General features: G+C 65.0%; 54 protein-coding genes (2 of these 54 running past the window's edge). 22 read left to right on the top strand and 32 right to left on the bottom strand.

Features of this window, described 5'->3' with window-relative positions:
- The 6 genes from Q0D31_RS11700 to Q0D31_RS11675 form a co-directional block, all read left to right on the top strand.
- Positions 1-390 carry the 3' portion of a tRNA (cytidine(34)-2'-O)-methyltransferase gene (locus Q0D31_RS11700; RefSeq protein ID WP_291850266.1) on the top strand. Its footprint begins 96 nt before the window's first position, so 390 of the gene's 486 nt are visible here — the last part of the coding sequence; its start codon lies beyond the left edge, outside the window; its stop codon occupies positions 388-390.
- Entirely contained in the window at positions 387-1019 is a 633-nt protein-coding gene (queE, locus tag Q0D31_RS11695; RefSeq protein ID WP_291850263.1) for a 7-carboxy-7-deazaguanine synthase, read from the top strand. Before Q0D31_RS11700 ends, queE begins: the two co-directional genes overlap by 4 nt.
- A gap of 17 nt (positions 1020-1036) precedes the next feature.
- A complete protein-coding gene (locus tag Q0D31_RS11690) occupies positions 1037-1402 on the top strand; it encodes a 6-carboxytetrahydropterin synthase (RefSeq protein WP_291850260.1) in 366 nt (121 codons plus the stop codon).
- A 111-nt stretch (positions 1403-1513) separates the two neighbouring features.
- Positions 1514-2401 carry an oxygen-dependent coproporphyrinogen oxidase gene (hemF, locus tag Q0D31_RS11685; protein WP_291850256.1) on the top strand — a complete coding sequence of 296 codons (888 nt, stop codon included), beginning with the start codon at positions 1514-1516 and terminating at the stop codon, positions 2399-2401.
- Between the two features lie 60 nt (positions 2402-2461).
- Complete coding sequence (locus Q0D31_RS11680; RefSeq protein ID WP_291850661.1) at positions 2462-2707, top strand: DUF2158 domain-containing protein; 246 nt, start codon at positions 2462-2464, stop codon at positions 2705-2707.
- A 154-nt stretch (positions 2708-2861) separates the two neighbouring features.
- Positions 2862-3593: an HAD family hydrolase gene (locus Q0D31_RS11675; RefSeq protein ID WP_291850253.1), complete on the top strand. Its 732-nt coding sequence runs from the start codon at positions 2862-2864 to the stop codon at positions 3591-3593.
- Positions 3594-3620: 27 nt separating this feature from the next.
- On the opposite strand, the gene Q0D31_RS11670 is transcribed toward Q0D31_RS11675, so the two are convergent.
- From Q0D31_RS11670 to Q0D31_RS11655, 4 genes are read right to left on the bottom strand one after another with little or no spacing between them, the layout of a single operon-like run.
- Entirely contained in the window at positions 3621-4877 is a 1257-nt protein-coding gene (locus tag Q0D31_RS11670; RefSeq protein WP_291850251.1) for a CCA tRNA nucleotidyltransferase, read from the bottom strand.
- Positions 4874-5152 (bottom strand): DUF6111 family protein, encoded by a 279-nt coding sequence (locus Q0D31_RS11665; RefSeq protein WP_291850248.1) that lies wholly within the window; start codon positions 5150-5152, stop codon positions 4874-4876. The genes Q0D31_RS11670 and Q0D31_RS11665 overlap by 4 nt, the downstream gene beginning before the upstream one ends.
- Complete coding sequence (locus Q0D31_RS11660) at positions 5149-5823, bottom strand: CoA pyrophosphatase (protein WP_291850245.1); 675 nt, start codon at positions 5821-5823, stop codon at positions 5149-5151. Before Q0D31_RS11660 ends, Q0D31_RS11665 begins: the two co-directional genes overlap by 4 nt.
- Entirely contained in the window at positions 5820-6431 is a 612-nt protein-coding gene (locus Q0D31_RS11655; protein ID WP_291850243.1) for a DUF1285 domain-containing protein, read from the bottom strand. Before Q0D31_RS11655 ends, Q0D31_RS11660 begins: the two co-directional genes overlap by 4 nt.
- 274 nt (positions 6432-6705) lie before the next feature.
- Here Q0D31_RS11655 and Q0D31_RS11650 point away from each other — a divergent pair, with 274 nt between their 5' ends.
- From Q0D31_RS11650 to Q0D31_RS11620, 7 genes are all read left to right on the top strand, one after another.
- Complete coding sequence (locus Q0D31_RS11650; protein WP_291850241.1) at positions 6706-7704, top strand: MoxR family ATPase; 999 nt, start codon at positions 6706-6708, stop codon at positions 7702-7704.
- Entirely contained in the window at positions 7704-8648 is a 945-nt protein-coding gene (locus Q0D31_RS11645) for a DUF58 domain-containing protein (protein ID WP_291850237.1), read from the top strand. Before Q0D31_RS11650 ends, Q0D31_RS11645 begins: the two co-directional genes overlap by 1 nt.
- On the top strand, positions 8648-11458 hold the full coding sequence (locus Q0D31_RS11640; protein ID WP_291850660.1) for a DUF4159 domain-containing protein: 2811 nt from the start codon (positions 8648-8650) through the stop codon (positions 11456-11458). Before Q0D31_RS11645 ends, Q0D31_RS11640 begins: the two co-directional genes overlap by 1 nt.
- Positions 11459-11461: 3 nt before the next feature.
- A complete protein-coding gene (locus Q0D31_RS11635) occupies positions 11462-13525 on the top strand; it encodes a hypothetical protein (RefSeq protein WP_291850233.1) in 2064 nt (687 codons plus the stop codon).
- 153 nt (positions 13526-13678) lie between these two features.
- Positions 13679-14047 carry a DUF2946 family protein gene (locus Q0D31_RS11630; RefSeq protein WP_291850230.1) on the top strand — a complete coding sequence of 123 codons (369 nt, stop codon included), beginning with the start codon at positions 13679-13681 and terminating at the stop codon, positions 14045-14047.
- A 103-nt stretch (positions 14048-14150) separates the two neighbouring features.
- A complete protein-coding gene (locus tag Q0D31_RS11625; protein WP_291850226.1) occupies positions 14151-16538 on the top strand; it encodes a TonB-dependent receptor in 2388 nt (795 codons plus the stop codon).
- A gap of 164 nt (positions 16539-16702) precedes the next feature.
- Positions 16703-18490: a cation:proton antiporter gene (locus Q0D31_RS11620; protein ID WP_291850224.1), complete on the top strand. Its 1788-nt coding sequence runs from the start codon at positions 16703-16705 to the stop codon at positions 18488-18490.
- Between the two features lie 9 nt (positions 18491-18499).
- Here Q0D31_RS11620 and Q0D31_RS11615 read toward each other — a convergent pair whose 3' ends face one another.
- Positions 18500-19012 carry an N-acetyltransferase gene (locus Q0D31_RS11615; RefSeq protein ID WP_291850221.1) on the bottom strand — a complete coding sequence of 171 codons (513 nt, stop codon included), beginning with the start codon at positions 19010-19012 and terminating at the stop codon, positions 18500-18502.
- Between the two features lie 118 nt (positions 19013-19130).
- Positions 19131-19619, bottom strand: a complete 489-nt coding sequence (locus Q0D31_RS11610) for an NUDIX domain-containing protein (protein WP_291850218.1) — start codon at positions 19617-19619, stop codon at positions 19131-19133.
- 94 nt (positions 19620-19713) lie between these two features.
- Between Q0D31_RS11610 and Q0D31_RS11605 the strand changes: the two genes are divergently transcribed.
- Positions 19714-20604 carry a metallophosphoesterase gene (locus Q0D31_RS11605; protein ID WP_291850215.1) on the top strand — a complete coding sequence of 297 codons (891 nt, stop codon included), beginning with the start codon at positions 19714-19716 and terminating at the stop codon, positions 20602-20604.
- Between the two features lie 30 nt (positions 20605-20634).
- Here the strand turns inward: Q0D31_RS11605 and Q0D31_RS11600 are convergent, their stop codons facing one another.
- From Q0D31_RS11600 to Q0D31_RS11590, 3 genes are all read right to left on the bottom strand, one after another.
- Entirely contained in the window at positions 20635-21192 is a 558-nt protein-coding gene (locus tag Q0D31_RS11600) for a hypothetical protein (RefSeq protein WP_291850212.1), read from the bottom strand.
- A gap of 251 nt (positions 21193-21443) precedes the next feature.
- Entirely contained in the window at positions 21444-21650 is a 207-nt protein-coding gene (locus tag Q0D31_RS11595) for a hypothetical protein (protein ID WP_138834393.1), read from the bottom strand.
- Positions 21651-21672: 22 nt separating this feature from the next.
- A complete protein-coding gene (locus Q0D31_RS11590) occupies positions 21673-23310 on the bottom strand; it encodes an isocitrate lyase (protein ID WP_291850199.1) in 1638 nt (545 codons plus the stop codon).
- A gap of 377 nt (positions 23311-23687) precedes the next feature.
- Here Q0D31_RS11590 and Q0D31_RS11585 point away from each other — a divergent pair, with 377 nt between their 5' ends.
- On the top strand, positions 23688-25133 hold the full coding sequence (locus tag Q0D31_RS11585; RefSeq protein ID WP_291850196.1) for an XRE family transcriptional regulator: 1446 nt from the start codon (positions 23688-23690) through the stop codon (positions 25131-25133).
- 240 nt (positions 25134-25373) lie between these two features.
- On the opposite strand, the gene Q0D31_RS11580 is transcribed toward Q0D31_RS11585, so the two are convergent.
- The gene (locus tag Q0D31_RS11580; RefSeq protein WP_291850192.1) at positions 25374-25724 is read right to left on the bottom strand and encodes a cytochrome c; all 351 of its coding nucleotides are present in this window, start codon (positions 25722-25724) and stop codon (positions 25374-25376) included.
- A 335-nt stretch (positions 25725-26059) separates the two neighbouring features.
- Here Q0D31_RS11580 and Q0D31_RS11575 point away from each other — a divergent pair, with 335 nt between their 5' ends.
- On the top strand, positions 26060-26854 hold the full coding sequence (locus tag Q0D31_RS11575; RefSeq protein ID WP_291850188.1) for a class I SAM-dependent methyltransferase: 795 nt from the start codon (positions 26060-26062) through the stop codon (positions 26852-26854).
- Positions 26855-27504: 650 nt separating this feature from the next.
- Here the strand turns inward: Q0D31_RS11575 and Q0D31_RS11570 are convergent.
- From Q0D31_RS11570 to Q0D31_RS11555, 4 genes are all read right to left on the bottom strand, one after another.
- Positions 27505-29775, bottom strand: a complete 2271-nt coding sequence (locus tag Q0D31_RS11570) for a xanthine dehydrogenase family protein molybdopterin-binding subunit (RefSeq protein WP_291850185.1) — start codon at positions 29773-29775, stop codon at positions 27505-27507.
- A gap of 17 nt (positions 29776-29792) precedes the next feature.
- Positions 29793-30269 carry a (2Fe-2S)-binding protein gene (locus Q0D31_RS11565; protein ID WP_291850181.1) on the bottom strand — a complete coding sequence of 159 codons (477 nt, stop codon included), beginning with the start codon at positions 30267-30269 and terminating at the stop codon, positions 29793-29795.
- An 18-nt stretch (positions 30270-30287) separates the two neighbouring features.
- Positions 30288-31160 (bottom strand): xanthine dehydrogenase family protein subunit M, encoded by an 873-nt coding sequence (locus Q0D31_RS11560; protein ID WP_291850178.1) that lies wholly within the window; start codon positions 31158-31160, stop codon positions 30288-30290.
- Positions 31161-31343: 183 nt separating this feature from the next.
- On the bottom strand, positions 31344-32021 hold the full coding sequence (locus Q0D31_RS11555) for a heme-binding protein (RefSeq protein ID WP_366518513.1): 678 nt from the start codon (positions 32019-32021) through the stop codon (positions 31344-31346).
- A gap of 157 nt (positions 32022-32178) precedes the next feature.
- On the opposite strand from Q0D31_RS11555, the gene Q0D31_RS11550 reads away from it, so the two are divergent.
- From Q0D31_RS11550 to Q0D31_RS11540, 3 genes are all read left to right on the top strand, one after another.
- A complete protein-coding gene (locus Q0D31_RS11550) occupies positions 32179-33447 on the top strand; it encodes a lytic murein transglycosylase (protein ID WP_291850658.1) in 1269 nt (422 codons plus the stop codon).
- 102 nt (positions 33448-33549) lie between these two features.
- Positions 33550-34053: a DUF1993 family protein gene (locus Q0D31_RS11545; RefSeq protein ID WP_291850173.1), complete on the top strand. Its 504-nt coding sequence runs from the start codon at positions 33550-33552 to the stop codon at positions 34051-34053.
- A gap of 108 nt (positions 34054-34161) precedes the next feature.
- Complete coding sequence (locus Q0D31_RS11540; protein WP_291850171.1) at positions 34162-35262, top strand: alkene reductase; 1101 nt, start codon at positions 34162-34164, stop codon at positions 35260-35262.
- Positions 35263-35542: 280 nt separating this feature from the next.
- Here Q0D31_RS11540 and Q0D31_RS11535 read toward each other — a convergent pair whose 3' ends face one another.
- The 8 genes from Q0D31_RS11535 to Q0D31_RS11500 form a co-directional block, all read right to left on the bottom strand.
- Positions 35543-37339, bottom strand: coding sequence for an ABC transporter substrate-binding protein (locus Q0D31_RS11535; RefSeq protein ID WP_291850168.1), 1797 nt, complete (start codon positions 37337-37339; stop codon positions 35543-35545).
- A 75-nt stretch (positions 37340-37414) separates the two neighbouring features.
- Positions 37415-37741: a DUF2160 domain-containing protein gene (locus Q0D31_RS11530; protein ID WP_291850165.1), complete on the bottom strand. Its 327-nt coding sequence runs from the start codon at positions 37739-37741 to the stop codon at positions 37415-37417.
- A 101-nt stretch (positions 37742-37842) separates the two neighbouring features.
- On the bottom strand, positions 37843-38649 hold the full coding sequence (locus Q0D31_RS11525) for a carbohydrate ABC transporter permease (protein WP_291850162.1): 807 nt from the start codon (positions 38647-38649) through the stop codon (positions 37843-37845).
- Entirely contained in the window at positions 38649-39551 is a 903-nt protein-coding gene (locus Q0D31_RS11520) for a sugar ABC transporter permease (protein ID WP_291850159.1), read from the bottom strand. The genes Q0D31_RS11525 and Q0D31_RS11520 overlap by 1 nt, the downstream gene beginning before the upstream one ends.
- On the bottom strand, positions 39551-40636 hold the full coding sequence (locus Q0D31_RS11515; RefSeq protein ID WP_291850156.1) for an ABC transporter ATP-binding protein: 1086 nt from the start codon (positions 40634-40636) through the stop codon (positions 39551-39553). Before Q0D31_RS11515 ends, Q0D31_RS11520 begins: the two co-directional genes overlap by 1 nt.
- Before the next feature lie 12 nt (positions 40637-40648).
- Positions 40649-41791: an ABC transporter ATP-binding protein gene (locus tag Q0D31_RS11510; protein WP_291850151.1), complete on the bottom strand. Its 1143-nt coding sequence runs from the start codon at positions 41789-41791 to the stop codon at positions 40649-40651.
- A complete protein-coding gene (gene glpD / locus Q0D31_RS11505; RefSeq protein WP_291850148.1) occupies positions 41788-43350 on the bottom strand; it encodes a glycerol-3-phosphate dehydrogenase in 1563 nt (520 codons plus the stop codon). The genes Q0D31_RS11510 and glpD overlap by 4 nt, the downstream gene beginning before the upstream one ends.
- A gap of 208 nt (positions 43351-43558) precedes the next feature.
- Complete coding sequence (locus tag Q0D31_RS11500; protein ID WP_291850145.1) at positions 43559-44386, bottom strand: DeoR/GlpR family DNA-binding transcription regulator; 828 nt, start codon at positions 44384-44386, stop codon at positions 43559-43561.
- Positions 44387-44696: 310 nt separating this feature from the next.
- Between Q0D31_RS11500 and Q0D31_RS11495 the strand changes: the two genes are divergently transcribed.
- Both Q0D31_RS11495 and Q0D31_RS11490 read left to right on the top strand, forming a co-directional pair.
- Positions 44697-45149 carry a nuclear transport factor 2 family protein gene (locus Q0D31_RS11495; RefSeq protein WP_291850142.1) on the top strand — a complete coding sequence of 151 codons (453 nt, stop codon included), beginning with the start codon at positions 44697-44699 and terminating at the stop codon, positions 45147-45149.
- Between the two features lie 197 nt (positions 45150-45346).
- Entirely contained in the window at positions 45347-45799 is a 453-nt protein-coding gene (locus tag Q0D31_RS11490; protein WP_291850139.1) for a glycine zipper domain-containing protein, read from the top strand.
- Positions 45800-45834: 35 nt separating this feature from the next.
- On the opposite strand, the gene Q0D31_RS11485 is transcribed toward Q0D31_RS11490, so the two are convergent.
- The 10 genes from Q0D31_RS11485 to Q0D31_RS11440 form a co-directional block, all read right to left on the bottom strand.
- The gene (locus Q0D31_RS11485) at positions 45835-46101 is read right to left on the bottom strand and encodes a hypothetical protein (RefSeq protein WP_291850135.1); all 267 of its coding nucleotides are present in this window, start codon (positions 46099-46101) and stop codon (positions 45835-45837) included.
- 269 nt (positions 46102-46370) lie between these two features.
- Complete coding sequence (locus Q0D31_RS11480) at positions 46371-47606, bottom strand: SMP-30/gluconolactonase/LRE family protein (RefSeq protein ID WP_291850132.1); 1236 nt, start codon at positions 47604-47606, stop codon at positions 46371-46373.
- A gap of 181 nt (positions 47607-47787) precedes the next feature.
- Positions 47788-48564 (bottom strand): potassium channel family protein, encoded by a 777-nt coding sequence (locus tag Q0D31_RS11475; protein WP_291850657.1) that lies wholly within the window; start codon positions 48562-48564, stop codon positions 47788-47790.
- Between the two features lie 96 nt (positions 48565-48660).
- Complete coding sequence (locus tag Q0D31_RS11470) at positions 48661-49635, bottom strand: L,D-transpeptidase family protein (RefSeq protein ID WP_291850129.1); 975 nt, start codon at positions 49633-49635, stop codon at positions 48661-48663.
- Between the two features lie 134 nt (positions 49636-49769).
- Positions 49770-50387, bottom strand: a complete 618-nt coding sequence (locus Q0D31_RS11465) for a flavin reductase family protein (protein WP_291850125.1) — start codon at positions 50385-50387, stop codon at positions 49770-49772.
- A 162-nt stretch (positions 50388-50549) separates the two neighbouring features.
- Positions 50550-51158 (bottom strand): TetR/AcrR family transcriptional regulator, encoded by a 609-nt coding sequence (locus Q0D31_RS11460; RefSeq protein WP_291850122.1) that lies wholly within the window; start codon positions 51156-51158, stop codon positions 50550-50552.
- Positions 51159-51176: 18 nt separating this feature from the next.
- Positions 51177-54329, bottom strand: a complete 3153-nt coding sequence (locus Q0D31_RS11455; protein ID WP_291850119.1) for an efflux RND transporter permease subunit — start codon at positions 54327-54329, stop codon at positions 51177-51179.
- A gap of 164 nt (positions 54330-54493) precedes the next feature.
- Positions 54494-55600: an efflux RND transporter periplasmic adaptor subunit gene (locus tag Q0D31_RS11450; protein WP_291850116.1), complete on the bottom strand. Its 1107-nt coding sequence runs from the start codon at positions 55598-55600 to the stop codon at positions 54494-54496.
- Between the two features lie 64 nt (positions 55601-55664).
- On the bottom strand, positions 55665-56918 hold the full coding sequence (locus Q0D31_RS11445; protein WP_291850112.1) for a crosslink repair DNA glycosylase YcaQ family protein: 1254 nt from the start codon (positions 56916-56918) through the stop codon (positions 55665-55667).
- Positions 56919-56969: 51 nt separating this feature from the next.
- A complete protein-coding gene (locus tag Q0D31_RS11440; RefSeq protein ID WP_291850109.1) occupies positions 56970-57200 on the bottom strand; it encodes a hypothetical protein in 231 nt (76 codons plus the stop codon).
- 450 nt (positions 57201-57650) lie between these two features.
- Between Q0D31_RS11440 and Q0D31_RS11435 the strand changes: the two genes are divergently transcribed.
- Positions 57651-57671: the start of an OmpA family protein gene (locus tag Q0D31_RS11435; RefSeq protein WP_291850105.1), read on the top strand. 609 nt of this gene lie beyond the right edge of the window; 21 of the gene's 630 nt are visible here — the first part of the coding sequence; it begins with the start codon at positions 57651-57653; its stop codon lies off the right edge, out of view.

Below are 57671 nucleotides of genomic sequence, written 5' to 3'. Positions count from 1 at the left end.
CCGGCCGGGTTTCCGACTTCCGATCGGCATTTCCGCCGGGCGGGAATGGACTATCTCGACCACGTCGCCATTACCCGCCATGACTCATGGTCAAAATTCGAGCAATGGCGTAACGAGGCGGGTTTCCGGCTGGTGCTGTTTACGACCAGGGGCGCCGACTCCTATCTGGATTTCCGCTACGGAAGGGACGATGTCCTGCTGTTCGGGCGGGAGTCAGCGGGGGTTACCGACGAGGTCGCTTGCAGCGCCGATGCGCGGCTGGCGATCCCGATCAGGCCGGGCTTGCGCTCGCTCAATGTGGCCATAGCGGCCGCCATGGCATTGGGCGAGGCGCTGCGGCAGACCGGCTCCACGGTTGAGGGCGAGATACGGTCCGAGGAGAGATTGTGAGTTACGCGGTCAAGGAGATATTTCTGACCTTGCAGGGTGAAGGCGCGCATGCCGGCCGCGCGGCGGTTTTCTGCCGTTTTTCCGGCTGCAATCTCTGGAGCGGCCGCGAACAGGACCGCGGCACCGCCACCTGTCGGTTTTGCGACACCGATTTTGTCGGCACCGACGGTACATTCGGCGGCCGCTATGCCGGTCCGGACGAACTCGCCGAAATCATCGCCGGGCAATGGACCGGCGACGCCGCCAACCGCTATGTCGTGCTGACCGGCGGCGAGCCGTTGCTGCAGGTGGATACCCCCTTCATCGATGCGCTGCACGCGCGCGGCTTCCTGATCGGCATCGAGACCAACGGCACGATCGTTCCTCCTGATGGCATGGACTGGGTCTGTGTCAGCCCCAAAGCCGGCGCCGGCCTCGTGGTGCGCCGCGGCCACGAGTTGAAGCTGGTCTATCCGCAGCCGGGCGCGGCGCCGGAGGATTTCGCAGGCCTCGATTTCGAGCGTTTCTCGCTGCAACCGCTGGACGGCCCTGACCTGATCGAGAACACGGCGCGCGCGGTCGACTATTGCCTGCGCCATCCGCAGTGGCGGCTCAGCCTGCAGACGCACAAGACGCTCGGCATCAGATAGGATCCAGGATTTTCAAGATGTGGGAACTGACCAAATCGTTTCGCTTTGAAGCTGCGCACGCCCTCAAGGGTACCACCTTCGGCGCGGCCAGCGAGGAAATTCACGGCCACTCGTTCCGCGCCGAGGTGAGCGTGCGTGGCGTGCCCGATCCCTCAACCGGCATGGTGCTCGACCTCGGCGTGCTGGAGCTCGGCATGGAAGAAGTCCGCCGGACCCTCGACCACAAGCTCCTGAACAAGGTCGAGGCGCTGGGGGCGCCGACGCTGGAAAACCTTTCGCGCTACATCTTCGAACGGCTGCAGCACTCCTGCGCGATCAGCCGCGTCAGCGTTCACCGCGACAGCTGCAACGAGAGCTGCTCTTATTTCGGGCCACAGGGCTAGGACCAGTATTTCCGTCATTGCGAGGGGCGAAGCGACGGAGCAATCCATTCTTTTCGCGGCACGATGGATTGCTTCGCTGCGCTCGCAATGACGAAAGGAGACGGATTGACCATGGACCTATCGCAGATCGAGGATCGCAAGACGCGGGCGCGGAGCTGGTTCGAGGCGCTGCGTGACGACATCTGCGCGGCGTTCGAGCGGCTGGAAGACGATGCACCGGCCTCGCTCTATCCGGGCGAGGCCGGACGCTTTGCGCGCACGCCCTGGACCCGCACCGACCACACCGGCAAGCCGGGCGGCGGCGGCGTGATGTCGATGATGCGCGGCAGGCTGTTCGAGAAGGTCGGCGTGCACTGCTCCACCGTGCATGGCGAATTCGCGCCGGAATTTCGCGCCCAGATTCCGGGCGCCGCGGACGACCCGCGATTCTGGGCGTCGGGGATTTCGCTGATCGCCCACATGCACAATCCGCACGTGCCTGCCGTTCACATGAACACCCGCTTCGTGGTCACCACCAAGGCCTGGTTCGGCGGCGGCGCCGACCTGACGCCGGTGCTCGACCGGCGCCGCGCCCAGGACGACCCCGACACGCTCGCCTTCCATCGGGCGATGAAGGAGGCCTGCGACGGATCGAACGGCGTGGCCGACTACGACAAGTACAGGAAGTGGTGTGACGAGTATTTCTACCTGCCGCACCGCAAGGAGGCGCGCGGCATCGGCGGGATCTTCTACGACTGGCACGACTCCGGTGACTGGGACGCCGATCTCGCCTTCACCCGGGATGTCGGCCGCGCCTTCCTGAAAATCTATCCTGAACTGGTCAGGCGCAATTTCGGCCTCGCCTGGGATGCGGCGGATCGCGAGGAACAGTTGATCCGGCGCGGGCGCTATGTGGAGTTCAACCTGCTCTATGACCGCGGCACCATCTTCGGACTGAAAACCGGCGGCAACGTCGATTCGATCCTGTCGTCGATGCCGCCGGAGGTAAAGTGGCCATGATCTCCTGTCATGACTGATCGCTATGATGCTGGTCGTGTCATGTTATCCAAGGAGCAGATCATGGATTTGAAGCCCGGCGATGTCGTAATTCTGAAGTCCGGCGGCCATCCGCTTAGCGTGGTGGAGGTCAACGGCGGTAATGCTGCGTGCGTATGGATGGGCAACGAAGGCGATCTCTTTCGCGAAACGCTGCCGCTTGCCGTGCTTGAGCTTGCCGAAACCGATACGTCCGATGACGACGAAGAAGACGACGAAGAGGAAGCCGATGACGACGAAGAAGAGGCCGAGAACAGCAAGGTTGCTTGAGGGAAACTAGTGGGAACCCTGACGTCGCCCGGCTTCCCTGGCCTGGCGGCGTCGTTTCCCCGAATTGGACGCCGTGCGAGGTATCTGGTATTCGCGGCAAACCGGCCGCAGCTTGCCGTGGTCGATACCGCTGGAAGCGAAATGGCCGTCACGCATGACTGAGCTGCCCCGCGCCATGCTGATCGACATGGACGACACGATCCTGTCGGCCTATGGCCGCCCCGAGATCGCCTGGCACCATGTCGCGAGCGAATTTTCCGGCGAGTTTGGGCCCTTGACGTCCAAACAGGTCGCCACCGCGGTGCTGGATTCCGCGCGGCAGTTCTGGGCGGTCGCGGAGGCCGAATGGCGGCTCAAGCTGAACGAGGCGCGACGCGTGGTGGTCAGGGACGGATTTGCCGCGCTCGCAGCCGACGGCCATGTCCTGGCGGTGGATCTGGCGGACAGGCTCGCCGACCGCTTCACCGCCTACCGCGAGGAAGAGATGTTCGTTTTCCCCGGCGCGCATGACGCCATCGACGAATTGAAGGCGCGCGGGGTGAAACTGGCGTTGGTGACCAACGGCGCCGGCGCCGCCCAGCGCGCCAAGGTCGAGCGCTTTGCGCTGTCGCATCGGTTCGACCACATCCAGATCGAGGGCGAGCATGGTTTTGGCAAGCCGGAAGAGCGCGCCTATCTGCACGCCATGCAGGCGCTCGGCGTTACCGCTCCCGAGACCTGGATGGTCGGTGACAATCTGGAATGGGAGGTCGAGGCGCCGCAGCGGCTTGGCATCTACGCGATCTGGATCGACGTGCATGGCGAGGGCCTGCCGGCGGGCTCCCCCGTGAAGCCGGATCGCATCATCCGATCGCTGATGGAACTGCTGCCGCCCGCGAACGGATGAAATGGCCTGTCCAGCCAGCGGGGATACTCACAGCCGGTGGTCGCGGGCGAGCCGGGCGGCAGCCCGATCGGCGATGGCGTCGAGCGTGGATTGATCCAGTGGAAAATCCGCCGCGAGCCAGGCGTCTTCCGCAAGCGTGAGCACATGGCCGAGCGCGGGGCCTTCGGCAATGCCGCGCGCGATGAAATCCGCCGCCTTGAGCGGAAATTTCGGGGTGCTCCAGCGCTGTGGCAAGATCGCAAGCTCGCGCCAGTGCCCCGGGTCGCTGCCTGCGCCGGCACGCGCCCACGCCAGCATCAGCCGGTCGCGATAGGGGTCCTCGCCGATCCGGTAGAGCAGCCGCCGCGCCCGCGCCTCGTCCTTGCCGACGAAGCGCCACCAGCGATGACCCATGGAGTCGAGCGCCCTGGCTTCCGCGTTGGAGAGACGAAGCCGCGACGCAACGCGCTTGGCGTCTTCCGTGACGGCAACCGCCAGCGCGGCCAGCCGCCGCACCGGGTTCGGCGCAAGTCCCAGCACGCGCTCCGCCGCGATCATCGAGGCGAACGCGCCGGTGTAGGTGACGCCGCCGAAGATCGCCAGCAGCAGGCCGGCATCCGCCATCGCCTGCGCCGCGCCCCCTGCCCCCTCCGCGACCAGCAGCTTCAACATCTCCATCCGCACCCGTTCGGCGGAAAGCCCGGCCAAACCTGCGCGGCCGGCGATGCAGGCGAGGTATCCGGTGCGATCGGGTTCGCCCGTCCCATAGGCGGCATGCATGCGGAAAAAGCGCAGGATACGCAGATAATCCTCGGCGATGCGCTGGCCGGCGTCGCCGATGAACCGCACCCGCTTGGCGGCGACATCGGCAAGCCCGCCGACGTGGTCATGCACGACGCCTGCGGCATCGACGGAAAGCCCGTTGATGGTGAAGTCGCGCCGTTCCGCGTCGCGAACCCAGTCCCGGCCGAACACAACCTTGGCCTTGCGGCCATAGGTCTCGGTATCCTCGCGCAGGGTCGTGACCTCGAACGGCTGGGCGTCGATCACCAGGGTCACGGTGCCGTGGTCGATGCCGGTCGGCACGCATTTGATGCCCGCCGCCCTGGCGCGGCGGACGACCTCGTCGGGCAGCGCGGTGGTCGCGATGTCGATATCGGCGACCGGAATTTCCAGAAGCGCATTGCGCACCGCGCCGCCGATCACGCGGGCTTCCTCGCCTTCGCCATTGAGCAGGGCAAGGACGCGCGCGGCCGGGCCTGACCGGAGCCAGGGCGCGTCCGACAGCACCCGGGTCCCGGTCATTTTCCTGCTCCGGGGATTTCGGTTCCGGGAACCAGCCTGCCGTTCTCGAGACGGGCGGGAACATAGGTCGAATTCGGCGGCGCGCCGGAGAAATGAGCGAGGATGACGAAGCTGACCACGACCAGCAGCAGCGACCCCAGCGTCAGTTTGGCGACCAGATGCCAGGGCCAGGACGAGGACGCGAGCAATCCGGCGCGGGTTACAATTAAAAACAGCGCATAGGCTGCGAACGGGATCAGGAAAATTGCGATCTCGGTCAGGACCGGACGTATCATGCGAGATAGATCCGCTCATACAATACGCGCAGGATGCCTGCGGTCGCGCCCCAGATGTAGCGCTCGGCGAACGGCATCGCATAATAGGAACGCTCGATGCCGCGAAACTCCCTGGAGTGGATCTGGTGATTTTCAGGATTCATCAGAAACGCCAGCGGCACCTCGAAGGCGTCATCCACCTCGCCCTCGTTGATGGCCAGCTTGAAGCCGGGCTTGACCCGCGCGACCGTCGGCAGGATGCGAAAGCCGAGCGCAGTTCCATAGAGATCGAGATAGCCGATCGGCTCGATGAAGTCGCGCGTCAGGCCGACCTCCTCCTCCGCCTCGCGCAAGGCGGCGTCGAGCGGCGAGGCGTCGGTCGCGTCGATCTTGCCGCCTGGAAACGAGATCTGGCCGGCGTGGCTCGCCAGATGCGGCGCGCGCTGTGTCAGCAGGACGGTCGGCTCGCGATGGTCGACCACCGCAATCAAAACCGCCGCCGGTCGCACCGGCTGCTCGCGCGCGATGATCTCCAGCATCCGGTCATTACCCTCGTCGCCGGTCCTGGGAACGATATTGGGATCGATCAGGCCGGGCGGCACCTCGAAACTCAGCCGCGCCTGGCTCCGCGCGAAGAATTCCGCCGAGTCGATCGGAGCCGCTTCCATCTTCCTCAGCATCGGCTCGTTCAAACCGCGTCCCTCACCTGCCTGGCATCCGCCATGGCGAAGAATTCGCCGCCGGACTCGATCCCGAACATGGTCTGTCCATCGACCACCCGCTCCTCCCCCATGTCAACCAGATCGTAATAGAGCGCGCGGGTCACCTTGGCCCACAGATCGGCGCGAACATGCAGATAAGGGGTCAACCCGCCGTCGGCCGCCATCTCGAACCGCAGGCGATGTGAGGAATCGCATGGCACCCAGTCGTCGACATTGGTGCGAAAGCGCAGCAACCGGCCTCCCTCGCCGGCCTCGGTCAGCATCTCCACCGCCAGGAACGGCGCATCGTCGACGCGAATGCCGACTTTCTCGACCGGGGTCACGAGAAAGTGCTTGCCGCCCTCGCGCTTCAGAATGGTCGAGAACAGGCGCACCAGCGCCGGCCGCCCGATCGGGGTGCCCAGATAGAACCAGGTACCATCACTGGCGATTCGCATGTCGAGATCGCCGCAGAATGGCGGGTTCCACAGGTGCACCGGTGGCAGCCCTTTGCCGGCCGGGGCGGCGTTGGCGGCCTCGCGTGCCGCGACCGTTAGTCCTTCGAGGCCCTGAGCGCCGGATTGCCCTTGCTTCGCCATTGTTTGCCCGGAGTCTGACTGTTGATCTGGCACGATTGGTGCACGTGTTCAGGTTCAAATGTTCGGTTCAAGTGTTCTGATCGATATCTAACGCCTGGCGTCCGTACTAATCTTGATCAAGGTCGCTACAACGTGATGCCTTTGATACCCCGAAATGCCGATAATGTGGGGATAGTTTAATTCAACAAATACATGGCCTTTGTGCAAGTTTAGCATGAGGTTGGTGGCATGACGACGCAATCGGCGCGGTCATGGAGCGGTCAAGGAGACGGACATGGCTAACGCTGACGGTGTCGAGAAACTCGAGGACGCGATCGTCCGTTCGGCCGAACAGGTCGCCGATCAGATTCGCACCGCTAAAGAGGCGATTTCGACCGTCATCTTTGGCCAGGACCGGGTGATCGAGAACACCTTGGTAACGATCCTGTCCGGCGGCCACGCGCTGCTGATCGGGGTGCCCGGTCTCGCCAAGACCAAGCTGGTGGAAACGCTCGGCATCACGCTCGGGCTTGATGCCAAGCGCATCCAGTTCACACCCGACCTGATGCCGTCCGATATTCTGGGCGCCGAAGTGCTCGACGAGAGCAATTCCGGCAAGCGATCGTTCCGCTTCATCGCCGGGCCGGTGTTCGCCCAGCTGCTGATGGCCGACGAAATCAACCGCGCCAGCCCGCGCACCCAGTCGGCGCTGTTGCAGGCCATGCAGGAACAGCACATCACCGTCGCCGGCGCCCGCCATGACCTGCCCAAACCGTTCCACGTGCTCGCCACCCAGAACCCGCTGGAGCAGGAAGGCACCTATCCGCTCCCGGAAGCCCAGCTTGACCGCTTCCTGATGGAGATCGACGTCGATTACCCCGACCGCGACGCCGAGCGGCGCATCCTGTTCGAAACCACCGGCGCGGAGCAGACGCTCGCCAAGGCTTCGATGAACGCGGAGATCCTGATCACGGCGCAGCGACTGGTGCGGCGCCTTCCGGTCGGCGACAGCGTGGTTGAGGCGATCCTGTCACTGGTACGCGCAGCCCGTCCCAATGCCGAAGGCGGCGACAAGCTGATCGCGTGGGGACCGGGCCCGCGCGCCAGCCAGTCGCTGATGCTGGCGGTCCGCGCCCGCGCGCTGCTCGACGGCCGCCTCGCGCCCTCGATCGACGACGTGCTCGATCTGGCCGAACCGGTGCTGAAGCACCGCATGGCGCTGACATTCTCAGCGCGCGCGGAAGGCCGCACCATTCCCGACGTGATCCGGCAATTGAAGACGCGGATCGGTTGATGGCCGCAGAGACTGGACACGAAGCCCGGGAGATCGTTGCAATCCGACGCGCCGATGGCGAGAGCCGAACGCTCGCCGCATCGCTCCCCCGTCTCGTGCTTGAAGCCCGCCGCATCGCCGCCAATGTCATCCACGGCCTGCATGGCCGGCGCCGCGCCGGCGCCGGCGAAAGCTTCTGGCAGTACCGCCGCTTCGTTTCCGGCGAGCCGGCGCAGAACGTCGACTGGCGCCGGTCGGCGCGCGACGATCATCTCTATGTCCGCGAGCAGGAATGGGAGGCCGCGCATACGGTGTGGCTTTGGCCGGACCGCTCGCCGTCGATGGCGTTCGCCTCGAAAGCCGCGCGCGACAGCAAGCTGGAGCGCGGTCTGATCGTTGCCTTCGCGCTGGCCGAATTGCTGGTCGCCGGCGGCGAGCGCGTCGGCATTCCCGGCCTGCTTAACCCGACCGCGAGCCGCACCGTGATCGACAAGATGGCGCAGGCGATGCTGCATGACGATGCCGCGCGCGCCAGCCTGCCGCCCTCCTTTGTGCCGTCGGCGCTGGCCGAGATCGTCGTGCTGTCCGATTTCTGGTCGCCGATGGACGAAATCCGGAGCATGCTGGCGGGCCTGTCGGCTTCCGGCGCGCATGGCACGCTGATCCAGGTGGTCGATCCCGCGGAAGAGACCTTTCCCTATTCCGGGCGGGTTGAATTCGTCGAGCCCGAGGGCGGCGGCGCCGTCACGGCCGGCCGCGCCGAGAGCTGGGCCAGCGACTATGTCGCGCGCGTCGCGACCCATCGCGACGAAATCCGCGCCGAAACCAACAAGCTTGATTGGCTGTTCTCGACCCACACCACCAGCCGCTCCGCCGCCGAGCTGCTGCTGTTCCTGCATTCGGGCATGATGGTGAGCAAGGGAAGCGCGCGCGGCGCAACCGTCAAGGTGGGGCGAAGCGCATGATCGCGGGCCTGCCTCTCACCTTTGCCCAACCGCTGCTGTTGCTCGGCCTGTTGAGCCTGCCGGTGCTGTGGTGGCTGCTGCGGGTGATGCCGCCGCGGCCGCGGCGGATCGAGTTTCCGCCTACCCGGCTGTTGTTCGACATCAGACCGAAAGAGGAAACGCCGTCACGCACGCCGTGGTGGCTGACGGCGTTGCGCCTCGCCGCCGCGGCGCTGGTCATTCTCGCCGCCGCGGGTCCGATCTGGAATCCGCAGACCGGCGTCGGCGGCGGGAACGCGCCGCTGGTGATCCTGCTCGACGACGGCTGGAGCGCGGCGGCAAGCTGGGAGACCAGGATCAGGACCGCCGACGAACTGATCGCCAATGCCGACAACGATCGCCGCGGCGTCGCGCTTGTTGCGCTGTCCGAGCCGGCGCGTGACATAACCCTGGCGCCGGCCGGGGCCGCCCGCGTCGCCCTGCGTCAGATCGCGCCGAAGCCGTATTCGATCGACCGCGTCGACACGCTTGGCGCCATCGACCGTTTCCTGAAGGCGACCGGCGACGCCGAAATCGCCTGGCTATCGGACGGCGTCGATACCGGCCGCGGCGTCGAGTTCGTCGAGGGCCTCGGCAAGACCATGGGTGAGCGCAAGCTGACGGTGTTCGAGGGCGGCGCGCCCGCCGCGCTGGCGTTGGTGGCCGCGGAAAATGCCGCGGCGAAGATGACGGTGAAGGTGCTGCGTACCGGCAGCGGCGTCGCCGCCGGCGTGGTTCGCGCCGTCGACGCCAAGGGCTCGCCGATTGGCGAGGCGCGTTACGGCTTTGCCATGCAGGGCCGCGAGGCGGAGGCGGCGTTCAGTCTGCCGGTCGAGCTGCGCAACGACATCGCGCGGCTGGAAATACTGGGCGAGCGATCGGCGGGCGCGGTGCAATTGCTGGACAAGCGATGGCGGCGGCGCGCGGTCGGCATCGTCACCGGCGCGACCAGCGATACCGCGCAGCCGCTTCTGGCATCGACCTTCTACCTCACGCGGGCGTTGTCGCCGTTCGCCGATGTGCGGCTCGGCGACCGGGGCGCACCGCAACAGGTGATCGCGCAATTTCTTGATCAGCGGTTGCCGATGATCGTGCTGGCCGACGTCGGCACGCTCTCGCCGGAAATGCGCGAGCGGCTCAACGCGTGGATCGATCAGGGCGGCGTGCTGGTGCGCTTCGCAGGCCCCCGGCTGGCGCAGGCCGATGACGATCTGGTGCCGGTGAAGCTGCGTCGTGGCGGCCGCAGCCTCGGCGGCAGCCTGACCTGGGAAAAGCCGCAGCATCTGGCTTCCTTTGCCGCCGATGGGCCGTTCGCGGGGCTTGCTGTGCCCAGGGACATCACCGTCAACCGGCAGGTTCTGGCGGAGCCCAACACCCTTCTTGCGACCAGGAGCTGGGCGTCGCTGGAAGACGGCACGCCGCTGGTGACCGGCGAGCGGCGCGGCAAGGGCGTGCTCAGCCTGTTCCATGTCGGCGCGGACTCGCGCTGGTCGGACCTGCCGATGTCCGGCGGCTTCGTCGAGATGCTGCGGCGATTGGTCGACATGTCCGGCTACACCGCCAAGCCGGGCGCGGGCGTCGCCAGCGAAGTGACGAATGTCGAGACCGTGGCGCCGCTGCGCACGCTCGACGGCTTCGGCGCGTTCGGTCCGCCACCCGCGGCCGCAAAGCCGATGCCGGCGGACTACCGCGATCGCGCCACTGCGGATCATCCGCCGGGTTTCTACGGCTCTGCCGAGGGCCCGATCGCGGTCAACACGCTGGCATCGGCCGATCGCATCGCCGCGCTCGACACATCTTCCCTGCGCGCCCAGCGCGCCGGTTACACCAATGCCGAACCGCGCGACCTCAGAGGCATCCTGTTGTCGTCGTCGCTGGCGCTGTTCCTGATCGACGCGGTCGTGGTCGCGATGCTGGGCGCGGGCCTTGCCGCGCTGTGGCGGCGCCGGCGCGCGGCGGCCGCGGCGGTGATGCTGGCGATCCTGTCCGCGACATCGATCGCGCCGTCGCCGGCCAGCGCTCAAGGTATCGACGAGACTGCCGTCAGGGCGGTCTCGCAGACCCGGTTGGCCTATGTCGTGACCGGCAATGCCGACGTCGATTCCATCGTCAAGGCCGGCATGGCCGGGCTCACCCTGTTCCTCGCCCAGCGCACCGCGCTGGAGGCCGGCGACCCCGTCGGTGTCGATCCCGCGCGCGACGAGCTGGCGTTCTTTCCGCTGATCTACTGGCCGGTGGTGCCGGGCGCGCCGAAGCCGCCGCAGGACGCCATCAACCGCATCGAAACCTACATGAAGCAGGGCGGCACGGTCGTTTTCGACACCCGCGACGCCATCGAGGCGCCGCCGGGCGAGAACGGCGCTGCGCAGACGCCGGGCATGCGCACCTTGCGTGAAATCCTATCCTCGCTCGACGTGCCCGAGCTCGAGCCGGTGCCGCGCGAGCACGTGTTGACCAAGACGTTCTACCTGCTGCGCGATTTTCCCGGCCGCTTCATCTCGGGCCAGACCTGGGTCGAGACCTTGCCGCGCGAGGATGACGACGAAACGGCGTCGCGGCCGGCGCGCGGCGGCGACGGCGTCTCTCCGATCATCATCACCTCGAACGATCTCGCCGGCGCCTGGGCGATCCGCCCGGACGGCCAGCCGATGCTGCCGCTCACGCCCGGCGAGCCGCGGCAGCGCGAATTCGCCTTCCGCTCCGGCGTCAACATCGTGATGTACACGCTGACCGGCAACTACAAGGCCGACCAGGTTCACGCCCCTGCCCTGATCGAACGGTTGGGGCAATAGCTCATGCAATACGGCATCGCATTCACGCCGCTGGTTCCCGCGCTCGTGCTGTGGATCGCGCTCGCCGCGATCGTGGCGATATCGGCGCTGCTGCTTCTCGCGCGCGCGCGCGGCGCCGCGGTGCGGGTGGCGGCGCTGGCGCTGGTCCTGCTGGCGCTCGCCAATCCCTCCTTCACCCGCGAAGACCGCGAGCCGTTGTCCTCGGTCGCGGCTGTCGTGATCGACCGGAGCCCGAGCCAGAATTTCGGCGCGCGGACCCAGGAGACCGCGAAGGCGCAGGAAGCGCTGGTCGATGCGCTGAGGAAGATCAAGGGACTGGAAGTCCGAATCGTCGAGGCCGGTCAGGCCGATGGCGAGACTGACGGCACCCGGCTGTTCGGCGCGCTGGCCTCGACGCTGGCGGACGTCCCGGTGGAGCGGGTCGCCGGCGCATTCCTGATCAGCGATGGCCGCGTGCATGACATTCCCGCCAACGTCGCCGCCCTCGGCTTCCAGGCCCCCGTGCATGCCCTCATCACCGGACGCAAGGACGAGCGCGACCGCCGGATCGCGATCTCGGCCGCGCCGCGGTTCGGTATCGTCGGACAGACCCAGACCATCACCTACCGGCTGGACGATCAGGGCGTCAGCGGCCAGCGCGCCAGGATCGTGGTGCGCCGTGATGGCGAGGTGGTTTCCGAGCGCATGATGCAGAGCGGCCAGACTGCAAACGCCGAGATCGACATCAAGCACGCCGGCCCGAACATCATCGAGATCGAGGCTTCGCCGCTCGAGAATGAACTGACGCTGGTCAACAACCGCGCGGTGGTCGCGATCGACGGCGTCCGCGACAAGTTGCGCGTGCTGCTGGTATCAGGCGAGCCGCATTCCGGCGAGCGCACCTGGCGCAATCTGTTGAAGTCCGACGCCAGCGTCGACCTCGTGCATTTCACGATTCTGCGGCCGCCGGAGAAGCAGGATGGCACGCCGATCAACGAATTGTCGCTGATCGCGTTTCCGACCCGGGAGTTGTTCCAGCAGAAGATCAACGAATTCCATCTGATCATCTTCGACCGCTACGCTCGCCAGGGCGTGCTTCCGATCTCCTATTTCGACAACATCGCGCGCTATGTCCGCTCCGGCGGCGCGGTACTGGTTTCGGCCGGGCCGGATTACGCGTCCACCACCAGCATCTGGCGCACGCCGCTGGATTCCGTGCTGCCGGCCGAACCTGTGGGCGTTACCGAGAAACCCTTCCATGCGCATTTGAGTGACGTCGGCAAGCGCCACCCGGTCACGCGCGGTCTTGAGGGCTCCGCCAGCGAGCCGCCGCGATGGAGCCGGTTCTTCCGCACCATCGACACCCGCAACGCCATCACCCCGCCGGTGATGACCGGCGCCGACGGCAAGCCGCTGCTGCTGCTGTCGCGCTTCGGCGAAGGCCGCGTCGCGCTATTGTTGTCCGATCACATCTGGCTGTGGGCGCGCGGCTTTGAAGGCGGCGGACCGCATCTTGACCTGCTGCGGCGAACCTCGCACTGGCTGATGAAACAGCCTGAACTGGACGAAGAAGCGTTACGCCTGCAAATCCAGGGCAAGGATCTCGTGGTGCTGCGCCAGACCATGGCCGACAACGTCCCGCCGGTGACGGTGACGTCGCCAAGCGGCGCCACGAAGGAGCTCACGCTGACGGCCAGCGAGCCCGGAACCTGGCGCTCGGCCCTTCCTGCCAGCGAGCTCGGCCTCTGGCAGGCAAGCGATGGAACCCTGAAGGCCCTCATCAATGTTGGGCCGACCAATCCGAAGGAATTCTCCGAAGTCACCTCCACGACCGCGATGCTGAAGCCGCTGGCGCAGGCCACCGGCGGCGACGCCCGACGCCTGGCCGACGGCGACGGAATTGAACTCCCGCGCGTGGTGCCGGTGCGCGCTTCCGGCATTTTCCATGGTGACGGCTGGATGGGCGTGAAAATGCGCGACGCCAGCGTCGTCAAGGGCGTCGGCGTACTGCCGATGTTCGCCGGCCTGGTCGGATTGTTGCTGTTGCTCGGCGCATTCGCAGCAACATGGTTGCGCGAGGGGCGTTAGGCGCGACTTAAGGGACCCGTTGCCGCAATAACACAAGGGCCGGTGGCCATCTCAAGCCGGCCGGCCGCAGGTTGACATCGCTTCGACCTTCCGATGTTATAATATAACATCGGGCGATACGGCACCCTGCCGCCCGGGATGGCGTAACGCTGCATGAACTGGTTCCGCAAACACCTCAAGCACGGCTCGCGGCTGGCGCTGTTTGCACTCGCGATCCAGATCGCGCTGTCGTTCGGGCATTTTCACGGGGCCGCCCCCGCCGACGTCGCGAGCCACGCCCAGGTTGAGGCGGCCAGCGAAACCGCCCAACAGCCGCAGCCTTCCCATCACGATCCGGACCAGCGCGCAGCCTGCGCAATCTGCGCCATTATCTCCTCGACCGACAGTTTCGTGTTCGCCACGTCGCCATTGCTGGAGTTGCCGGAGACGGTCGAGCCTCGGTACCTAACCGCCAAAGCCGAGTTCGCGCATCTCGGCCCGCGCCATCACGCGTTCCGGTCCCGCGCGCCGCCCGCCTCCTGACATCGATTGATTGACATCCCCGAGGGAATCCGCCGCGTCACGCGCGGCTGGTTCACCGCGAGAAATCGGTCCGCCGGATCTCGGCGGCAGCAGGATCGAAACAATGACATTCTGTAAAAAAAGAGTGGCCCACCTCGGTGGGACGAGCTGGCTGTTGCTATGCGCGGTCGGCAATCATGCGTTGGCCCAGGAAACGGCATCGCCGCCTTCCTCGACACAACTGCCTGGAATCACCGTGACAGCGCCGAGCCCGATCGTGCGGCGAACGCCCGCGCCATCGCGAACGCCGGCGCGCGCAGCCCGTGCCGCGCCCGGCCAGACCCGCGAACGCGCAGCGCAGCCGCCGGCCGCACCCGCCGCCGCGCTCCAGCAGGGTGTCCTGCCTGTCGTGACCGACCAGTTCGCCAGCGTCACGGTCGTGCCCAACGAGGAAATCCGCCGCTCCGGCGGCGCGACGCTGGGCGATCTGCTGTTCTCAAAACCGGGCATCACCGGCTCCAGCTTTGCGCCCGGCGGTTCCAGCCGGCCGATCATCCGCGGCCTTGACGTCAACCGCGTCGGCATCGTCGAGAACGGGACCAATGCCGGCGGCATCTCCGACCTCGGCGAGGATCATTTCGTACCGATCGATCCGCTCGCCACCAATCAGGTCGAAGTCGTGCGCGGGCCTGCGGCATTGCGCTACGGTTCGACCTCGATCGGCGGTGTCGTCAGCGCCACCAACAATCGCATTCCGGAAACCCTGCCCTCCTGCCCTGCGGCGCCGTTCATCAGCTATGGCCTGCCGGCGAAGGCCCCGCTGGCAAAGGCGCAATCCTCATCCTGCGTTGCCGTGGAGACGCGAACCGCGGTCAGTTCGGTCGATCGCGGCGTCGAAGGCGGCGTCCTGCTTGATGCCGGGGCTGGAAACTTCGCGGTCCACGCCGACGCTTATGGCCGCAAGGCCGGCGACTACAGCATCCCCGGCTATCCCTATCTCTTCGACCAGACGCGGCCGGTAAGCGGAAGACAGCCGAATTCTGCGGCGCAAGCGGCCGGCGCCTCGGTCGGCGGTTCCTACATCTTCCACGGCGGCTTCATCGGCGCTGCGATTACGCAGAACGATTCGCTGTATCGCATCCCCGGCATTGACGGCGCCGATCACCAGACCCGCATCGACGCGCGGCAGACCAAGTTCACCGCCAAGGGCGAATACCGTCCCGACGCGACAGCCATCGATGCCATCCGCTTCTGGGCCGGCGCCACCGACTACAAGCACAATGAGATCGGGCTCGCCGAGCCCGCCGATCTGGCGTCCACAGGCGTGCGGCAGACCTTCACCAACAGGGAGCAGGAAGGACGCGTCGAGGTGCAGATGGCGCCGTTCAACGCCCGCTTCGCTGCTATCAGCACCGCCTTCGGCCTGCAGGCCGGGCATCAGAAGTTGACGGCGTCCAGCCCGGACGATCCAACAAGTCCGCTCAATGGGGTTTGGGACCCCAACAAGAACAACCGGGTCGCCGGCTATGTCTTCAACGAATTCAGCTTCACCGACAGCACCAGGGCGCAGATTGCCGGCCGGATCGAGCATGTCAGTCTCACCGGCACGACGCCGTCATTCATCCCCGACCTGTTCGACCTCAATGCCAATCCCGACGATATCGGCGCGCCGACGGCGCGCAATCCAAGCTTCACGCCGAAGAGTGCGAGCATCGGCTTGATCCAGAATCTCCCCGGCCACCTGGTTGCGAGCATCACCGCGCAATATGTCGAGCGTGCGCCAAAACCTGCGGAATTGTTCTCGCGCGGACCACACGATGCGACCGCCACTTTCGACATCGGCAATCCTAATCTCGGCATCGAAACCGCCAAGTCGGTCGAGATCGGGCTGCGACGGGCGACCGGGCCCTTCAGGTTCGAGGCCACGGCCTACTATACCCGTTTCAACGGCTTCATTTACCGTCGCCTTACCGGCAACACGTGCGAGGATGTCGCCTGCGTTGCGCCGACCGATCCGGCGTATCCACTCGAGCTGAACCAGGCGTTTTACTCGCAGCGCGACGCCACCTTCCGCGGCGGCGAGTTCCAGAGCCAGTTGGACATCGGGCCGCTCAACGGCGGCATCTGGGGTATCGAGAACCAGTTCGATGTCGTGCGCGCCACCTTCGACGACGGCAGCAACGTTCCGCGCATCCCGCCGGTACGCGCGGGCGGCGGCCTGTTCTGGCGCGATGCCAATTGGCTGACACGGATCAACCTGCTGCACGCCTTTGCGCAGAACGACATTGCCCCGATCGGCGAGACGCCGACCGCAGGCTACAACCTGCTGAAGGCGGAGGTCAGCTACAGGACCAGGCTCGATCCATCCTGGTTCGGCGCGCGCGAGATGATGGTCGGGCTCGTCGGCAACAATCTGTTGAACGAGAACATCCGGAACTCGGTGTCCTACACCAAGGACCAGGTCCTGATGCCTGGCCTTGGCGTGCGCGCGTTTGCCAACCTGAAATTCTAGCGTGTCCCGTTTCGATTGATATCGAAAGGGCGTACTTCGCTCGAGGACGGTCTTGGCGCGCGCAAGTGGGTGGCGTTAGCTGGCTGTAGCGGCTAAACGTCTGCATGACGGCGGGCTCGACCTCCGTCACGCCCATCTCGCCCCAACCGAACGAACAGGGATAGATGCCCGCGCCGGTCAACATCCACGTCTACAGCGACGTGCTCGTCGTGCTCGGCACCGCCGGTGTGGTCATTCCTTTGGTGCGGCGTTTCGGCCTCAATCCCGTCCTGGGTTATCTCGGAGCCGGCGCGATCCTGGGTCCGCTCGGACTAGGATCGTTTATCCAAAGCTTCCCGTTTCTCTATTGGTTCACCGTAGTCGACGCCAAGAATGTGTCCGGCATTGCAGACCTTGGTATCGTGTTCCTGCTCTTCCTGATCGGGATGGAGCTATCCTACGAACGATTGAAGGCGATGCGCCGCCTGATCTTCGGGCTCGGTGGTTCGCAGATCGTGCTTTCGGCCGCGGCGATCGGCGGCATCGCAGCCCTTGCAGGCAGCACGCCTCCGGTTTCGCTGATCCTCGGAGTCTGCCTTGCTTTGTCCTCCACCGCCATCGTGATCGAGTTGCTTTCCAGACAGGGAAGGCTGAATACAAGTGCGGGTCGCGCCAGCTTTGCGACCCTGCTGGCGCAGGATCTGGCGGTGGCGCCTCTCCTGCTGTTCATCTCGATCTTTGGAGCGGGCGAAGCCGGTTCGGTTGTCGCGACGCTCGCTTTGGCGCTCACGAATGCCGCCATCGCGCTCGGCGTGATCGTCATTGCCGGTCGCGTGGTGATGAGGCCGCTGTTTCGTCTGGTCGCGTCCGCCGGAATGAGCGAATTGTTCATCGCCACGACCCTGTTCGTGATCGTCGCGACGGGAGTCGCTGCCGCCGTGGCCGGCGTCTCGATGGCGCTTGGCGCCTTTGTGGCTGGCTTGCTGCTTGCCGAGACCGAGTTCCGCAAGGCGATCGAGACCGCGATCGATCCGTTCAAGGGCCTCCTGCTCGGCCTGTTCTTCTTCACCGTCGGCATGAATATCGACTTCCGCGAACTTGCCCGCGAACCGTTCTGGCTGGTTGGGGGTGCGCTCGGGCTCATCGCCGTGAAGTCCGTCATCCTGATCGGCCTTGCCCGGTTGTTTCGTTTGTCGTGGCCAGCCTCCCTCGAAGTCGGCCTGCTGCTCGGCCCCGGCGGCGAGTTCGCCTTCGTCGGCATCGGGATGGCGACGACGCTCGGGCTGATCGACGCCAACGTATCGAGCTTCACGGTCGCGCTGACATCGCTGACCATGCTGCTCACCCCCGCGCTTTCCCATCTCGCGCGACGGCTGGCGCCAATGGTGCGCGAAGACAAGCCACTCGATCCCGAACTTGCTGCGGCGCCGAGCGGAGGCACCGGCCATGCCATTGTCATCGGGTACGGCCGCGTGGGACAAGTTGTTTGCTCGATGCTTGATCGGCACAAGCTCCAGTTTATTGCGATTGACAATGACGCCACCGCCGTCCCGGAGCAGCGGAGGCAGGGCCGCACCGTCTACTACGGTGACGCAACCAATCCCGAGTTCCTGAAGAGTTGCGGCCTCATGGAGGCCGCGGCCGTCATTGTCACGATCCAGGAAGCGGACGGCATCGACGAAATTGTCGCGCAGGTGCGCGCCCTCAGGGCAGACATGCCGGTCGTGTCCCGCGCCCGTGACGCCGAGCATGCGCGACATCTCTATCAAATCGGCGTCACCGACGCGGTACCCGAGACCGTTGAGGCAAGTCTGTTGTTGTCCGAAGCAGCGCTGATCGGCCTCGGGGTCGCGATGGGGCTGGTGGTTGCCTCGATTCATGAAAGACGCGAGGAGTTCCGGCACGAACTACAGCAGGCCGCGGGAGGCATACGGCCTGCGCCGGTCGCCCAAAGGGGCGATCGAACTGCCTGACCCGCTGCGCTACCGCGCCTTGCTCCAGTCCGGGCGAATGTTTCCGGAGACCCCGTCAAACGCACCTGCGACCAGTTCCGCGACCAGCAGGCGGCCGTAATCGACCGGGCCCGGCATGATCGCCCGCCCTTTCGGCACGACCTTGAAGCCGACGCGACCGTAATAGGGCTCGTCGCCGACCAGCATGACCAGGCGATGTCCCCCCGTTCTGGCGTCCTGCAGCGCGCGATCGAGCAGCATCCGCCCGACACCGCGGCCGCGAAACGGCGGCTCGACCGTCAACGGCCCGAGCATCAGCGCCGGCGTGTCGCCGATGCAGATCGGCAACTGGCGCACCGAGCCGACCAGCAGCGTTCCGATCCGCGCCGTGAACGACAGGTCGAGCAGATGATCGACATGCTCGCGCAAGCGGTAGGCGCTCAGCACGAAGCGGCCGGGTCCGAAGGTGCGCTCGTGCAGGCGCTCGATCGCGTGAGCGTCCTTCGGTGTTTCGGCCAGGATTGATACGGCGAGTTCGCTCATGATGTGGCGCGGAATAGCATCCGATGGCGGCGCGGTCCATCGCCCCGCCGCACTATTTGCGCCGCCGGCACCACCCTTGCGCGCCACTCAAACGTCGCGCGGTAGTCGCGCCCTCGCGTCAGCGCCAGGTCGTGGTCGGCGTCGCGCCTTCCAGCACCTCGGCGATCCGAAGCCGCGTACCCGCGGTGGTATCGGCCGGCAGCGCGGCGGCGTCATAGAATCCGCACGCGGCGATCTCGCGATTGGGTTCAGGCAGGCGGTCCTGGCGGAATTGCCTGACGACATAGACGGCGACATGGTCGCGTCGGGAGACGTGACCGTTGAAGAACAGGCCGTGCAATACCGGCTCCCCGGTCAGCTCGATCCGCCCCTCCTCGGCCAGTTCCCGCCGCAGGGCTTGAAGAAACGTCTCGCCGACCTCGACCCCGCCGCCGGGCAGATGCCAACCGGCGACATAGCTGTGCCGGACCAGGAAAACCCTGTTGCCCCCATCGAGCACGACGCCGCGGACGCCGAGCGTCATGCCGCGGGCGATGCGCCAATAGAGGTGAAAAAGCTGCCGCAACCCGGGCTCCAGCCGTTCCCGCAAGCGCCGCCGCGCCGTCACTTAAACCCCGGATGGACAGCTGTCACCATTCGTCCCTATATCCAGCCATGATCGCGCGACAGCTTTATATCACAGATGGCTCCCTGGAGGGCGAATGACGGCGCCCTTCACGCTGGCGCATTTGTCCGATCCGCATTTGCCGGTCATGCCGGCGGCGCGGCTGCGCGAACTCGCCGGCAAGCGCGCGCTCGGCTATGTCAACTGGACCCGCAACCGCCGCAAGTATCACCGCCGCGAGGTGCTGGACGCGCTGGTCGCCGACATGCAGGCGCAGCGGCCGGACCACATCGCTGTGACCGGGGATATCGTCAACCTGGCGCTGGACGCGGAGTTCGCTCCGGCGGTGACCTGGCTCGAAAGCGTGGGTACGGCGCGCGAGGTCACGGTCGTTCCCGGCAACCACGACGCCTACGTCCGCGCCACGCGGCACCATTTCGCCGGCGCGTTCGAAAACTATCTGCGCGGTGACGGCGAAACGGACGGCTCGCCGTTTCCGTTCGTGCGCCGGCGCGGGCCGCTGGCGCTGATCGGGCTATCCTCGGCGGTGCCGACACTGCCACTGATGGCGACGGGCCGGCTCGGCCGGGCGCAGCTCGATGCGCTCGAAAGCCGCCTGGCGCAGATGTCGGCGGAGCAGGCGTTCCGGGTGCTGCTGGTTCACCACCCGGTGCAGTCGGATTCGCGCATGAACCGCCTGACGGATTCGAAGGCGCTACGCGCGGTGCTGAAGCGGCGCGGCGTCGATCTGGTACTGCACGGACACGTCCACATCCACTCCACAACATGGATCGAGGGCGCGGACAAACCGATTCCCGTGATCAGCGTGCCGTCGGCCTCGGCGCTGGCGCACGGGAACCATCCGGCGGCGGCGTATAATCTGTTCTCGATCAGCCGCGACGGCGACCAATGGCGCTGCGTGCAGACCGTGCGGAGCGTGGACGCGAACTTCCGCGTCCGGGAGATCAAGCAGACGACGCTGGTCTAGCGCCGGAATATCTCTGGAAGTGTCTCGCGATCAAAAACCCTTCAGGCTCGCATACAGCGCGAGGGCGAACAGCGCGGCGGCGCCCAGCAGGAAGCCGAGCACGAAGGTGCCAAAGCCGCGGCGGCGCGGCTTCTCAGGCGGCGCAGGCGGCTCGACCATCGGCGTCGCCACCATCGCGCGCTCGCGCTCGACCATGCGGCGCGCGACATAGCTGGTGACGGCGTCCACGACCACGGCAACGTCATGCGACTCGGCGAGCACGATGCGGCCGAAACGGGTGTCCTGCACGAAGCGGTAGATGCGCTTGTCGCGCCCCATCACGACATGCGCGACCACGTCGATCCACAGCCGCGGCGTCTCGCCCTGGCTGACGCCGCGATCGAACAGGTCGACCTGCTCGGGCACCTGTTCAAACAACGGATCGAGCGCATCGTTGAGGATTTCGAGCCGCGCCACTTCGGCGTCGCGCAGTTCGACGACGACGCCGGTGCGGTCGGCGGCCTCGATCCGGGCCTGGCGCAGCGCGTCGCGCAGCCGCGTCGGCCGGATGTCGCGGGCTTCGTTACCGGTGTTTTGCGCGTCAGACATCGCGAGGCCGCCTGTGTCCTGAAGGGGAATGGGCCCGGCCAACCTAGCAGTAACGATGTTGCGCGCAAAGGCCGTTTGTTCCCAATGGGTTAGAGATTCACCGGGTTTCGTGTCCACGGCGGCGGCCCCTCACCCCTCCCTTTCTCGGTGGAGGCACGAGGAGAGGGAGGGGAAAAAGCGCAAGCGGCCCCACCCGGATTTGCCGGATGGGGCCGTGCATATCTGTCGATGCCGTGACTTCAGGCGCCGCTTCAGGCCGAGACGCGGGAGGGCTCTTCGACGATGGAGAAGCGCACACCGGCCTTGTGGCGGTTCTCTTCCGAGACCGTGCGCCAGGCATCCTCGGCCTCCTTGCGGGTCTTGAACGGACCCTGCACCTGGGCCGAGCCTTCCACGAGCTTGTGGAAGTTCATCGATCCGAACTCGCCGCCAATCACCCAGAAATTGCTCTTGGTCATGACTTGTCTCCTGCTGCTAGCGTTAGCCGAACTGGTTCATCGTGTTGTGGGCGCCGCCCGCCTTCAGCGCGGCTTCACCGGCGAAATACTCTTTGTGATCGTCGCCGATGTCGGAGCCGGCCATGTTCTGATGCTTGGCGCAGGCGATCCCCTGGCGGATCTCCTGGCGCTGAACATTCTTCACATAGCCGAGCATGCCCTGCTCGCCGAAATACTCCCGCGCGAGATTGTCGGTCGACAGCGCTGCCGTGTGATAGGTCGGCAACGTGATCAGATGGTGGAAGATGCCGGCGCGCTTGGCCGAATCGGCCTGGAAGGTGCGGATGCGCTCGTCGGCTTCAATGCCCAGCGGCGTATCGTCGTATTCCGGCTTCATCAGCTCGGCCCGATTATACTTGCTGACATCCTTGCCGGCTTCCTTCATCGCGTCATACACCTGCCAGCGGAAGTTGAGCGTCCAGTTGAACGAGGGCGAGTTGTTGTAGGCCAGCTTCGCATTCGGAATCACCTCGCGGATGCGGTCGACCATCTTGGCGATCTGCTCGATATGCGGCTTCTCGGTCTCGATCCACAACAGGTCGGCGCCGTTCTGCAGCGAGGTGATGCTGTCGAGCACGCAGCGATCTTCGCCGGTGCCGGCGCGGAACTGGTAGAGGTTGCTGGCGAGCCGCTTCGGACGCAGCATCTTGCCGTTGCGGTTGATGATGACGTCACCATTCCGGGCGTTGGCGGCCGTGACTTCCTCGCAGTCCAGGAAGCTGTTGTACTGGTCGCCGAGGTCGCCGGGCCTGTGGCTGACTGCGATCTGCTGCGTGAGACCGGCGCCGAGCGAGTCGGTGCGGGTGACGACGATGCCGTCTTCGACGCCGAGTTCAAGGAAGGCATGGCGGCAGGCCCGGATCTTCGCCAGGAATACCTCGTGCGGCACCGTCACCTTGCCGTCCTGATGGCCGCACTGCTTCTCGTCGGAGACCTGGTTTTCGATCTGCAGCGCGCAGGCGCCGGCTTCGATCATCTTCTTGGCGAGCAGGTAGGTCGCCTCCGCGTTGCCGAATCCAGCGTCGATGTCGGCGATCACAGGGACGACATGGGTCTGGAAATTGTCGATCTTTTCGATCAATGCCTTTTCCTTGGCCTTGTCGCCTGCCTTGCGCGCGGCATCGAGCGCGCGGAAAATATCGTTGAGCTCACGGGAGTCCGCCTGGCGGAGGAAGGTGTAGAGCTCCTCGATCAGCGCCGGCACCGAGGTCTTCTCGTGCATCGACTGATCGGGAAGCGGTCCGAACTCGGAGCGAAGGGCGGCGATCATCCAGCCGGAGAGATAGAGATAGCGGCGATCGGTGGTGCCGAAATGCTTCTTGACCGAGATCAGCTTCTGCTGCGCGATGAAGCCATGCCAGCACCCCAGCGACTGGGTGTACTTGGTGGGGTCGGCGTCATAGGCCGCCATGTCGCTGCGCATCAGCGCCGCAGTGTAGCGGGCGATGTCGAGCCCGGTCTTGAAGCGGTTCTGCAGACGCATGCGCGCCACGGCTTCGGCGGTGACGCCGTTCCAGGTCGGCTGGGTCTTGAGCAGCGCCTCGGCGGCTGCGAGTTCGCTGAGGTAGGAGGCCGGTCCCTGGATGGTCTGGTCGCTGATCCCGCGTGGCTGGTAGTTCATTTTCTCAATCCTTCGACATTCATGACAGTGCATTGCGAAACGTCACGGTAGCTAAACGCTAGAAACCATATTTCGTATAGTCTGCTTGCCTTTGAATGGTGATGTCATGTAACATACGGACTTGTCATATATGTCATTTTGTTATTTTTGTCACAAACCGAGCGAACTACCCTTTCCTCCCGCTCCTCGCGCTTCTTTCGGGGGGACAGGGTCGGGGTTAGGGGCTCTCTCCGCAGCATCGGATTCGCGGAAAGCCCCTCGCCCGTCGCTACGCGCCGGCCTCTCCCTGCACGCAGGGCGAGGCTGATCGAGCCCGAATCTCGAGATTCCGGATCGCCGCTCCGCGTCGTCCGGAATGACAACAGGACGAGGTAGCCATGGCCGCCAATTCCGGAAAGAAGCTGTTCGTCGGCCCCCGCTTCCGGCGGATTCGCCAGCAGCTCGGGCTGTCGCAGACCCAGATCGCCGAGGGGCTCGGGATTTCGCCGAGCTACATCAACCTGATCGAGCGCAACCAGCGCCCGGTGACGGCGCAGATCCTGCTCCGGCTGGCCGAGACCTATGACCTCGACCTGCGCGACCTCGCCAGCGCCGACGAGGACCGCTTCTTTGCCGAACTGAACGAGATCTTCTCCGATCCGCTGTTTCGCCAGATCGACCTGCCGAAGCAGGAGCTGCGCGACCTCGCCGAATTGTGCCCCGGCGTGACGCATTCGCTGCAACGGCTCTACGCCGCCTATACCGAGGCCCGCCGCGGCGAGACCCTGGTGGCGGCGCAAATGGCCGACCGCGACGAGGGCTCGCGCTTCGAGGCCAACCCGATCGAGCGCGTGCGCGACCTGATCGAGGCCAACCGCAACTATTTCCCCGAACTGGAACAGGCCGCGGAAATCCTGCGCGACGAACTCAACGCCTCCGCCGAGGAATTGTTCGCGGCGCTCGCCGCACGGCTGCGCGAAAAGCATTCGATCGTCACCCGCATCATGCCTGTCGACGTGATGCGCGAGACGCTGCGGCGGTTCGACCGCCATCGCCGGCAGCTCCTGATCTCCGAACTGGTCGACGGCACCGGGCGCGCCTTCCAGCTCGCGCTGCAGATCGGGCTCACCGAAGGCGGCGCCGCCATCGACGCCATCGTCAACCGCGCCGGCCCGCTCGACGACACGCCGCGGCGGCTCTACCGCATCACGCTGGCGAATTACTTCGCCGCCGCGGTGATGATGCCCTACCAGGCGTTTCACGCCGCGGCGGAAAACCTTGGCTATGACGTCCACGTGCTGGCGCAGCGTTTTAATGCCGGCTTCGAGCAGGTCTGCCACCGCCTCACCACGCTGCAGCGGCCGAACGCGCGCGGCGTGCCGTTCTTCCTGCTGCGCGTCGACAACGCCGGCAACGTCTCCAAGCGGTTTTCCTCCGGCACCTTCCCGTTCTCGAAGTTCGGCGGCACCTGCCCGCTGTGGAACGTGCATTCGACTTTCGACACGCCGGACCGCCTGCTCAAGCAGGTGATCGAACTGCCCGACGGCAACAGGTATTTCTCTATCGCGCAGATGGTGCGCCGCCCGGTGGCGCCGCACCCGCAGCCGCAGCCGCGCTTTGCGATCGGGCTGGGCTGCGAAATCCGCCATGCGATCAAACTCGTCTACGCCGCCGGCATGGATCTGGAGAAAGCCGAGGGCACGCCGATCGGCGTCAACTGCCGGCTGTGCGAACGCGAGAACTGCAGCCAGCGCGCCGAGCCGCCGATCACGCGGACGCTGATTCTCGACGAGAACACGCGGCGGGTGTCGTCGTTTTCGTTTTCGAACGCCAGGGAGTTGTGAGGGCTCGATGTCAACCCGTCATTGCGAGGAGCGGAGCGACGAAGCAATCCATTCTTTCTTTGCGTGGCACGATGGATTGCTTCCTTTGCGTGGCACCGGTGGATTGCTTCGCTCCGCTCGCAATGACGTGGATGGACATGCCCTCGCCTTCCCGCGGCGCGTTGCCCGTCGGGTGTCACACCGATCGCGCCACAATTCCTTGCCATGTCGGGCAATTCATCTCGCAATCGGCAAACGCGCTTACCTGTTTTTTTGAATCGACCGAAGGTAATTCACCGCGGCCGCCGCCTCGCGCCGGCTGAAGCGGAACGTGGGCATGTCAGGATGAATAGTGGTGATCCCCTCCTCCAGCCGCGCCACCATGTCGGTGTCGTAGAGCTTTTCGCCAAAGGTGCGAAAGGCGGGCGCCAGCGGATTCGGGCTGTGGCCGGTGGTCCGCACCGCGTGGCAGCGCCCGCACAGTTCCTCAAGCAACGCCCGCGAGCGGCGCTGCTCCGCATCGAGGGCATACGCGCTGGTGCTCCAGGCGACGCTGAGCAGCAGCGCGAGGCCGAACGACTTGAACCAGCTTGCGGGTTTGACAGGGGACATCGGGCATTCGCGACTATTTGCAGGACACCAGCATATGCCTCGCGCGAGGCAAGGCATTGAGATGCATCAAGGCGCGCCGCGCCAGATACGCATGCACCTCCAACCGATCGCCGGCGCCGCGCGTTCTGCATAGCAAGCGGTCGTTCCGCGATCCGGACCGGATCTGCTGGAGGTGTTCTCGGAGACCTCTGGCTGCCGCGACCGCCAGTCCATGATCAACAAATCCGGGAACCAAATAACATACCCAATCTTGGTTCCATTGCTGTTTCTGCTTCCCACAAGCAAGCGCCACACATTAAATCGATACGGAAACGCTGCAATAACGAGGAACGGCCATGGCCAAACCTGCACAAGAAGGACAAAGCCAACATCAATCAGCAAATCCGCGAAATCTGGACGCCCCTTACGGTGATGCCTATCGGGCGTGGAAGAGTTGGGATGATGATGAATTTGGAAAACTCACAAAAACAGACTCGGCTTATTTTACAGCCGAGATACGTCGAACAAATTGCAAGTTTCCGCAAAACAGCAAGGTTCTGGAAATAGGTTTTGGAAACGGCGCATTCCTGAAATATGCGAACGAAAGAAAATGGGACGTGCTTGGGACCGAAATCAATGAAGCGCTTGTCAAGACCGCGCAGGCGTGCGGCTTCAGCGCGGTATACACCGACAACCTGTCAGCGTTTAAGGACGACTCGTTTGATCTAGTAGTAGCGTTCGACGTGCTTGAACATATTCCGCAAGCGGAATTACCTGACATGATTCTTGAGATAAAGCGGATTCTCAAAAGCGATAGATTTTTTATCGCTCGATTTCCAAATGGCGACTCGCCGTTTGGCTTGGTCTATCAGAATGGAGACGTTACGCATGTAACAACAATCGGCAGCGGGAAACTGCGATACTTCGCAGCAAGAACCAATATGAAAGTTGTTTTCGCAGGCGGAGCGGCCGAGCCGATACTTGGCAGTAATTTTCATCATTTCTTGCATCGCATGGTCGCCTTACCCATCAAGAAGACGATCAACTTATTCAGCAATCTGGTTTTTTTCCCTGGCGCCAATGTGGCGTTTTGCTCATCAAATCTGACCATGATTTGCCAGAAGATCAGACCGACTGAACCGCGGCGTTAAGTGAAGACCGGCTAATCAGCTGACAGCACCGCTTTGAGCGGGCGGCAGACGGCTTGTTTGGCGTTTCTTCGCTTCTCCTCGCTTTGCCGTTAACTATCGAGATGCACCAAGGCGCGCGCTGCAGCCAATCACTGTCGGAATCGCGAGGCGCACATGTAACGCGAGCCCCGAAAACCTGCGGCCACTTCCCCCGGCGGAGCGGCGCGGTTCGCCGGGACGACTTCGTGAGCCAAACATCGTCAAATCAAAGACTGCGGGTCCGGCGCAGTCGTGAGGCTCAACCGCGGGGATGATTGAGACGGGCTGGTCGCTCCCGTCAAGACTCCGGTCGGCGCTTGCCGGGGTGGGAAGACAGCGCAGGCGCTAGATCTCCGCATAGACCTCCAGCCCGTAGGATGGGTTGAGCCCTTGCGAAACCCATCGGCGTCAATGGAGACTCTGATGGGCATCGCTTCGCCCCACCCTTCCTACGGCCGCGGATGTTTCACCATCGTAAGCCAACGTCGCGCGAATACGCACTCCGCGAAGCAATCAATTTCGTCGTCTGCGGAGGCATGGATTGCTTCGTCGCTCGCGCTCCTCGCAATGACGGCGATCAAGCCAGCAGGCGGTGGGTTCCGCTTTCGCTAACCCACCCTACCTAGTCGATCCTACTCCGCCGCCTGCTGCGTCGGGGCTTCCAGCCGCTCCACCACCTTTGGCGGCGACATCGGCAGCGCGTAGAAGCGTTTTCCGAGCGCGTCGTAGACGGCGTTGGCGATCGCGGCCATCACAGGCACCAGCGGCACTTCGCCGACGCCCTTGACGCCTTGCGGATGCTTGGGGTTCGGCACCTCGACCATGATACAGTCGAGCATCGGCAGGTCCGAACAAACCGGCATGCGGTAGTCGAGGAAGCCGGGGTTATCGACCTTGCCCTGCTTGTTGTAGATGTACTCCTCGTTCAGCGCCCAGCCGATGCCTTGCGCGACGCCGCCCTGGATCTGGCCTTCGACATAGCTCGGGTGAATGGCGCGGCCGACGTCCTGGACGGCGGTGTACCTGGTGACCCTGACGATGCCGAGATCGACATCGACCTCGACGTCGCAGACATGGGTGCCGAAGCCGCCTTCGGCGCCCTCGGTGTTGAGCTGCACGCCGGCGCCGATCGGCCCGCCCATTGCGGGTGCTTTCGCGGCGAGGTCAGCGAGGGTCAGCGGCGGGAATTCGCCGGCGTTCGGGCTGGCCGGGTGTGCCGCGCCATTCTCCCACTTTACGGCCTCGGGATCGATCTCCCAGATCTTGGCGGCGCGCTCGCGCAGCGTGGTGATGATCTTCTCGGTCGATTGCGTGACCACGATGGCGGAGGCGAACAGCACGCGGCTGCCGCCGGTCAGGTTGGAAAAGCCGATGGTGGCGGTGTCGCCGATCAACACCGAGACGCGGCGGTAGTCGATGCCGAGCAGCTCGGCGCAGATGTTGGCGATCGCCGCCCGCGAGCCGCCGATGTCAGGATGGCCCGTGGTGACGACGACGTTGCCGTCCTCGGTGATATTGACCTGCGCCGAGGATTCGCCGCCGGCGTTGAACCAGAAGCCGGAAGCGACGCCCCTGCCCCGGAGTTTGCCGGACACCTTGCCGAGCGGCGTCTTGTAATGGTCGGAATTCTTCGCGGCTTCCACCGTCTCGATATAGCCGATGCGCGGGAACACCGGGCCATGCGCGGCCTTGGTGCCCTGCTTCGCCGCGTTCTTCAGCCGCAGATCCAGCGGATCCATCTTCAGGGCTTCGGCGAGTTCGTCGAGCACGCATTCGACCGCAAAGGCGCCGATCGGCGCGCCCGGCGCGCGGTAGGCCGCGACCTTGGAGCGGTTCGACATCACGTCGAAGCCGACCGACAGCACATGCGGGATATCATAAGGCGAGAAGCTGCAGCCGACCGCACCGCGGATCGGCGAGCCCGGCAGCGCGCCGGCCTGCAGGTAGAAGGTGCCCTGCGCGGCGACGATGGTGCCGTCCTTCCTGGCGCCGATCTTCACCGTGCATTTCGAGCCCGAGGTGGGGCCGGTCGCCCGCATCACTTCCTCGCGGGTCATCACCATCTTCACCGGACGGCCGGACTTGCGCGACAGGATCGTCGCCAGCGGTTCGAGATAGACGATGGTCTTGCCGCCGAAGCCGCCGCCGATCTCGGCGGGAATGGCGCGGATGTCGCTCTGCGGAAGCCCGGTGAGATAGGCGGTCATGGCGCGGACCATGAACTGGCCCTGGCTCGAACTCCAGATCGTGGTCTTGCCGTCGGCGGCGACGCTGACGAGGCAGGCGTGCGGCTCGATGTAGCCCTGATGCACGGGCCGCGTGGTGAAGGTGCGCTCGATCACCACCTCGGCCTGCTTGAAGCCCTCGGCGACGTCGCCCTTTTTCACTTCAAGCTTGCCGGCGATGTTCGACGGCTTGCCGTCATATTTGTTGAACTCGTGCAGGATCGGCGCGTCGGGCTTGATCGCGTCGTCGATCTCGATCACGAACGGCAGCACTTCGTATTGCACGTCGATCAGCTCGCAGGCTGCCGCGGCGATCGCCTCTGAGGTCGCCGCGACCGCGGCGACGGGATGGCCGGGGAACAGCGCCTTCTCGCGCGCCATCACGTTGCGGCACATCCAGCGCATGTCCTGGATGCCGAGCATGACCGACTTGTCGATCGGAAAATCGACGATGTCGCGGGCGGTGACCACCGCCTTGACGCCGGGCAGCTTCTCCGCCTTCGAGGTGTCGATCGACTTGATGCGGGCGTGCGGATGCGGGCTGCGCAGCACCTTGCCCCAGATCATGCCGGGCATGTTGGTGTCGGCGGCAAAGGCCGCGCGTCCGGTGACCTTGTCCACGCCATCGGGCCTGATGGTGCGCTGGCCGATCCACTTGTTGTTGGTAACGACGTTCATGGGAATGTCTCCAGCTTTTATTGGGCGCGCATGTCCTGCGCGGTTTCCATCACGGCGCGGACGATCTTGTCATAGCCGGTGCAGCGGCAGAGGTTGCCGGCGAGCCAGAAGCGGACTTCCTCCTCGCTCGGGTCCGGATTCTTCTTCAGCAGCGCCTCGGAGGCGACCAGCATGCCCGAGGTGCAGATGCCGCATTGCAGCGCCGCCTCCTCCAGGAACTTCTGCTGCAAGGGATGCAGGTGCTCGCCCTTGGCCATGCCCTCGATGGTGCCGATGCGGTGGCCCTCGGCCTCAACCGCGAGCATCAGGCAGGAACAGATCAGGCGGTCGTCGAGCGTAATCGAGCAGGCGCCGCAATCGCCGGAGGAACAACCCTCCTTGGAGCCGGTCAGCCCGAGCGGCCCGCGCAGCGCGTCGAGCATGGTGTCGGACGGCTCGCAGAGAAACTCCATCGGCTCGCCGTTGATGGTGGTGGTGACGTGAACTTTCGACATGAATGACTTTCCCGACTTCTACTTGTTCTGGGCGGCGCGTTGCGCGGCGATCGCGGCGGTGCGGCGGAGCAGCACGCCGGCCACCTTGGTGCGGTAGGCGATGGTGCCGCGCTTGTCGTCGATCGGCCGGCAGGCGGCCGAGCAGGCGGCGGCCGCCTTGGCCAGCGCGGCGTCGTCGAGCTTGCTGCCGATCAGCGCCCTGGCGGCGTCCTGAACCAGCAGCACGGTCGGCGCCACCGCGCCGAGGCCGACGCGGGCCGCGGTGACGACGCCGTCCTTGAGGGTGAGGTTGACGCCGACGCCGACCACCGCGATGTCCATTTCGGTGCGCGGGATCATGCGCAGGTAAGCGTCGCTGGAGCCGGCCGCGCGCGGCGGCAAGGTGAAGCTGACCATGATCTCGCCGGGCTTGAGGCTGGTGCGGCCGGGAGCTGTCGGCACGTCCTCGACCTTGATCTCGCGGCGGCCGTTCGGGCCCTGCACGGTGACGATGGCACCGGCTGCGACCAGCGCCGGGACGCTGTCGCCGGCGGGCGAACCGTTGCAGAGATTGCCGCCGGCGGAGGCCCGCCCCTGCACCTGCTTGGAGCCGATCAGGTTGATCGCCTCCAGCACGCCGGGCCAGACCTTGCCGAAACTGCGGTGCTCGGCCAGCGCCATGCCGGAGGCGGCCGCGCCGACGCGAAAGCCGCCATCGGCGCCTTGCTCGATCGCGGTCATCTCGGGGATCTTCTTGATGTCGACGATGACGCCGGGCTTGAGCGCGCCGGAGCGCATCTGCACCAGCAAATCGGTGCCGCCGGCCAGGATGCGCGCGGCGCTGCCCGCCGCGGCGAATGCACCGACCGCTTCGTCAAGCGTGTTCGGCGCCAGATAACGTAATTCCGTCATGCTCTTCCCGCCACTCCCTGATCCGCCCGCCCCGGTGTTTGTTGGCTCACCTTAAAAAGACCGGGCAGAAGCTTGAGCCTACACGGCGCGCGGCGATTGGAACAGCCCGCGAGATCAGGTTGATCCGGCGGGCTCCTATGCGCCAGCCGGGGCTTGCGCGGGCGAATTGCGCCGGTTGGGGATTCACGGCGTTGTGGCGACGGCAACCGCGGCCTCGTTCCGGCGCAGGAACGGGAGCGTGAACGGGGCGTCGTAGAACAACGTATAGGCTTCCCCGACCGGCCGCCATTTCGTCGACCCGAGCTTCTCGATCAATTCGGCACGGCGTACCTCGGAGTCCGCGCCAGAGCCGGCGTAACGCAGCGCGGCCACCTGCTCTTCCGGCACACCAACCAGCCGGACCCTGGGATCGAGCGGCTTTGGCGCGCTCGCCAGGGTGTATTTCGCAGGCAGGAAAAAACGCATATGTCCGGCGCCGGTGGCCGCCGTGGTCTGCACCGGAACGGTCATCGCCACCAGTTCCTTGCCGCCGACCGCGACCGGCGCGGTCATGGCAATATTGTCCTTTCCGGAGGCCGCCCGATTGGCCCCGGCGATATAGGAGAACAGCAGCTGGAACGCGGCGTTGCGGCCCGCCTCGTCGGCCGCCGCCATGTCGACCTCGGCGGCTACACGCGGCGCGTAGCGGCGGATCTCGACGCTTTCGCCGAGCCGCGCGACCACGTCATAGCGCGGCTCCTCGTAGAGACGGATGCCGAATACGCCGGCCGCGGATTCCAGCACCAGCGCGCCGTAATAGGTGATGGTTTGCCACATCCAGGCCGGCTCCTTCCACGTCGGAACAGATAGCATCACGGCCATGACGGGTTTATGGCGCGGCGCCCGGCCCGGTAGCGCGCGGCGCGAACCGCCTCTTTATTGCCGTTGAACGAGCGAATAGGCTGCACGGCCCAACCCCCGCCCGACGAATCCCTCCTTGCCGGTGATATCCATGCCGACCGCCTTGCCCGGACTGCCAATGATCGCCGCGACGATGGCCGCGCTGCTGGCGCTCTTGTCATGCGCATCAGCCCAACCGGTCCCGCCGCCGGTGAGGCAACAGGCCGCAGCGCCCGCGCCGCGCGCGGCATCCTGTCACAATGGCATGAATTTCGACCGCTTCCTGGCCGGCCTCAAGCAGCAGGCGGCGGCCTCGGGGGTGTCGGCGCGCGTGCTTGAAGAGGCGGCGCCCGGCCTCGTCTACGACCAGGGTATCGTCAACCGCGACCGCGGCCAGCGCGTGTTCGGCCAGGTGTTCACCGAATTCGCCCGCCGCATGGCTGCCGACTACCGGATGCAGCAGGGCCAGCAGCGGATCAAGACCCATGCGGCGGCGTTCGCGCGCGCCGAGAAGGAATATGGCGTGCCGCCGGCGGTCATCGCCGCGTTCTGGGGGCTGGAAAGCGATTTCGGCGCCAACATGGGCAATCTGCCGACGCTGCGCTCGCTGGTGTCGCTGGCCTATGACTGCCGCCGCTCGGACATGTTCCAGAAGGAAACCATCGCCGCGCTGAAGATCATCGAGCGCGGCGACCTCACGCCTTCGGAGATGGTCGGCTCCTGGGCCGGCGAACTCGGCCAGACCCAGTTCCTGCCGACGCATTATTTCAACTATGCGGTGGATTATGACGGCGACGGCCATCGCAACCTCCTGCGCAGCGCCGCCGACGTGATCGGTTCGACCGCGAACTACATCGCCAACGGCTTGAAGTGGCGGCGCGGCGAGCCGTGGCTGCAGGAGGTCCGCGTGCCGCAAACCCTACCGTGGGATCAGGCGGATCTGACCATCAGGCATCCGCGAGCGAAATGGGCGCAGATGGGCGTGAGCTATCCCGACGGCCGGCCGCTGCCCAACGACGACATGCCGGCCTCGCTGCTGCTGCCGATGGGCCGCGCCGGGCCGGCGTTCCTGGCCTACGCCAATTTCGCCGCCTACACTGAGTGGAACAACTCGCTGATCTATTCGACCACTGCGGGCTATCTCGCCACCCGCATTGCCGGCGCGCCGCCGATGCGCCAGCCCTCGGCGCCGGTGGCGCAGCTGGCGTTCAACGAACTGCGCGAATTGCAGCAATTGCTGGTGCGCGCCGGCTTCAACGTCGGCAAGGTCGATGGCATCATGGGCCAGCTCAGCCGCACCGCGGTCAAGACCATGCAGATCAGATATGGCCTGCCGGCGGATTCCTGGCCGACTGCGGAGCTGCTGGCGCGGATGCGCGGCGGGCCGCGACAGGGCGCGATCAACTGATCGCGTAGCCCGGATTGCGCCGGCGCTGCATCCGGGCTACCGGTTCGGCGAATGGCGCCTCATTGTCTTGAGGTATCTTCCACACCGCGAAAAGAGCATCACATGTCCTTCCATGACGCGTCCGCGACGGCCTTCCTGCAGATTCTCGGCAGCCTTTCCGGAGTGCTCGCCAAGGCGGAGGCGCATTGCAAGACCAGGAACATCCAGCCTGAGGTGCTGCTCAACGCGCGGCTCTATCCGGACATGCTGCCGCTGAGCCGGCAGATCCAGCTGGTGTGCGATTTCGCCGCCAAGGGCTGCGCCCGCCTCACCGGCAGCGAGGTGCCGGCGACGCCGGACACCGAAAAGAGCTTTGAGGAGTTGCGGCAGCGGCTTTCGAAAACCATCGACTATGTGAAGTCGTTCAAGCCCGCGCAGTTCGAGGGCGCCGAAGCCCGAGAGGTGACCTTCCCGGCCGGCCCGAGCAAATCGATGACCCTGAAGGGCCAGCAATTCCTTTCCAACTTCTCCTTGCCCAACTTCTATTTCCATGCCGCGATCGCCCACGGCATCCTGCGCCACAATGGCGTGGAGATCGGCAAGCGGGACTTTCTCGGGGCGCCGTGACGGCGATGGCGCGCAGCTAACCCGCGCCGGCGGAATGGCTCGGGCATTGCGGTCTCGCCCGCAATGCCCACCTCTCCGCTATCGCCCATCTTCACGGACATCCCCGACATGAGCCAGACCAAACTGTTCGAGCCCTACAAGCTTGGCCCGATCACGCTTGCCAACCGCGTCGTGATGGCGCCCCTGACCCGCAACCGCGCGGTGCCGCCGGGCATGGTGCCGAGCCCGCTGGCGGTGGATTATTACGGCCAGCGCGCCTCGGCGGGGCTGCTGATCACCGAGGCCAGCCAGGTGTCGCAGCAGGGCCAGGGCTACCAGGACACGCCCGGCATCTATTCCAAGGAGCAGGTCGCGGGCTGGCGCAAGGTCACCGACCGCGTGCATGAAAAAGGCGGGCGCATCTTCATCCAGATCTGGCATGTCGGCCGCATCTCGCATTTTTCGCTGCAGCCGAACGGCGGCAAGCCGGTGGCGCCGTCAGCGATCCCGGCCAAGGGCAAGACCTTCGTCAACGGCACCTTCACCGACATTTCCGAGCCGCGCGCGCTGGAGCTTGCGGAAATTCCTGCCATCATCGACGACTTCAAGCGCGGCGCCGAGAACGCGATCGCCGCCGGCTTTGACGGCATCGAGATTCACGGCGCCAACGGCTACCTGCTGGACCAGTTCGCCAAGGACGGCGCCAACAAGCGCACCGATGCTTACGGTGGATCGATCGAGAACCGTGCCAGGCTGATGCTGGAAGTCTCGCGCGCGGTGGCCGCGGTCGCCGGCCCCGAACGCACCGGCATCCGCATCTCGCCGGTGACGCCGGCCAACGACATCTCCGACTCGAATCCGCAGCCGCTGTTCGACCACATCGTCGATGGGCTCGAGGCGCTGAAGCTGACCTACATCCACGTCATCGAAGGCGCGACCGGCGGCCCGCGCGACAACGCGCCGTTCAACTATGCGAGCCTGCGCAAGCGCTTCAAACGGGCCTACATCGCCAACAACGGCTATGATTTCGATCTCGCCACCAAAGTGCTCGCGGCCGACGCCGCCGATCTGATCGCGTTCGGCAAACCGTTCATCTCGAATCCCGATCTGGTCGAACGGTTGAGAAAGGGCGCAGCGCTAAACCCACCGGACAAGGCGACGTTCTACGGCGGCGGCGCCAAGGGATATACCGATTATCCGACGCTCGGCACGGCGCAGGCGGCGGAGTGAGACGAGCGCGGTGCGCCCCTTCTCCCCGCATGCGGGGAGAAGGTCGGGATGAGGGGCTATTTCCACGCATTCGACTCGTGGAGAGTCCCCCTCACCCGCCGCTACGCGCCGACCTCTCCCCGCAAGCGGGGCGAGGTCAGAAAGAAAAGGCCGGGATCGCTCCCGGCCTTTCGTTTTTCTCCGTCGTGCCCGGGCTTCTCCCGGGCATCCACGTCTTGCTTCGAAGCACGAAAGTCGTGGATGGCCGGGTCAAGCCCGGCCATGACGATGCTGACGAAGCTTACTTCGCCTCCGCCCGCTTCGGCGGGCTTGCCGGCCACGACTTGATCAATGCGTCGTAGTCGATGGTTTCACCCTTCGGCTTCTCGTTCGCCAGCTTGCGCTGGGGTGCGACGTTGCCGTCCTTTGCGGATTTGGCGAACCAGAACTCGGCCGTCTCCTTCTTGTTCAGCTTCGGCCCGCACTCCTTTTGCACGCCGGACTTCTCCAGACGCTCCAGCACCGAGTCCTGGGCCGCGGCCAGCGCATCCATCGCCGCCTGCGGCGTCTTCGCACCGGACGACGCATCGCCGATGTTCTGCCACCACAATTGCGCCAGCTTCGGATAGTCAGGCACGTTGTTGCCGGTCGGGGTCCACTGCACGCGCGCCGGCGAGCGGTAGAACTCGATCAGGCCGCCGAGCTTGGGCGCGCGTTCCGTAAACGACTTGTCCCAGATGTCGGATTCGCGAACGAAGGTGAGACCGACATGGCTCTTCTTCAACGACACGGTCTTGGAGTTGATGAACTGCAGATAGAGCCAGGCCGCCTTGCGGCGATCGGGCGGGGTCGACTTCAGCAGCGTGGCGGAGCCGGCGTCCTGATAGCCGAGCTTCATGCCTTCCTTCCAGTACGAGCCGTGCGGTGACGGCGCCATCCGCCACTTCGGCGTGCCGTCGGCGTTCACCACGGGTATACCGGGTTTCACCATGTCGGCGGTGAAGGCGGTGTACCAGAATATCTGCTGCGCGATCGCACCCTGCGCCGGCACCGGACCCGCTTCGGAGAAGGTCATGCCTTGCGCCTGCGGCGGGGCATACTTCTTCATCCAGTCGAGATATTTGGTGATCGAATAGACCGCCGCCGGACCGTTGGTGTCGCCGCCGCGCTCGACGCTTGAGCCGACCGGACGGCAGCCCTCCATGCGGATGCCCCACTCATCAACGGGCTTGCCGTTCGGGATGCCCTTGTCGCCGTTGCCGGCCATCGACAGCCAGGCGTCGGTGAAACGCCAGCCGAGCGAGGGATCCTTCTTGCCATAGTCCATGTGGCCATAGACCTTGACGCCGTTGATCTCCTTGATGTCGTTGGTGAAGAACTCGGCAATGTCCTCATAGGCCGACCAGTTCACGGGAACGCCGAGGTCGTAGCCATACTTGGCCTTGAACCTCGCCTTGTAGTCGGGATTGGAGAACCAGTCGTAGCGGAACCAGTAGAGGTTCGCGAACTGCTGGTCGGGAAGCTGATACAGCTTGCCGTCCGGACCCGTGGTGAACGACTTGCCGATGAAGTCGTTGACGTCGAGCTGCGGGTTGGTGACGTCCTTGCCCTCGCCGGTCATGTAGTCCGACAGGATGACGGTCTGGCCATAGCGGAAGTGCGTGCCGATCAGATCGGAGTCGTTGATCCAGCCGTCATAGACGTTCTTGCCGGACTGCATCTGGGTCTGCAGCTTTTCGACCACGTCGCCTTCCTGGATCAGATCGTGCTTGACCTTGATGCCGGTAATCTCGGTGAAGGCCTTCGCCAGCGTCCGCGATTCATATTCATGCGTCGTGATGGTTTCCGACACCACGTTGATTTCCATGCCCTTGAACGGCGCGGCGGCCTTTACGAACCACTGCAATTCCTTCAACTGGTCGGCCTTGGACAGCGTCGACGGCTGGAACTCGCTGTCGATCCACCTTTGAGCGGCGGCGTCGTCCGCACGGGCGGGCGCCACCATCGCCACCGAGGCGGCGATCAGCGCCGCGGCGCTGGTCATCGTCAGAAATCTCTCCCTGGTCAAGGAGCGATTGTTTTCCCTAAAGAGTCGCATGTTGAGTCCTCCGGTTGCAGCGACAGACACAAGTTCAGGCCCGGGTTGATCCCGGATCTGCTCTTTCTTCGCTCCTCAAACGCTGCGAAAGATCGCAACGGCCGACAGAAGCGAAATCACGGTGGCGAGCCACAGGCTCGACAGTTCGACGCCCTCGCCGATCGGCAGCGTCGCGATCGGGTCGGTGCCGGCAAAGGCAATCCACAACAGGTGGATGACGGCGGCCAGCACCAGCGAAATGAACAGCCGGTCGCCGCGCGTGGTCGGAATGCGCAACACGCCGATCCGTTCGGCCTCTGGCCAGGCGACCGCAAGCCAGGTCATGACGCCGAGCGTCAGCGCCAGCATCACGAAGAAGATCGCGGTCGGCAGCGTCCATGCCATCCATGCGATGTGTTCCATGCGCTACCTCCCGCCACACGACGCGGTGCATCCACTCGCCCCGTTCTTGCGGGGAGAGGTGAAGGAAAGCGCGTCGTGCCGTCTGGACTGCCCGATCATGGTCACACCCGGCCGAGCGCGAAGCCGCGCGCGATGTAGTTGCGGACGAACCAGATCACCAGGGCGCCGGGAATGATGGTGAGCACGCCGGCGGCGGCCAGCAAACCCCAATCCATCCCGGAGGCCGACACCGTGCGCGTCATGATCGCGGAGATGGGTTTGGCGTTGACCGACGTCAACGTGCGCGCCAGCAGCAACTCGACCCATGAGAACATGAAGCAGAAGAACGCGGCGACGCCGATCCCGCTCGCGATCAGCGGCACCAGGATCTTGACGAAGAATCGCGGGAACGAATAGCCGTCGAGGAACGCGGTCTCGTCGATCTCGCGCGGCACGCCGGAGACGAAGCCTTCGAGAATCCAGACCGCCAGCGGCACGTTGAAGATACAGTGCGCGAGCGCGACCGCCCACGGCGTATCGAACAGGTTGATCGCCGAATAGAGATTGAAGAACGGCAGCGCAAAGACCGCCGCCGGCGCCATGCGGTTCGACAACAGCCAGAAGAACAGGTGCTTGTCGCCGAGGAACCGGTAGCGCGAAAAGGCGTAGGCCGCCGGCAACGCCACCGAAATCGAGATCACGGTGTTGATCAGGACGTAGGTCAGCGAATTGATGTAGCCGGAATACCAGCTCTCGTCGGTGAAGATTCGCCTGTAGTTCTCGAGCGTGGGCTGATGCGGCCACAGCGTCATGGTGGTGACGATCTCGGAATTGGTCTTGAAGCTCATGTTGACGAGCCAGTAGATCGGCAGCAGCAGGAAGATCAGGAACAGCGAGATAATGAGGCGGCGCCCGGGAATCGAATGCATCACGCGGCTCCCTGCTTGACGGGGCGCTCGGCCCCGGCGTTGGTCATCACGGTGTAGAAGATCCAGCACACGATCAGGATGATCAGATTGTAGACCAGCGAAAGCGCCGCGGCCTTGCCGAGGTCGAACTGCCCGAGCGCGATCTTGACCAGTTCGATCGAGACGAAGGTGGTGGAGTTGCCGGGGCCGCCGCCGGTCACCACGAACGGCTCGGTGTAGATCATGAAACTGTCCATGAACCGCAGCAGCACCGCGATCAGCAGCACGCGGTTCATCTTAGGCAGCTGGATCGCCTTGAACACCGCCCAACGCGAGGCGCCGTCGATCTGCGCCGCCTGGTAATAGGCGTCGGGGATCGACTTCAGCCCGGCATAGCACAATAGCGCAACCAGGCTGGTCCAGTGCCACACGTCCATGACGACGACGGTGGCCCAGGCGTCGAACTCGTTGGAGACGTAGTTGTAGTCCATGCCGAGGCCGTTCAGCGTATAGCCGAGCAGGCCGATGTCGGGCCGACCAAAAATCTGCCAGATGGTTCCGACCACGTTCCAGGGTATCAGGAGCGGCAGCGCCAGGATCACCAGACAGGCGGCGACGGTCCAGCCCTGCCGCGGCATTGACAGCGCCACCACGATCCCGAGCGGCACCTCGATCGCGAGAATGATGGCCGAGAACAGCAGGTTGCGGCCGAGCGACGCCAGGAAGCGGCCGCCGAGATCGGTCGAGGGATCGAGCAGTTCCTTGAACCAGCCGACGCCGTTCCAGAAAAACTGGTTGTTGCCGAACGTGTCCTGCATCGAATAGTTCACAACCGTCATCAGCGGCAGGATCGCGGAGAACGCGACCACCAGAAACACCGGCAGCACCAGGAACCAGGCCCTTTGGTTGACGGTCTTGTCCATCAGGCAACCCCCTCGACCAGCCGGCTGTCGGCATAGACGTGAACGCGGGCGGGATCGAACACGAGCCCGACCGAATTGCCGGCTACGGAAAAGCCTGATGGCACGCGCGCGGCGAATTTCGCCTCGCCGACGCGGACGCGGGCGAAGCGGACGCGGCCGAGATCGTCGATGCGCTCGATCGTGGCCGACAGCAGGCCGGGCGCGGGAGCCGCGACCGTGACGAATTCAGGCCGAACGCCGATTTCGATATTCGCGCCGGCCGGCAGCACGCCGTAATTGCGATGCAGGCCGATGACGTGGCCATCGATCCGCGCCTCGCGCCCGCTGACCGCGGCCGGCACGATGTTCATGCCGGGTGAGCCGATGAAGTAGCCGACAAAGGTGTGCGCGGGCTTGTCGAACAGTTCCGCCGGCGTGCCGCTCTGCACCACGCGGCCGTCATGCATGACAACAACGGTGTCGGCAAACGTCAGCGCCTCGGTCTGGTCATGGGTGACGTAGATCATCGTGAGATCGAGTTCGCGATGCAGCGCCTTGAGCTTGGAGCGCAACTGCCATTTCAGTTCGGGGTCGATCACCGTCAGCGGCTCGTCGAACAGCACCGCGGCGACGTCGGATCGGACGAGGCCGCGGCCGAGCGAAATTTTCTGCTTGGCGTCGGCGGTCAGGCGCGTCGCCTTGCGGCCGAGCCAGGGCGTCAGATCGAGTAGATCGGCGATCTCCCGGACCCGCGCCTCGACATCGGCCTTCGGCACGCCGCGGTTCTCGAGCGGGAATGCGAGGTTCTCGCCAACGGTCATGGTGTCGTAGATCACCGGAAACTGGAAGACCTGCGCGATATTGCGCTTGCGGGTTGACAGTGGCGTGATGTCGACGCCGTCGAACAGGATTTTTCCCCGCGAGGGCGTCACGATTCCGGAAATCAGGTTGAGCAGCGTGGTCTTGCCGCAGCCGGAAGGTCCCAGCAGCGCATAGGCGCCGCCCTGCCGCCAGGTCATCGTCACCGGCTTCAGCGCAAACGATTCCGCAGGCGCATCATTGCCGCCGTAGGCGTGCGCGAGATCGACGAGGTCAATGCGGGCCATGTGGCATCTCCCTCAGCCGCCCAGGCTTTTTCTTGAGGCGTTTTCATGACGCGGGCCGCCATGCGCCTCGCTGGAAGCCGCCGCTCCCGGCGCGGCGACCAGCCGGTCGGCTGCGTCGAACACGAAAACATTATCGGGGTCGAGCACGGCATCGAGCAGGTGGCCGGGCTCATATTCATGGACGCCCTGGAGCACCGCGACCCAGTTCGAGGCGTCGCGTTTCAGATGCACGAAGCTTTCGGAACCCGTGATCTCGGTCACGGTGACGGTGGCGTGGAACGCGTGGCGGCCGGCGATACCGCTCGCCAGTTCGAGCTGATGGGCGCGGAAGCCGACGCGATAGGGGCCGTCGGCAAGCCCGGCATACAGCCCGGTGGCAGGCGCCTTGATACCGCCGGCATAGGCGACCTGCCCGTTTCTCTTTTCGATGCCGACGATGTTGAGCGGCGGATCGGAGAACACCTGGGCCACCCGCAAGGTGTCGGGACGATGATAGACCCTGGCGGTGTTGCCGGTCTGCAGTATGCGGCCTTCCCACATGCACACGGTGTCGCCGCCGAGCAGCAGGGCCTCCGAAGGTTCGGTCGTCGCGTAGACAAATATCGCGCCCGACGCCTCGAAGATGCGCGGCAGTTCGGCGCGCAATTCCTCGCGCAGCTTGTAATCGAGATTGGCGAGCGGCTCGTCCAGCAGCACCAGATCGGCGCCCTTGACCAGCGCGCGCGCGATCGCGGTGCGCTGCTGCTGGCCGCCGGACAATTGCAGCGGCGTGCGCTTCAGATAGGGCTCGAGCCGCAGCAGCCTGGCGGCTTCCTGGACCCGCCGGTCGATCTCCTCGCGCGGCCTGCCCTGCACCCGCAGCGGCGAGGCGATGTTCTCGTAGACCGTCAGCGACGGGTAGTTGATGAACTGCTGATAGACCATCGCGACCGAGCGCTGCCGCACGTCGAAGCCGGTGACGTCCTTGCCGTCGACCAGCACCCGGCCGCTCGCGGGCCTGTCGAGACCGGCGAGCAACCGCATGATCGAGGTCTTGCCCGACAGCGTCGGCCCGAGCAGCACGCTCAACGTGCCGCGTTCCAGCGTCAGCGAGACATCGCGAATGGTCGCCATGCCGTCCACGGTGCGGGTGACATGTTCGAGCGTGACGCTCACGGCCGCACTCCCGCTTCACGCAACGGACGTTCGCCGGGGGCGATGTTGACCTTCATCCACTGGTCGAGGGCGGCGATTTCATCGGCCGACAGCAGCAACCCGAGCTTGGACCTTCGCCAGACCACGTCTTCGGCGGTGAGTGCCCATTCGTTGGCGATGAGATAGCGGACTTCGATTTCCGTCAACGTCGCGCCGAACGGCCGACCGAGATCGGCAAGAGATTTCGCGTCGCCGAGCATTTTTTTCGCGCGCGTGCCATAGGCATGCACCAGCCGGTCGGCATGCGCCGGCGTGAGGAACGGATAGTTGCGGGCCAGTTCCGCAGCCAGCGCCGCCACCGCCGAGACGTCGAAGTCGCCGCCGGGCAGCGGCGCCTTGCCGGTCCAGCCTTGCTTCGCCTTGAGGTCCTCGCCGGGCGCGGCGCTGCGCAAATACGGCGCAAGACGTTCCAGCGCTTCCTCAGCCAGCCGCCGATAGGTGGTGATCTTGCCGCCATAGATCGACAGCAGCGGAGCGCCACCCGGCGTATCGAGTTCGAACACGTAATCGCGGGTCGCGGCCTTGGCTTCGCTGGCGCCGTCGTCGTAGAGCGGGCGGACGCCGGAATAGGTCCAGACCACGTCCGCGGGCTTCACCGGCCTCGCAAGATACGCGCTGACGGAGTCGCAGAGATAGCCGATCTCCTCGTCCGAGGCTTTCACCCTACCCGGGTCGCCGTCGTAGTCGCGGTCGGTGGTGCCAATCAGCGTGAAATCGCCCTGGTAGGGAATGACGAAGATGATGCGGCCGTCGGCGTTCTGGAACATGTAGGCGCGATCATGCGCGTAGAGCTTGCGCACCACGATGTGCGAGCCCTGCACCAGCCGCACTTTCGCCCGCGCATTGACGCCCGAGCCCGCCGCCAGCACCTGCTCGACCCAGGGACCGCCGGCGTTGACCAGCGCGCGCGCCTGGATCGTGGTGCGCGCGCCGCTCACCGTGTTCTCGGTGGTGACGCGCCAGACGCCGTCGGCCTGCCTGATCTCGACCGCGCGCGAGCGGGTGTGGATTTCGGCGCCGCGATCGGCCGCATCCCGCGCCGTCAGCACCACCAGCCGGGCGTCGTCGACAAAGCAGTCGGAATATTCGAAACCCCGGCGGTAGCGGCCGGCGATCAGGGGTTTTCCGACTTCGTCGCGGGCGAGATCGACCGAGCGCGTCGGCGGCAGCAAATGCCGGCCGCCGATATGGTCGTACAGGAACAACCCCAGCCTGAGCAGCCAGGCCGGGCGCAAGCCGGCGTGGTGCGGCAACACGAAACGCAGCGGGCGAATGATGTGGGGCGCGATCCGCCACAGGATTTCACGCTCGATCAGCGCCTCGCGTACCAGGCGGAACTCGTAATATTCGAGATAGCGCAGGCCGCCATGCACCAGTTTGGTCGACCAGGACGACGTCCCGCTCGCCAAATCATTCATTTCGCACAAGAAAACAGAATTGCCCCGGCCCGCCGCATCGCGCGCGACGCCGCAGCCATTGATGCCGCCGCCGATGATGGCGAGATCGAAGACCCTGTCCAACGAAACGCTTCCCCAGCGATCGCCTGTTCGTTTCGGCGATTTTAGTTTCGGATTGGATTAGATCACAAGAAAAAGCGAAAGCAAGGGAAAACAACTTCGGTCGGGTTGGAAGGGTCCCGGCCTCGTGGTTCGATCGGCGATCGCATCGTCCGAGGACGCGCGATAGCGCCGTCTCGAACCATGAGGCTCGTGAAGGCGACGAACCGCGCTACTTCAACCGCACCACTGTCGATGCCGCCTCGCCCGGCTCGTCGATATCTCCCGCCGGCTTCTCCATCGCCTCGACCACCTCGATGCCGCGGTGGCTGCAGATGCTGGCGAGGCCGGCCGGCAGCGGCGCGTCGGTGACGAAGGTCTGGATCTGGCTGAGATGGGCGATGCGCACCGGCGCGCTGCGGCGGAGTTTTGTGGAATCGGCGACCAGCATGACGCTGCGGGCGTTGGCGATGATCGCCTGCGCCGCCTGCACCTCGCGGTAGTCGAAATCCAGGAGCGCGCCCTCCTCGTCGATCGCGGATGCGCCGATGATGGCGTAATCGACCTTGAACTGGCCGATCAGGCTGATGGCGGTGGAGCCGATCACCGCGCCGTCGGCGCGGCGCACCGCGCCGCCCGCCACGATCACCTCGATGCGCGGGTGGCGGTACAGCAGCATCGCGACGTTGAGGTTGTTGGTGATGACGAGCAGGTCTTCGTGCGAGGTCAGCGCGCCGGCGACTTCCTCCGTGGTGGTGCCGATGTTGATGAACAGCGAGCAGCCGTTCGGAATCCGCGCCGCCGCGGCAAGGCCGATCGCCCGCTTCTCCTCCGCCGCCACGAAGCGCCGCGCCTCATAGGCGAGGTTCTCGACGCCGGAGGCGATGATCGCCCCGCCATGGATGCGCGTCAGCGAGCGCTGGTCGCAGAGGTCGTTGAGGTCCTTGCGGATGGTCTGTGCCGAGACCTCGAAGCGCCGGGCGAGATCTTCCACGATCACGCGGCCGGAGGCGCGGGCGATGTTGAGGATTTCAGTCTGGCGGTGGGACAGTCCGGCCATGGCGGCACCCTTGAAGCACAGATCCGGGGCACGTGGATGCCTGATGGTGCGGCTGATTGAGGCTGCGGTCAACGAGGGAGATCGACACGAGAGAGGTGGCCCTAGCCGAAAAAGAGTCAGAGTTAATGTCGCCGTCATTCCGGGGCGATGCGAAGCATCGAACCCGGAATCTCGAGATTCCGGGTCTGGTGCTGCGCACCATCCCGGAATGACCAAATCAGGCGCACCACGTGCGCTCGACAAAACAGCTCGCGGCTGCAAGACTGGCCGCACAATAAGACTGTGCGCAATAAGAAAATGGAGGACGCCCATGAACATCGATCGTCGTCAGTTCGCCCTGCCCTTGCTTGCCCTTGGCCTCGTCGGCATCGTCCCTGGCGCGGCGTTCGCCGGCGCGGACGAGGATGCGATCGCGAAGAACGTCGAGGCGTTCCGCGCGGCGCAGGCGGCCGGCAACGCCGACGGGATCGCCCCGCTGTGCGCGGAGGAAATGAGCTACAGCCATTCCAGCGGCGCCGTCGATGACAAGGCAACCCTGCTGGCGGGCGTCAAGAACGCGAAATACAAATGGACGACGCTCGAGTACCGGAATCCGACGATCCGTGTCGTCGGCCCGGCCGCGATCGTGCGCTTCAACTTCGTCGGCGAGCAGGAATTTGCCGCCGACGGCAAGAAGGTGCCGCAGAACCTCGCCATCCTGATGAACTGGCAGAAGCAGGGCAACGACTGGAAACTGCTGTCGCGCTCGGCAACGAAGCTCTGACAGCGGCAAACGAAGCCCCCGCGGCAGACTGTCTGCGACATCCCGGAAAAAGGCCCGGCCCTGGTTAATTCCGGGCCGGCAGCGGCGTTGCATGACCGAATGTTAAGGCGGCCACCGTTGCGCGGAAAGGCCAATTCATGCCAAAGGTGGACGCAGAACCAACCTTCTCGAATCGCTCCATTGGCCGGAGAATTGACATGATATCGAAATTCGCGCTCGCGACGCTGGTGGCGCTGGCGGCGTTCGCGCCGGTGCAGGAAGCCAAGGCACAGGAAAGCACGCTCGGCGGCGCGCTGTTCGGTGGGGCTGCGGGCGCCATTGTCGGCGGCGCGCTCGGCGGCGGCCGCGGGGCTGCGGTCGGCGCGATCGTCGGCGCCGGCACCGGTGCGGCGATCGGCGCCCAGGGCGAGCCGCGGCGCGGCGGCTATCGCTGGTACCAGGGCGCCTGCTACGTCGAGCAGCCCGGCGGCTGGCAACAGATTTCGCCGCGCTATTGCGGCGTCCAGGCGCAGTACGCGCCGGCGCCCCGCTACTACGACGACACCCCGCGCTATTACGACGACACCCCGCGCTGTATGCGCTCGCCGACCTACAATCCGCGCCGCGGCACCTTCATCGGCCGTGACGGCTACGAGCGGCCCTGCCCGTAGGCCGTTCGCCTGCCGGGAATCCGGGGCGCACCGTCCTACGACTCGCGCCTGCTGCGCCTGCGCTCGTTGGGAACGAACATTGCAAACACCTCGCGGACGCGGACCGCCGGCGTGACGTCGCGCGGCAAGCGATACTCCGTCGTGGTCATGGTTTCCTGCTGTCGCGGCGCGTAAAGCGCGCTGCCGTACAGCGATCCGTCGAACCGCCGATGGCCTTCATCGTCGTCAAGATAGGCGCCTGTAACCAGCAGCAGCGCCAGCAGCGCCGATCCCACCGTGGTGAAGTATTTGATAATTGGCATCGAGCGACGAGCCTCCCCCTTTTGAAAGGGAAAGTGCGCAGGTCGCCGTAAAGCCCAGGTTTAGGGCCGTCCAGCTTTTGCCGCAGCGGTTGGCTGGCAGTTGCCAGGTTACGAAGAATTTTAGTGAATCGATTTTTCCTTGACCGTCATTCCGAGTCTCGCGAGCCCGGAATCATCGCAACGCGGGTTACGCGGCGCGATGGATTCCGGGTCTGCGCCCTGACGGGCGCATCCCGGAATGACGGCCAGAGAGCCCTACGCCCTACGCCCTAGCCCGGCCCTGCCCCCTGCGTCGCGGTATAGACGGCGTAGAGCGACTGGCTCGCGGCCATGAACAGCCGGTTGCGCTTGGGGCCGCCGAAGCAGACGTTGCCGCACACCTCCGGCAGGCGGATGCGGCCGATCAGCTTGGCGTCCGGCGACCAGATGGTCACGCCGCTGTAGCCGACGGCGCGGCCGGCATTGCTCGAGCACCAGAGATTGCCGTTGACGTCGCAGCGCACGCCATCCGGTCCGCATTTGACGCCGTCGACCATGAAATCGCTGAACCGCTTGTAGTTGGTGAGCTTGTTGTCGGTGCCGACGTCGAACGAGAACATCTCGCCCTTGCCGCCCGGACCGGTATCGCCCGGTCCCTTGCCGGTGGAGGCGACATACAGCTTCTTGTAATCGGGCGAGAAGCAGAGGCCGTTGGGATCCGGCACCTGCTCCTCGGTCACCACGAGGTCGACGCGGCCGGACGGATCGATGCGGTAGCAATTGGTCGGCAGTTCGCGCCGGCCCGGCACAAAGCCGGCCGGCTGCCCGATCCGCGGATTGAGCCGGCCGGCGGGATTGCTCGGGCCGCCGGCGACATCGGGCTCGCCCTCATAGAGCATGCCGCCATAGGGCGGGTCGGTGAACCAGTAGCTGCCGTCGGGGTGGGCGACGACGTCGTTGGGCGAGTTGAGCTTCTTGCCGCCGAAATTGTCGGCCAGCACGGTCGCGGTGCCGTCGTGCTCATAGCGCACGACGCGGCGGGTGAGGTGCTCGCAGGAAAGCTGGCGGCCCTGGAAATCGAACGAGTTGCCGTTGGAGTTGTTGGACGGCGCGCGGAACACGCTGACATGGCCGTCATCCTCCGACCACCGCATCTGCCGGTTGTTGGGAATGTCGCTCCACAGCAGATAGCGCCCCTGCGCGCTCCAGGCCGGGCCTTCGGCCCACAGCAGCCCGGTGTGCAGGCGCGTGATTGCGGTGTTGGGCTGGGCGAGGCTGTTGAAGGACGGATCGACCGCGATGATATCAGGATCCCAGAAATAGGTGGTCGGCGCGCCGCCGGGGCCGAAATCGCGCGGCGGGCTGGTCACCGTGGACGGCGGCGCCACCGGGCCGGCTTGCGGACTTCCCTGCGCCCGCGCGCCGCCAAGCCCGGCGACCGTGGCGCCGGCTGCCATCGCCAGACCCTGGACCAGCGTTCGTCGTGAAAGCGTGGAGTCCCGATCGCGCTGCGCGTGGCGTGTCATCGCATCCTCCCAATATGTTCGCCGGCCGTTGATCCGGCATGGCAACTTAAGGTTATCCCGGTTCGCGTCCGGTTGCGAGAATTGCTTCTGGATTCTGCCCGCGAGCCCAGGCTTGCCGTTCAAGATGGCATTACCCCGGCCAACTGATGTCCGCGGCGAGGCCCGGGGGCAAGCGCCCCGGCTATGTCAGGCCCTCGTCGGGGATATTCAGCACATTGCCGCACGCCTTGCAGTGTACCGCATCGCTGTCGTGACGCTGCAGCCCGCAGGTCGGGCAGCTAAATCGGACCTTGCTCGGGCTCAACAGCGCGCGGGCAAGGTTGAAGAACAGGGTCACGCCGAAAATCATGATGACGACCGAGATCATCCGGCCGGTCGTTCCGGGCAGCGTGATGTCGCCGAAGCCGGTGGTGGTCAGCGCCGTGACGGTGAAGTACAGCGCGTCGGCATAGTTGGTGATCTGGGGATTGCGGAATTTCTGCGTTTCGTAAACGATCGCGGTCATCACGAAGATGAATACCGCAAGGTTGGTGACGGCAAAGATGACTTCCTCGTTGCGGCGGAAGAACGTGATGTCCTCGCGCAGCCGCGCCAGCATCTGGTAGTCGCGCAGCAGCCGCAATGTGCGCAGGATGCGCAGGAAGCCGCCGGGCTCCCCCGCCAGCGGCGCCAGGAATGAAACGATCGCGACCACGTCGGTCCAGGTCGAGAGTTTCGTGAACTCGCGCAGGCGATCCCGGCTCACCAGCAGCCGCGCGGCAAAATCCACCAGGATCACGACGCCGAACAGGACGTCCAGCAGTTCGGTTACGTCGTTGGAAGGCAGGAACGAGGTGGCGATGATGAACAGTACCGTAATGATATCGAAGGCTAGCAGTGCATAGCGGAAGCGGACGCCTTCCGGCGTCGCACCTTCGTAGAACTGCCTGACATAGCTTTGCAGCGAGGCAAGTGACATCGCGGCAGCATCACCCATTCGTACTCTCTGTGCAAACGACCCGATCGCGGCAACATGGCCCGGGAGAGGCTCCGCGCCGGGGGCCATCCTCGTCGCCTATGGTTCGATGAAAGCCACCTCGACGCCTTTCTTCAGCGCCCTGGCCAATCGGTCGACGTCCCAGTTGGTAAGGCGCACGCAACCGTGCGATTCCGACTTGCTGACCTTCGCGGGATGGGGCGTGCCGTGAATACCGTATCCTTCAGACGAGAGTCCGATCCAGTGCGAGCCGGCGGGGTTGTTGGGACCGGGCTTGATGGTGAAGGCTTCCTTCGATTTGACGCCCTTGAACTTGTAGTCGGGATTGTAGCGGTAGGTCGGTCGCGGATCGATCGAGGTCACCTTGAGCACGCCGCTCGGCGTCGGTTTCTCCTCGCTCCCCACGCTGGCGGGAAAGAAGGCGATCAACTCGCCGGACTTGCCAAACGCCTTCACGGTCTGCGCCGTCTTGTCGACCTCGACGCGCGTCACGGTCGGCGGCGTCTGCTTCGGCATCACCTTCACCACCGAAATCACCTGGCCGGCCTGGTCAAACGTCTTGCCAGGGTTCAGCGCCTGCAGAAGTTCCTCGCTCATGTGAAACTTCTCGGCGATCGCCTCGCGCGGACTGGTGTAGCCCAGCGAGGCCAGGTCTTTCATGTCGTCCATCCTGGCGGGGAGCTTCTTCAGAAACGGTCCCTTGACGTCCTTCTTGGTAATCTCGTAGTCGGCGATGATCGGATCAGGGCTGGTCGTTTTCAGCGCGCTCCAGACGTCAGGCGTCAGCGGCAGCTTGCCTGCCGCAAGGCCCTTGGCTTCGGCAAACGCCTTCAGGGCCTTTTCCGCGTTTTCGCCGAGCTTGCCGTCGATCTCCCCCGGCGAGAAGCCGGCGCGGTCGAGCAGGACCTGGGCCTTGACGATCGCAGGATCGATGCGGTCGCCGGCTGGTGCCTTGCCGTTGAATTCAGAGGTGTTGATCGATACGGCGTCCAGGCCGGCATGGGCCGGGCCGGCCAAGCCGAGCAGGATCATTCCGACCAGCAAGCGAATCACGGCAGCCTCCAACCCACCGCCACCTAAAGCTTTCGATGGGGCGAAGTTCCGCGGTCGCCGCATTCAGGCCGGGGTTCGAGCAGGCGTCGACCGCCGTTCCATGACGGCACTATCGAGAAAGCCATCCGGACCAGCTAATCCGGCCGTATCATCTCGAACATGTTCTCCGGCTTGATCTCGAAATAGTCACCCTGGCGGCCGGCGCGCGCGATCGGACGGGCCAGCGCGGTCTGGTAGACGCCATCCCTGATCATGGTCTTGTCGATATGCACGGCGACGACCTCGCCCAGCGTCAGCCAGCCTTGCGCCTTTGCGCCATCCTTGTCCTGCAGGTGGATGATCTGGGTCAGCTTGCATTCGAAGGCGACCGGGCTTTCGGCCACCCTCGGCACGTTGACGAGCCGGCACGGCGCAGCCGTCAGCCCCGCGATCCCGAACTCATCGACGTCACGGGCGACGTGGGCCGCCGTCGCGTTCATCTGCTGCGCCAGATCCATGGTGACGAGATTCCAGACGAACTCCCTGGTCTCCTGGACGTTCTCCGCGCTGTCCTTCCAGTTGGTCGAGGAGAAGCCGATGATCGGCGGGCGATAGCAGAAGGCGTTGAAGAAGCTGTAGGGCGCCAGGTTGACATTGCCCTTGCCGTCCCGCGAGGAGATCCACCCGATCGGACGCGGGGCGACGATCGCGGAGAATGGATCGTGTTTGAGGCCGTGGCCGTTCTTCGGCTCGTAATAGTGCAGGTCTGTCACCGGGCTTTTTCCTTGTCATTCCGGGATGGTGCGCGAGCACCAGACCGCAGGTGCGCAACTGCGCACCGGGGAATCTCGAGATTCTCAGGTGCGCAATTGCGCACCGTAGTTCGATGCTAACGCATCGCCCCGGAATGACAGGGAAGTCAACTACCCAGGACGTCAATTCGCCCTGGCGCGCGGCGAAAGGCCGGCGATGACGAAATCGATCAATTCCTCGATCGTCGGCCCCGGCTTGTTGGCGCATTGCGCGATCATCTGGGGATGGAAGAAGCGCATCATGGCGGTACAGGCGCACCCGGCCGCCAGCGGCACGTCGGCGGCCTCGAACTCGCCCGTCGCCACGCCCTGCCCGATCACGCTGCCGATGGTCTCGGTGATCCGCTCCATGTGGGCTACGCAAACGTCCCAACTCTCCTGCATCGCGATCTCGACCATCTCGTGCAGCTTGGAATCGCCGACATAGCGCTCCGCGTTCATGTGATGGATCGAGATCATCAACTCGCGCAGCCGGGTCGCCGCCGGACCGCGGCCGGCCGCGATCGTCTGCGCGGCCTGCTCGACCTCGCCCATCAGGGCGCGGGCCACGCCCTCGTGGATCGCCTTCTTCGAATCGAAGAAGCGATAGACGTTGGCCGGACTCATCCGCAGTTCCTTGGCGATGTCGGCCACCGTGGTCTTCTGGTAGCCGATCTGCCTGAACAAACGCTCCGCCACCGCGAGAATCCGCTCGCGTGTGTCGCTCTCGATGTTGTCCGAAATCAGCGTCATGTCTCACTCAATGTTCAATTATTCGGCCGCGTCGGCAAGTGGAATTGCACGGCCGCCCGCAGCCTGGTCCCTGGCCCGATGTTGCGGCGCAAGATCAGGCTGTTCGGCTTGACCGCTTTCGTCGAGGCGCTTCCTGAACCAAAGCGCATAGAGGCCCGGCAGGTACAGCAGGGTGAGGAAGGTGGCAACGAACAGGCCGCCCATGATCGTGATCGCCATCGGCCCCCAGAAAGCGGACCGCGACAGCGGGATCATGGCCAGGATCGCCGCCAGCGCGGTCAGCACCACCGGCCGGGCACGGCGGACGGTGGCCTCGACAATGGCTTCCCGGCGCGTCAGCCCTTGGGCGACGTCGGACTCGATCTGGTCGACCAGAATGACCGCGTTACGCATGATCATCCCGGCCAGCGCGATCAGGCCCAGCAGCGCCACGAAGCCGAACGGCTGGTTGGCGACATTGAGGCCGAACGAGGCGCCGATGACGCCGAGCGGCGCGGTCAGGAACACCAGCAACAGGCGCGAGAAACTCTGGAGCTGGATCATCAGCAGCGTCAGCATCGCGATCGCCATCAGCGGAAACAGCACGAAGATCGAGGCGTTGCCCTTGGCGGACTCCTCGAACGCGCCGCCCGGTTCGATCCGGTAGGCCGGCTCGAGGCGATCGCGGATCTGCTGCAGCTTCGGCCAGATCTGGTTGGTGACGTCGGGGGCCTGAACGCCGTCGGCGACGTCGGTGCGCACCGTGATCGCCATGTCGCGGTTGCGCCGCCACATGATCGGCTCCTCATGCGCATATTCGATCCTGGCGATCTGCTGCAACGGCACCGCGACACCATTGCGCGAGGTCACGGTGAGGTCGCCGACGCTGCCGAGGTCGAGCCGCTCGGAGGGCACCGCGCGCGCCACCACGCCGACCTTCTCGATACCGTCGCGGATGGTGGTGACCTGCGCGCCGGAAATCAGCATCGCGAGCGCCTGCGAGACGTCCTGCGGGGTCAGGCCTAGCGCGCGGGCGCGATCCTGATCGACCACGAGCTTCAGGTAGGGCGACTGTTCGTTCCAGTCGAGTTGCGGCTCCCGGACGTTGGAGTTCTGCCTGACGACGTCGCGCACCTGGTAGGCGATGTCGCGCACGGTGTTGGCGTCGGGGCCGATGACGCGAAACTGGACCGGAAAGCCGACCGGCGGGCCGAAGTTGAAGCGGTCGATGCGCACCCGGGCTTCGGTCAGTTCGCCGTCGGCGACCGCCTTCTCCAGCCGGGCCTTGATGCGCTCGCGGGCGGTGACGTCCTTGGAGACGATCACGATCTCGGCAAAGGCCTCGTTCGGCAATTGCGGATTGAGTCCGAGCCAGAACCGCGGCGAACCCTGGCCGACATAGGCGGTGTAGGTGGCGATGTCCTTGTCGTCCTTGAGCAGCGCCTCGGCCTTCTTCACCGATTTCTCGGTGACGTTGAAGGCGGTGCCTTCGGGCAGACGCAGTTGCAGGAACAGTTCGGGCCGCTCCGACAGCGGGAAGAATTGCTGTTGCACATTGCCGAAGCCGACGACCGAGAGCGCGAACACGCCGACGGTGGCCAGCACCACCTTGATCCGGTGATCAACGCACCACTGCACCATGCGGCGCAGGACACGATAGGTCCGCGTCTCGTAGACCGCGTGCGGGTCGTGGTTGTGGTGAACCGCGATGTTGGGCAGCAACTTGACGCCGATATAGGGCGTGAAGATCACCGCGACGAACCACGAGGCGACCAGCGCGATCGCCACGATCCAGAAGATGCCGCCGGCATATTCGCCGACCGCCGAACTGGCAAAGCCGATCGGCAGGAAGCCCACAGCCGTCACCAGCGTGCCGGTCAACATCGGAAACGCGGTCGATTCCCAGGCAAACGCGGCGGCGCGAACCCGGTCCCAACCCTGCTCCATCTTCACCACCATCATCTCCACGGCGATGATGGCGTCGTCGACCAAGAGGCCGAGCGCGATGATCAGCGCACCCAGGGTAATGCGGTGCAGGTCGATCGACATCGCGTTCATGACCACGAACACGATCGCCAGCACCAGCGGCACCGACGTCGCCACCACGATGCCGGTACGCCAGCCGAGCGCCAGGAATGAGACGAACAGCACGATCGCCAGCGCCTCGATAAACGAGGTCACGAACTCGCCGACGGCGCGCTCGACCACCTTCGGCTGGTCGGCGATCTGCTCGACATCGATGCCCTGCGGCACCGCCTTCATGAAATCGGCGGTCGCCTGCTGCACCTGCTTGCCAAGGTCGAGGATGTTGGCGCCCTTGGCGGTGACCACGCCGATGCCGAGTGCGGGCTTGCCCTCCTGGCGGGCGACGAAGGTCGGCGGATCGACGAAGCCGCGGGTGACGGTGGCGATATCGCCGAGCCGGAACACCCGGCCGTTGCTCTCGACCGGGGTCGCCGCGACCGCCTCGACGCCGTCCAGCGCGCCGGTGACCCGCAGCGGCACGCGCTGCGCGGAGGTTTCGACGGTGCCCGCCGGCGTGACGTTGTTCTGTTTGGCGAGCGAATCGAACAGTGCCTGCGGCGTAACGCCGAGCGTCGCCAGCTTGGCGTGGGAGAACTCGACGAAGACGCGCTCCTCCTGGGCGCCATAGAGATTGACCTTGGTGACATCAGGCACCTTCAGCAGCCGCTGGCGCAGGCCTTCGGCGGCCTTCTTCAAGTGCGCGTAGTCGGCGCCCTCGCCGGTCATCATGTAGAGAATGGAATCGACGTCGGAAAACTCGTCGTTCACGGTCGGGCCCAGCAGGCCCGCCGGCAATTGGCCCTGCACGTCGGCAAGCTTCTTGCGCAACAGATAAAACAGGTAGGGCACGTCTTTGGCCGGGGTCGAATCCCTGAACGTGACCTGCATCGCCGTGAACGACGGCTTGGAATAGGTCTGCACCTTTTCGAAGTATGGCAGCTCCTGCAGTTTCTTCTCGATGGGATCGGCGACCTGGGTCTGCATTTCCTTTGCCGTGGCGCCCGGCCAGATCGCCGAGACGTTGACAACCTTGACGGTAAAGGACGGATCCTCGGCGCGACCGAGCCCGCGGTAGGAGAAGAAGCCGGCAACACCGAGCACGATCATCAGGAACAGGATCAGGGTCGGATGGGCCACCGCCCAGCGCGAGAGATTGAAGCGCTTCATGTCAGTCTCCAACTTCGAAATCTCAATGCAACTGCCCCGTCATTGCGGGCCAACGGATCGCGCGAATGCGCGCCCGATGACCGGCTCCGCGAAGCAATCCATTCATCTGCTTGTGGCGCTATGGATTGCTTCGTCGCCTACGCTCCTCGCAATGACGCCGTAACTCAGAACGACAATGACGAGACCACCCGGACCTTCTGGGCCGGATCGAGTTTCTGCACGCCGAGCGCGACCACCCTGGCGCCCTCCTCGACCCCGCCGGAAATCACGACGGAATTGCTGTCATAGGATTTCACGATCACCGGCTTCAGCGTGATCGCGCCGGACCCGTCGACGACATAGAGCGAGGGACTGCTGCCCTGGCTGAACAATGCCGACAGCGGCAGCCTGGCGACGCGTTCGGTGGCGGCATCGGCCAGCGTCAGCGTCGCGGTCATGCCGAGCGAGACCTTGTCGTCGGCTTCGGGCAACGAGAATTTTGCCAGATAGGTCCGCGTCGCCGGGTCGGCCGAAGGCGCGATCTCGCGCAGCCTGGCGATATATTTCCTGTCCGCGTCGGACCACAGCGTCACGGTGGCCGTTCCGGCCTTGGCGCGGCCGACCAGCGTCTCGGGGATGGCGACAACGGCTTCCCGTTCGGCAAAGCGCGCGACGCGGATCGCGGTCTGGCCGGCCGCCACCACCTGGCCGGGCTCGACCAGGGTTGCGGTGACCACGCCGCGGCCGTCGGCCACCAGCGTCGCGTAGGACAGCGAGTTGCGGGTAAGTTCGACCGCGCGTTCGGCGCGATTGAGGCGCGCCCGCGCTTCGTCGGCGGCGGCGCGGCTCTGGTCCATCTGGGCCTCGGTGGTCCAGCCCTTGGCCCGTAGATCCTTGGCGCGCTGCTCAGCCGCGCTCGCCTGCGCCAGTACGCCGGTGGCGGCGCGGAACTCAGCTTCCGACTGCTCAGCCTGCAGCTTCAGGTCCACCTCGTCCAGGATCGCCAGCGGCTGACCGACCTCGACGCTCTGGCCGACTTCGACGAGGCGTTTCGCCACCTTGCCGGGAACCCGGAAGCCCATGTCGGTCTCGATCCGCGGCCTGATGGTGCCGACAAAGCTCCGCTCCGGCGCTTCCGCTGCATATTGCACCGTGGCGACCAGGACCGGACGGCCGGAGGCTGCGGTTTCAGCAGCTTTCTCGTTGCAGCCCATCAACAGGGTTGCCACCAGGGCTAGCGAGGCACCTGTCAAAAGCTTGTAATAATTGAAGAAAATAGAGCGAACGAGCATCCGGCCCTCCATCGCGAACGATACAGGGAATGATCGAGTATCGAGTGACGAATGTCAATAATCGTCAGTGATCATCAATTCGTGAACAGATGTTAAGGTTCGGAGCTGAGGGACGCCGCGTAGCGGTCAGTTCCTCCGCCAGGACCTGGTCCGCCAGTTGAAACCGCTCGAACCGGTGCAACTCCTGCTCGATGCGGCGCGTGTACTCGCTGCGCCGGCCGCGTCCTGCGCCCTTGCCGACCCAGCTCCATTTCTGCATCAGCAGTTTCCGGTCCTGGCGATCGGTCTTCAGGTCAATGGCGGCGACGATGTCTTCGCCGACCAGCACCGGCAGCGCGAAATAGCCGAACTGGCGTTTTGCGCGGGGCACATAGGCCTCGAAACGGTGACCGTAGTCGAAGAACAATTCGGTGCGCTTGCGCTGGATGATCAGGGGATCGAACGGTGAGAGGATATGAACGAGGCTCTCGCTGGCGGCGGTCTGCGTCCCCTGCTCGAGAGCCTCCGGTCGCGCCCAATGTTCCTGTTTGCCGGCGCCTTCGAGCGCGACCGGCTTGAGTTCCCCGCGCCGGACCCGCGCCTCGATCAGGCGCCGTACGGGCGCCTTGCTCGGCGCATCGAGATGGCAAACGGAATCCAGGCTGACCAGCCCCTGCGAACGCAACGCGCGCTCGAGCAGATAGGTGGTGATTTCCGCCGCCGAGGCCGGCTTCGGTGGCTGGTCCCACCCGAAATGCCGCGTCATCAGCTCATAGGTCTTGAGCATGCCGCTGCGGGCGGAAATCGTGACGTGGCCAGTATAGAAGGCGAGTTGCAGCGCCCGCTTCGAGGGTTTGCGGCTCGCCCACAAATGTTCCTTCTCGGTCAGCACGTCGTCCTCGATGTCACGGATGGTCAGCGCGCCGTCGCGCCGGAGCAGCCGCATCACCTTGCGCGTGTCCGCAGGCTTGACGGAAGCGAACCATCGGTGGCCCTCGCGCCGGTGCCGCCGCATCGCCGGAAGACAGAAACGAAGATCGTTCGTCGGCACGTAGGACAGCGCATGCGTCCAGTATTCGAACACGCTTTTGTCGACGCTCTGGGCCTGGCGCAAATCGGCGCGGGCATAGGCCGGAATGCGGCTATAGAGGATGTGATGATGGCAGCGCTCGATGACGTTGATGGTGTCGATCTGGACATAGCCGAGATGCGCGACGGCGGCGGCAACGGCCGCGGGCCCGTCGCCAAAGGGCGCCGGAATATCCAGCCGCTGGGCGCGCAGCCAGATCCGGCGCGCTTCGGCCTTGGTCAGGGGATGGGGTTTGGTGGCGCGGGACATTGCGCGGCGACGTTAGAGCGTTTCGAGCCAAGCCGAAACCGAATCGCTTGACTACCGCCTTTGACGCTCGCCGACGCTGCCGGTGGCGATCTCGGCCTCACAGGAGGCCCGGCCGCGGCCCGCCGCCTGGCATCTGTAGACGGCGCCGGTGAGGCGATCAACCAGCCAGGCGCTCTCTTCGGTCGGGCTTTCGAACCCGACATAGCGGCTGCCGATCGCCGTGATCAGCGTCGACAGCAGGATCGCCGCCGCGATCATGGCCGCGCCGACCAGCGTCGGCATTGAACTTCCGGTTCCCGTCGGCTCCGGTGGACCAGGGCGATACCCCGGATAATCGCGCTGACGCTTCACCGATTGAAACACACGCCCCGCCCGTCTCGTTGCCGCGACGACTCTTGCTACGGATTCTTTGTGAGCGAAATTGCTTAACTATCCATCTAGCCGATTTGTTGTCGAGAGATCGGCGTCGACGCGGCATCGGGACAACCATCGTTGCGCGGATGGGCAGATACGGAACGCGGCCAGGGTCCGCCAAGACGAAGATTGTTGCCGACGCGATGGTGAGTTTCCGGCTAGGTTGCCTGGGCGGAAAGCGGCTTGCGCCGCGCCTCCGTTCCCGGGGCGCCCTAGTGTGATTTACATCACATTTAGTCCTTTGAACCCATCCTATGTTCGCAGTATCAAAACGTCATGCACGCCCCGTACGCAGGCGTTAACCGTAAGGACAGGACAATGACCCGCTATCTGCTTTCG

The sequence above is a fragment of the Bradyrhizobium sp. genome, from assembly GCF_022844465.1.
GTDB lineage: Bacteria > Pseudomonadota > Alphaproteobacteria > Rhizobiales > Xanthobacteraceae > Bradyrhizobium.
Note: the sequence above shows the minus strand (reverse complement) of the source record. Positions and strands in the feature narration are given on the sequence as shown.

Coding starts and splice junctions, on each gene's coding strand:
- Q0D31_RS11480 (WP_291850132.1), bottom strand. CDS start 47,606: ATGACACGCCACGCGCAGCGCGATCGGGACTCCACGCTTTCACGACGA.
- Q0D31_RS11495 (WP_291850142.1), top strand. CDS start 44,697: ATGAACATCGATCGTCGTCAGTTCGCCCTGCCCTTGCTTGCCCTTGGC.
- hemF (WP_291850256.1), top strand. CDS start 1,514: ATGGACCTATCGCAGATCGAGGATCGCAAGACGCGGGCGCGGAGCTGG.
- Q0D31_RS11540 (WP_291850171.1), top strand. CDS start 34,162: ATGAGCCAGACCAAACTGTTCGAGCCCTACAAGCTTGGCCCGATCACG.
- Q0D31_RS11645 (WP_291850237.1), top strand. CDS start 7,704: ATGGCCGCAGAGACTGGACACGAAGCCCGGGAGATCGTTGCAATCCGA.
- Q0D31_RS11455 (WP_291850119.1), bottom strand. CDS start 54,329: ATGAAGCGCTTCAATCTCTCGCGCTGGGCGGTGGCCCATCCGACCCTG.
- Q0D31_RS11650 (WP_291850241.1), top strand. CDS start 6,706: ATGGCTAACGCTGACGGTGTCGAGAAACTCGAGGACGCGATCGTCCGT.
- Q0D31_RS11515 (WP_291850156.1), bottom strand. CDS start 40,636: ATGGCCCGCATTGACCTCGTCGATCTCGCGCACGCCTACGGCGGCAAT.
- Q0D31_RS11590 (WP_291850199.1), bottom strand. CDS start 23,310: ATGAACTACCAGCCACGCGGGATCAGCGACCAGACCATCCAGGGACCG.
- Q0D31_RS11460 (WP_291850122.1), bottom strand. CDS start 51,158: ATGACGCTGATTTCGGACAACATCGAGAGCGACACACGCGAGCGGATT.
- Q0D31_RS11670 (WP_291850251.1), bottom strand. CDS start 4,877: ATGACCGGGACCCGGGTGCTGTCGGACGCGCCCTGGCTCCGGTCAGGC.
- Q0D31_RS11665 (WP_291850248.1), bottom strand. CDS start 5,152: ATGATACGTCCGGTCCTGACCGAGATCGCAATTTTCCTGATCCCGTTC.
- Q0D31_RS11585 (WP_291850196.1), top strand. CDS start 23,688: ATGGCCGCCAATTCCGGAAAGAAGCTGTTCGTCGGCCCCCGCTTCCGG.
- Q0D31_RS11475 (WP_291850657.1), bottom strand. CDS start 48,564: ATGTCACTTGCCTCGCTGCAAAGCTATGTCAGGCAGTTCTACGAAGGT.
- Q0D31_RS11580 (WP_291850192.1), bottom strand. CDS start 25,724: ATGTCCCCTGTCAAACCCGCAAGCTGGTTCAAGTCGTTCGGCCTCGCG.
- Q0D31_RS11450 (WP_291850116.1), bottom strand. CDS start 55,600: ATGCTCGTTCGCTCTATTTTCTTCAATTATTACAAGCTTTTGACAGGT.
- Q0D31_RS11445 (WP_291850112.1), bottom strand. CDS start 56,918: ATGTCCCGCGCCACCAAACCCCATCCCCTGACCAAGGCCGAAGCGCGC.
- Q0D31_RS11550 (WP_291850658.1), top strand. CDS start 32,179: ATGATCGCCGCGACGATGGCCGCGCTGCTGGCGCTCTTGTCATGCGCA.
- Q0D31_RS11545 (WP_291850173.1), top strand. CDS start 33,550: ATGTCCTTCCATGACGCGTCCGCGACGGCCTTCCTGCAGATTCTCGGC.
- Q0D31_RS11520 (WP_291850159.1), bottom strand. CDS start 39,551: ATGGACAAGACCGTCAACCAAAGGGCCTGGTTCCTGGTGCTGCCGGTG.
- Q0D31_RS11605 (WP_291850215.1), top strand. CDS start 19,714: ATGACGGCGCCCTTCACGCTGGCGCATTTGTCCGATCCGCATTTGCCG.
- Q0D31_RS11595 (WP_138834393.1), bottom strand. CDS start 21,650: ATGACCAAGAGCAATTTCTGGGTGATTGGCGGCGAGTTCGGATCGATG.
- Q0D31_RS11555 (WP_366518513.1), bottom strand. CDS start 32,021: ATGGCCGTGATGCTATCTGTTCCGACGTGGAAGGAGCCGGCCTGGATG.
- Q0D31_RS11565 (WP_291850181.1), bottom strand. CDS start 30,269: ATGTCGAAAGTTCACGTCACCACCACCATCAACGGCGAGCCGATGGAG.
- Q0D31_RS11635 (WP_291850233.1), top strand. CDS start 11,462: ATGCAATACGGCATCGCATTCACGCCGCTGGTTCCCGCGCTCGTGCTG.
- Q0D31_RS11625 (WP_291850226.1), top strand. CDS start 14,151: ATGACATTCTGTAAAAAAAGAGTGGCCCACCTCGGTGGGACGAGCTGG.
- Q0D31_RS11675 (WP_291850253.1), top strand. CDS start 2,862: ATGACTGAGCTGCCCCGCGCCATGCTGATCGACATGGACGACACGATC.
- Q0D31_RS11560 (WP_291850178.1), bottom strand. CDS start 31,160: ATGACGGAATTACGTTATCTGGCGCCGAACACGCTTGACGAAGCGGTC.
- Q0D31_RS11655 (WP_291850243.1), bottom strand. CDS start 6,431: ATGGCGAAGCAAGGGCAATCCGGCGCTCAGGGCCTCGAAGGACTAACG.
- Q0D31_RS11535 (WP_291850168.1), bottom strand. CDS start 37,339: ATGCGACTCTTTAGGGAAAACAATCGCTCCTTGACCAGGGAGAGATTT.
- Q0D31_RS11680 (WP_291850661.1), top strand. CDS start 2,462: ATGGATTTGAAGCCCGGCGATGTCGTAATTCTGAAGTCCGGCGGCCAT.
- Q0D31_RS11485 (WP_291850135.1), bottom strand. CDS start 46,101: ATGCCAATTATCAAATACTTCACCACGGTGGGATCGGCGCTGCTGGCG.
- Q0D31_RS11575 (WP_291850188.1), top strand. CDS start 26,060: ATGGCCAAACCTGCACAAGAAGGACAAAGCCAACATCAATCAGCAAAT.
- Q0D31_RS11525 (WP_291850162.1), bottom strand. CDS start 38,649: ATGCATTCGATTCCCGGGCGCCGCCTCATTATCTCGCTGTTCCTGATC.
- Q0D31_RS11620 (WP_291850224.1), top strand. CDS start 16,703: ATGCCCGCGCCGGTCAACATCCACGTCTACAGCGACGTGCTCGTCGTG.
- Q0D31_RS11570 (WP_291850185.1), bottom strand. CDS start 29,775: ATGAACGTCGTTACCAACAACAAGTGGATCGGCCAGCGCACCATCAGG.
- Q0D31_RS11440 (WP_291850109.1), bottom strand. CDS start 57,200: ATGCCGACGCTGGTCGGCGCGGCCATGATCGCGGCGGCGATCCTGCTG.
- Q0D31_RS11500 (WP_291850145.1), bottom strand. CDS start 44,386: ATGGCCGGACTGTCCCACCGCCAGACTGAAATCCTCAACATCGCCCGC.
- Q0D31_RS11530 (WP_291850165.1), bottom strand. CDS start 37,741: ATGGAACACATCGCATGGATGGCATGGACGCTGCCGACCGCGATCTTC.
- Q0D31_RS11690 (WP_291850260.1), top strand. CDS start 1,037: ATGTGGGAACTGACCAAATCGTTTCGCTTTGAAGCTGCGCACGCCCTC.
- Q0D31_RS11615 (WP_291850221.1), bottom strand. CDS start 19,012: ATGAGCGAACTCGCCGTATCAATCCTGGCCGAAACACCGAAGGACGCT.
- Q0D31_RS11600 (WP_291850212.1), bottom strand. CDS start 21,192: ATGTCTGACGCGCAAAACACCGGTAACGAAGCCCGCGACATCCGGCCG.
- Q0D31_RS11490 (WP_291850139.1), top strand. CDS start 45,347: ATGATATCGAAATTCGCGCTCGCGACGCTGGTGGCGCTGGCGGCGTTC.
- Q0D31_RS11630 (WP_291850230.1), top strand. CDS start 13,679: ATGAACTGGTTCCGCAAACACCTCAAGCACGGCTCGCGGCTGGCGCTG.